At 69.4% G+C, this 56,342-nt stretch carries 50 protein-coding genes and 1 pseudogene (1 of these 51 cut by a window edge); 34 read left to right on the top strand and 17 right to left on the bottom strand.

Going from position 1 to position 56,342, the window contains the following annotated elements:
- From O4N75_RS08600 to O4N75_RS08610, 3 genes are all read right to left on the bottom strand, one after another.
- Window positions 1–575, bottom strand: partial view of a DUF2092 domain-containing protein gene (locus O4N75_RS08600; protein WP_269628940.1) — the 5' portion only. The gene continues 202 nt to the left of window position 1, outside the view; 575 of the gene's 777 nt are visible here — the first part of the coding sequence; the start codon lies at window positions 573–575; the stop codon falls past the left edge of the window.
- Window positions 572–1,873 carry a DUF1254 domain-containing protein gene (locus O4N75_RS08605; protein ID WP_269628941.1) on the bottom strand — a complete coding sequence of 434 codons (1,302 nt, stop codon included), beginning with the start codon at window positions 1,871–1,873 and terminating at the stop codon, window positions 572–574. Before O4N75_RS08605 ends, O4N75_RS08600 begins: the two co-directional genes overlap by 4 nt.
- Window positions 1,874–1,969: 96 nt before the next feature.
- Entirely contained in the window at window positions 1,970–2,605 is a 636-nt protein-coding gene (locus O4N75_RS08610) for a response regulator transcription factor (protein WP_269628942.1), read from the bottom strand.
- Window positions 2,606–2,873: 268 nt separating this feature from the next.
- Between O4N75_RS08610 and O4N75_RS08615 the strand changes: the two genes are divergently transcribed.
- On the top strand, window positions 2,874–4,346 hold the full coding sequence (locus tag O4N75_RS08615) for a histidine kinase (RefSeq protein ID WP_269628943.1): 1,473 nt from the start codon (window positions 2,874–2,876) through the stop codon (window positions 4,344–4,346).
- 5 nt (window positions 4,347–4,351) lie between these two features.
- Here the strand turns inward: O4N75_RS08615 and O4N75_RS08620 are convergent, their stop codons facing one another.
- The gene (locus O4N75_RS08620; protein ID WP_269628944.1) at window positions 4,352–5,014 is read right to left on the bottom strand and encodes a hemolysin III family protein; all 663 of its coding nucleotides are present in this window, start codon (window positions 5,012–5,014) and stop codon (window positions 4,352–4,354) included.
- Window positions 5,015–5,191: 177 nt separating this feature from the next.
- Between O4N75_RS08620 and O4N75_RS08625 the strand changes: the two genes are divergently transcribed.
- The 5 genes from O4N75_RS08625 to O4N75_RS08645 all read left to right on the top strand — a co-directional run bounded on the left by O4N75_RS08625 (window position 5,192) and on the right by O4N75_RS08645 (window position 10,295).
- Complete coding sequence (locus O4N75_RS08625) at window positions 5,192–7,078, top strand: ATP-binding protein (protein WP_269628945.1); 1,887 nt, start codon at window positions 5,192–5,194, stop codon at window positions 7,076–7,078.
- 1 nt (window position 7,079) lies between these two features.
- A complete protein-coding gene (locus O4N75_RS08630; protein WP_269628946.1) occupies window positions 7,080–7,763 on the top strand; it encodes a response regulator transcription factor in 684 nt (227 codons plus the stop codon).
- Between the two features lie 249 nt (window positions 7,764–8,012).
- Entirely contained in the window at window positions 8,013–9,353 is a 1,341-nt protein-coding gene (locus tag O4N75_RS08635; protein WP_269628947.1) for a pilus assembly protein TadG-related protein, read from the top strand.
- Window positions 9,350–9,907: a TadE/TadG family type IV pilus assembly protein gene (locus O4N75_RS08640; protein WP_269628948.1), complete on the top strand. Its 558-nt coding sequence runs from the start codon at window positions 9,350–9,352 to the stop codon at window positions 9,905–9,907. The genes O4N75_RS08635 and O4N75_RS08640 overlap by 4 nt, the downstream gene beginning before the upstream one ends.
- A gap of 1 nt (window position 9,908) precedes the next feature.
- Window positions 9,909–10,295 (top strand): TadE/TadG family type IV pilus assembly protein, encoded by a 387-nt coding sequence (locus O4N75_RS08645; RefSeq protein ID WP_269628949.1) that lies wholly within the window; start codon window positions 9,909–9,911, stop codon window positions 10,293–10,295.
- An 8-nt stretch (window positions 10,296–10,303) separates the two neighbouring features.
- On the opposite strand, the gene O4N75_RS08650 is transcribed toward O4N75_RS08645, so the two are convergent.
- Window positions 10,304–10,492: a hypothetical protein gene (locus tag O4N75_RS08650; protein WP_269628950.1), complete on the bottom strand. Its 189-nt coding sequence runs from the start codon at window positions 10,490–10,492 to the stop codon at window positions 10,304–10,306.
- A 97-nt stretch (window positions 10,493–10,589) separates the two neighbouring features.
- Here O4N75_RS08650 and O4N75_RS08655 point away from each other — a divergent pair, with 97 nt between their 5' ends.
- The 13 genes from O4N75_RS08655 to O4N75_RS08715 all read left to right on the top strand — a co-directional run bounded on the left by O4N75_RS08655 (window position 10,590) and on the right by O4N75_RS08715 (window position 22,685).
- The gene (locus O4N75_RS08655; RefSeq protein ID WP_269628951.1) at window positions 10,590–11,552 is read left to right on the top strand and encodes an ATP-binding cassette domain-containing protein; all 963 of its coding nucleotides are present in this window, start codon (window positions 10,590–10,592) and stop codon (window positions 11,550–11,552) included.
- A complete protein-coding gene (locus O4N75_RS08660; protein ID WP_269628952.1) occupies window positions 11,549–12,526 on the top strand; it encodes an ABC transporter permease in 978 nt (325 codons plus the stop codon). The genes O4N75_RS08655 and O4N75_RS08660 overlap by 4 nt, the downstream gene beginning before the upstream one ends.
- Window positions 12,527–12,914: 388 nt before the next feature.
- The gene (locus O4N75_RS08665; protein WP_269628953.1) at window positions 12,915–13,112 is read left to right on the top strand and encodes a Flp family type IVb pilin; all 198 of its coding nucleotides are present in this window, start codon (window positions 12,915–12,917) and stop codon (window positions 13,110–13,112) included.
- Window positions 13,113–13,238: 126 nt separating this feature from the next.
- Window positions 13,239–14,081: a Flp pilus assembly protein CpaB gene (gene cpaB, locus O4N75_RS08670; protein ID WP_269628954.1), complete on the top strand. Its 843-nt coding sequence runs from the start codon at window positions 13,239–13,241 to the stop codon at window positions 14,079–14,081.
- Between the two features lie 50 nt (window positions 14,082–14,131).
- Window positions 14,132–15,589 carry a type II and III secretion system protein family protein gene (locus O4N75_RS08675; RefSeq protein WP_269628955.1) on the top strand — a complete coding sequence of 486 codons (1,458 nt, stop codon included), beginning with the start codon at window positions 14,132–14,134 and terminating at the stop codon, window positions 15,587–15,589.
- Window positions 15,590–15,599: 10 nt separating this feature from the next.
- The gene (locus tag O4N75_RS08680; RefSeq protein WP_269628956.1) at window positions 15,600–15,893 is read left to right on the top strand and encodes a hypothetical protein; all 294 of its coding nucleotides are present in this window, start codon (window positions 15,600–15,602) and stop codon (window positions 15,891–15,893) included.
- Between the two features lie 26 nt (window positions 15,894–15,919).
- Entirely contained in the window at window positions 15,920–17,143 is a 1,224-nt protein-coding gene (locus O4N75_RS08685) for a hypothetical protein (RefSeq protein WP_269628957.1), read from the top strand.
- Between the two features lie 4 nt (window positions 17,144–17,147).
- A complete protein-coding gene (locus O4N75_RS08690) occupies window positions 17,148–18,488 on the top strand; it encodes a CpaF family protein (RefSeq protein WP_269628958.1) in 1,341 nt (446 codons plus the stop codon).
- A 3-nt stretch (window positions 18,489–18,491) separates the two neighbouring features.
- Window positions 18,492–19,475 carry a type II secretion system F family protein gene (locus O4N75_RS08695; RefSeq protein ID WP_269628959.1) on the top strand — a complete coding sequence of 328 codons (984 nt, stop codon included), beginning with the start codon at window positions 18,492–18,494 and terminating at the stop codon, window positions 19,473–19,475.
- 10 nt (window positions 19,476–19,485) lie between these two features.
- The gene (locus O4N75_RS08700) at window positions 19,486–20,433 is read left to right on the top strand and encodes a type II secretion system F family protein (RefSeq protein WP_269628960.1); all 948 of its coding nucleotides are present in this window, start codon (window positions 19,486–19,488) and stop codon (window positions 20,431–20,433) included.
- 17 nt (window positions 20,434–20,450) lie between these two features.
- A complete protein-coding gene (locus tag O4N75_RS08705) occupies window positions 20,451–21,302 on the top strand; it encodes a LytR C-terminal domain-containing protein (protein ID WP_269628961.1) in 852 nt (283 codons plus the stop codon).
- 2 nt (window positions 21,303–21,304) lie between these two features.
- Window positions 21,305–22,183, top strand: a complete 879-nt coding sequence (locus O4N75_RS08710) for a hypothetical protein (protein ID WP_269628962.1) — start codon at window positions 21,305–21,307, stop codon at window positions 22,181–22,183.
- The gene (locus O4N75_RS08715; RefSeq protein ID WP_269628963.1) at window positions 22,170–22,685 is read left to right on the top strand and encodes a prepilin peptidase; all 516 of its coding nucleotides are present in this window, start codon (window positions 22,170–22,172) and stop codon (window positions 22,683–22,685) included. Before O4N75_RS08710 ends, O4N75_RS08715 begins: the two co-directional genes overlap by 14 nt.
- 294 nt (window positions 22,686–22,979) lie before the next feature.
- On the opposite strand, the gene O4N75_RS08720 is transcribed toward O4N75_RS08715, so the two are convergent.
- The 3 genes from O4N75_RS08720 to O4N75_RS08730 all read right to left on the bottom strand — a co-directional run bounded on the left by O4N75_RS08720 (window position 22,980) and on the right by O4N75_RS08730 (window position 27,489).
- Window positions 22,980–23,369 (bottom strand): DUF3597 family protein, encoded by a 390-nt coding sequence (locus O4N75_RS08720; protein ID WP_269628964.1) that lies wholly within the window; start codon window positions 23,367–23,369, stop codon window positions 22,980–22,982.
- A 58-nt stretch (window positions 23,370–23,427) separates the two neighbouring features.
- Window positions 23,428–26,145, bottom strand: coding sequence for a TonB-dependent receptor (locus O4N75_RS08725; RefSeq protein ID WP_269628965.1), 2,718 nt, complete (start codon window positions 26,143–26,145; stop codon window positions 23,428–23,430).
- Window positions 26,146–26,292: 147 nt separating this feature from the next.
- The gene (locus tag O4N75_RS08730) at window positions 26,293–27,489 is read right to left on the bottom strand and encodes a Xaa-Pro peptidase family protein (protein ID WP_269628966.1); all 1,197 of its coding nucleotides are present in this window, start codon (window positions 27,487–27,489) and stop codon (window positions 26,293–26,295) included.
- A 68-nt stretch (window positions 27,490–27,557) separates the two neighbouring features.
- Here O4N75_RS08730 and O4N75_RS08735 point away from each other — a divergent pair, with 68 nt between their 5' ends.
- The 4 genes from O4N75_RS08735 to O4N75_RS08750 all read left to right on the top strand — a co-directional run bounded on the left by O4N75_RS08735 (window position 27,558) and on the right by O4N75_RS08750 (window position 30,791).
- Entirely contained in the window at window positions 27,558–28,055 is a 498-nt protein-coding gene (locus tag O4N75_RS08735; RefSeq protein ID WP_269628967.1) for a GAF domain-containing protein, read from the top strand.
- A gap of 88 nt (window positions 28,056–28,143) precedes the next feature.
- The gene (locus O4N75_RS08740) at window positions 28,144–29,376 is read left to right on the top strand and encodes an FAD-dependent monooxygenase (protein WP_269628968.1); all 1,233 of its coding nucleotides are present in this window, start codon (window positions 28,144–28,146) and stop codon (window positions 29,374–29,376) included.
- Entirely contained in the window at window positions 29,377–29,721 is a 345-nt protein-coding gene (locus O4N75_RS08745; protein WP_269628969.1) for a nuclear transport factor 2 family protein, read from the top strand.
- On the top strand, window positions 29,718–30,791 hold the full coding sequence (locus O4N75_RS08750; protein ID WP_269628970.1) for a phosphotransferase: 1,074 nt from the start codon (window positions 29,718–29,720) through the stop codon (window positions 30,789–30,791). The genes O4N75_RS08745 and O4N75_RS08750 overlap by 4 nt, the downstream gene beginning before the upstream one ends.
- A gap of 96 nt (window positions 30,792–30,887) precedes the next feature.
- Here O4N75_RS08750 and O4N75_RS08755 read toward each other — a convergent pair whose 3' ends face one another.
- Together O4N75_RS08755 and O4N75_RS08760 are read right to left on the bottom strand one after the other, a co-directional pair.
- On the bottom strand, window positions 30,888–31,463 hold the full coding sequence (locus tag O4N75_RS08755; RefSeq protein WP_269628971.1) for a pyridoxamine 5'-phosphate oxidase family protein: 576 nt from the start codon (window positions 31,461–31,463) through the stop codon (window positions 30,888–30,890).
- Between the two features lie 89 nt (window positions 31,464–31,552).
- The gene (locus O4N75_RS08760; protein WP_269628972.1) at window positions 31,553–32,083 is read right to left on the bottom strand and encodes a PEPxxWA-CTERM sorting domain-containing protein; all 531 of its coding nucleotides are present in this window, start codon (window positions 32,081–32,083) and stop codon (window positions 31,553–31,555) included.
- Window positions 32,084–32,298: 215 nt separating this feature from the next.
- Here O4N75_RS08760 and O4N75_RS08765 point away from each other — a divergent pair, with 215 nt between their 5' ends.
- Window positions 32,299–33,471, top strand: coding sequence for an acetyl-CoA C-acetyltransferase (locus O4N75_RS08765; protein WP_267231382.1), 1,173 nt, complete (start codon window positions 32,299–32,301; stop codon window positions 33,469–33,471).
- A 54-nt stretch (window positions 33,472–33,525) separates the two neighbouring features.
- On the top strand, window positions 33,526–34,224 hold the full coding sequence (locus tag O4N75_RS08770) for an SDR family NAD(P)-dependent oxidoreductase (RefSeq protein WP_269628973.1): 699 nt from the start codon (window positions 33,526–33,528) through the stop codon (window positions 34,222–34,224).
- A gap of 9 nt (window positions 34,225–34,233) precedes the next feature.
- On the opposite strand, the gene O4N75_RS08775 is transcribed toward O4N75_RS08770, so the two are convergent.
- Entirely contained in the window at window positions 34,234–35,559 is a 1,326-nt protein-coding gene (locus O4N75_RS08775; protein WP_269628974.1) for a sorbosone dehydrogenase family protein, read from the bottom strand.
- A gap of 150 nt (window positions 35,560–35,709) precedes the next feature.
- On the opposite strand from O4N75_RS08775, the gene O4N75_RS08780 reads away from it, so the two are divergent.
- Window positions 35,710–37,293, top strand: coding sequence for a carboxylesterase family protein (locus O4N75_RS08780; protein ID WP_269628975.1), 1,584 nt, complete (start codon window positions 35,710–35,712; stop codon window positions 37,291–37,293).
- Between the two features lie 55 nt (window positions 37,294–37,348).
- Window positions 37,349–38,368 (top strand): LacI family DNA-binding transcriptional regulator, encoded by a 1,020-nt coding sequence (locus tag O4N75_RS08785; protein ID WP_269628976.1) that lies wholly within the window; start codon window positions 37,349–37,351, stop codon window positions 38,366–38,368.
- Here the strand turns inward: O4N75_RS08785 and O4N75_RS08790 are convergent.
- A complete protein-coding gene (locus tag O4N75_RS08790) occupies window positions 38,365–39,396 on the bottom strand; it encodes a LacI family DNA-binding transcriptional regulator (protein ID WP_269628977.1) in 1,032 nt (343 codons plus the stop codon). The two genes, O4N75_RS08785 and O4N75_RS08790, sit on opposite strands and share 4 nt — an antisense overlap.
- Before the next feature lie 254 nt (window positions 39,397–39,650).
- Between O4N75_RS08790 and O4N75_RS08795 the strand changes: the two genes are divergently transcribed.
- The 6 genes from O4N75_RS08795 (at window position 39,651) to O4N75_RS08820 (ending at window position 49,284) form a co-directional block, all read left to right on the top strand.
- The gene (locus O4N75_RS08795; protein ID WP_269628978.1) at window positions 39,651–41,855 is read left to right on the top strand and encodes a TonB-dependent receptor; all 2,205 of its coding nucleotides are present in this window, start codon (window positions 39,651–39,653) and stop codon (window positions 41,853–41,855) included.
- Window positions 41,856–41,924: 69 nt separating this feature from the next.
- A complete protein-coding gene (locus O4N75_RS08800) occupies window positions 41,925–44,069 on the top strand; it encodes a TonB-dependent receptor (RefSeq protein WP_269628979.1) in 2,145 nt (714 codons plus the stop codon).
- 24 nt (window positions 44,070–44,093) lie between these two features.
- A complete protein-coding gene (locus O4N75_RS08805; protein WP_269628980.1) occupies window positions 44,094–44,900 on the top strand; it encodes a phosphatase PAP2 family protein in 807 nt (268 codons plus the stop codon).
- A gap of 9 nt (window positions 44,901–44,909) precedes the next feature.
- Window positions 44,910–45,914: a glucokinase gene (gene glk / locus O4N75_RS08810; RefSeq protein ID WP_269628981.1), complete on the top strand. Its 1,005-nt coding sequence runs from the start codon at window positions 44,910–44,912 to the stop codon at window positions 45,912–45,914.
- A 107-nt stretch (window positions 45,915–46,021) separates the two neighbouring features.
- The gene (locus O4N75_RS08815; RefSeq protein WP_269628982.1) at window positions 46,022–47,986 is read left to right on the top strand and encodes a glycoside hydrolase family 3 N-terminal domain-containing protein; all 1,965 of its coding nucleotides are present in this window, start codon (window positions 46,022–46,024) and stop codon (window positions 47,984–47,986) included.
- Between the two features lie 89 nt (window positions 47,987–48,075).
- Window positions 48,076–49,284, top strand: coding sequence for a sugar MFS transporter (locus tag O4N75_RS08820; protein ID WP_269628983.1), 1,209 nt, complete (start codon window positions 48,076–48,078; stop codon window positions 49,282–49,284).
- On the opposite strand, the pseudogene bioB reads toward O4N75_RS08820, so the two are convergent.
- The 4 genes and pseudogenes from bioB to O4N75_RS08840 form a co-directional block, all read right to left on the bottom strand.
- Window positions 49,281–50,296: pseudogene (gene bioB, locus O4N75_RS08825) on the bottom strand (biotin synthase BioB). The gene O4N75_RS08820 and the pseudogene bioB overlap by 4 nt on opposite strands.
- The gene (locus O4N75_RS08830) at window positions 50,293–50,694 is read right to left on the bottom strand and encodes a MerR family transcriptional regulator (protein ID WP_269628984.1); all 402 of its coding nucleotides are present in this window, start codon (window positions 50,692–50,694) and stop codon (window positions 50,293–50,295) included. Before O4N75_RS08830 ends, bioB begins: the two are co-directional and overlap by 4 nt.
- Window positions 50,694–52,670: an acetyl/propionyl/methylcrotonyl-CoA carboxylase subunit alpha gene (locus O4N75_RS08835; protein ID WP_269628985.1), complete on the bottom strand. Its 1,977-nt coding sequence runs from the start codon at window positions 52,668–52,670 to the stop codon at window positions 50,694–50,696. The genes O4N75_RS08830 and O4N75_RS08835 overlap by 1 nt, the downstream gene beginning before the upstream one ends.
- A 10-nt stretch (window positions 52,671–52,680) precedes the next feature.
- Window positions 52,681–54,240: an acyl-CoA carboxylase subunit beta gene (locus O4N75_RS08840; RefSeq protein ID WP_269629347.1), complete on the bottom strand. Its 1,560-nt coding sequence runs from the start codon at window positions 54,238–54,240 to the stop codon at window positions 52,681–52,683.
- 146 nt (window positions 54,241–54,386) lie between these two features.
- Here O4N75_RS08840 and O4N75_RS08845 point away from each other — a divergent pair, with 146 nt between their 5' ends.
- The gene (locus O4N75_RS08845) at window positions 54,387–55,796 is read left to right on the top strand and encodes a short-chain fatty acyl-CoA regulator family protein (RefSeq protein ID WP_269628986.1); all 1,410 of its coding nucleotides are present in this window, start codon (window positions 54,387–54,389) and stop codon (window positions 55,794–55,796) included.
- On the opposite strand, the gene O4N75_RS08850 is transcribed toward O4N75_RS08845, so the two are convergent.
- On the bottom strand, window positions 55,793–56,266 hold the full coding sequence (locus O4N75_RS08850; protein ID WP_269628987.1) for a DUF411 domain-containing protein: 474 nt from the start codon (window positions 56,264–56,266) through the stop codon (window positions 55,793–55,795). The genes O4N75_RS08845 and O4N75_RS08850 overlap by 4 nt on opposite strands.
- Window positions 56,267–56,342: the final 76 nt, after the last annotated feature.

Below are 56,342 nucleotides of genomic sequence, written 5' to 3' on the forward strand. Positions count from 1 at the left end.
TCGGCCTCGCGGAAGGCGTAGTGGTCGGTAGGGGTCCCGTCGATCAGCGCCGGCCCGACATAGAGCGCCTCCTGGATGTCGTCGGCGCGGCCGCCGCCGGGTTCGCTCCAGCGGAAGAGGTCGGTCAACGGCAGCTCGATGCCGTAGCGGTCGGCGGCGAGGGCCAGGGTCTCGCGGATCGTCGGCGGGGCCTCGACCTGGGCGTAGTAGGCGGTGCGCGGCGAAGAGACGGTGAGCTGCTTGCCATCATAGGTGAAGCGGCGGTCCTTGTAGTCGCCGACCCGCTCGATGACGAAGCCGTTGGGGCGGCGGACCTTGAAGGTCGCGTTGTCGCCGAACTGCAGGCGCTGGCCGTCGTCGAGCACGAGGTCGAAGGCGCCGCTGGACTTCAGTTCGAAACTGGTCTGGGTCCCGAGGTAGGCGCTCATCCGCCTGAGGGCTTCGATGGCGTCCGGATCGATGTCGCTGTCGGCGGCGCCCGCCGGCGCGGCCGGGGCAGGCGCGGGCTGGGCGTAGGCGTTGCCGGCGAGCAGGGCCGCGATGGTCATGGCCGAGAGCCAGGGAAAGGTTCTCAAAGCGGGGACTCCCGGTTTTCAGGGTGGATGGTGGACGACCGGCGCGAGCCGCCGATCCGTTCGGGGGCCGGTGGACGCCAGCCGCCGGCGAGGGCCGCGGCCTTGGGCCAATAGAGTTTGAGCTGCAGCCGCAGCCGGCCTGGCGGCGCCGGCAGCCAGTTGCCCGGCGGGTCGGGCGGCTGATGGTCGATGCGCAGGACGAGGCCGCCGTCGGGCTCGATGACCAGGGCCTCGCGGCTATCGATGTGGCGGGGCCCGGCCCGCAGGGCCCCGCTGGCGGCGCGGACGGCCAGGCCGAGCGTCCAGAAGCCGTCGACCGGCGGGGTCGCGCCAGGGGCGAAGCGGATGACGTAGGGCTCCGAGCCGATGAGCGGGCGGCCCTCGGAGTCGCTGTCGCAGAGCCACTGCTGGACGTCCTCTGGCGCGGCCGCGCCGAGACTGGCAAGCAGGGCCGAGGCTGGCGTCGACAGCGTGGGTGTGGCGCGCCAGACCGCGCCTTCGGCCGGATCGCGGTCGTGGATCACCCGCGCGAAGCCGTCGGCGGCGCCGAGGGCGAGGGCCTCGCGCAGGGGGGCTTCGTCCGGCAGATGGAATGCCTTGCCGGGGGCCACGCCGATGCGGGCCAGCGCGTCGAGGTCGAGGTCGCCGCTGGGCGGGTGGCGCGCCAGAAGCCGGGCCAGGTGGTGGAACAGGCGGTGCGGCGAGAGGGAGGTGAGGGCGTCCAGCGCCGGCTGCAGCGGCGGGTCGACCTGGCCAGACAGCGGCCGCAGGCGCGCGCCCGCCGGCTGGGCCGGGCCCAGGGCCAGCTTCCGGGCGAGCCCGCGGGTGGTCTCCAGGTCGCCGGCTCCGAGCGCGGCGATCCGCACCACCGCCCAGACCAGGGTGGTGGGGGAGCGCCGGGCGACGGCGTCCTCGGGCGCCTCGCCGCGCCAGTCCGGGCCGACCAACACCAAGTCCAGGCCGTGTTGGTGAGTGCGCGGATCCACCCGACCGATCCGCTGGCCCCAGGCGTCGAACAGCGAAATCGACCAGTAGCGGCCGCCCAGATCGGGCAGGGCCAGCAGCATCGGCCCCTCGCTGAGGTCGATCCACGCGCTGGCGCGGACGATCAGGTCGTCGTCGTCGGTCAGTCCGGGCGCAATGACGCTGCAGTCGTCCGGGAGCGCAAGGACCTGGTTCATGCCGACCGGGTGCGTGCGGCGGACCGCGTCCACTATCAGCAGCGGGAACCCCAGAACGATTCCGTCAGCGGCCGCGCGCCGGAGATCGAACGGGTTCGTCTGTAGTTGCAACGCCATGGGCGTGGACGCCTCCTTGTCCAAGGGAAGCGTTCCAGCGCGCGCCTATCGCCGCCATCCGGTCAAACCCGATGTCCGGCCACGCCGGTATGGGACCTAGGGCTGGATAAGATTGTGCTTAATGCCGAAACGAACGAACTCGGCGGCGGTTCGCACCCCTGCCTTGCGCATCGCCGCGGCGCGGTGGCTTTCGACCGTCTTGACGCTGATCTGGAGCTGCCGGGCGATCTGCTTGTTGGAGTTGCCCTCTGCGATCAACTGGGCCACCTCGAGCTCGCGCATCGTGAAGCTTTCGAGCCGCGAGCGCTTGCGCTCGCTGACCGCCGCCTCGAGCAGGAGTTCCGACACCGAGGAGGAGAAATAGGGGCGGTTGGCCCCCAGGGCCGAAATGGCCGCCTCCAGGTGCTGTTCGCTCTCGCTCTTCAGCAGGTAGCCCCGCGCCCCGGCCGCCAAGCCGCCGCTCACCGTCTCGTCGTCGTCGTGCATGGTGAACAGCAGCACGTTGGTCTGGGGCGAGTCCTGGCGCAATCGCCGGGTGACCGCCAGGCCGTTCATGAGCGGCAGCGAGACGTCGATCACCGCGACGTCGGGCTGTTGGGCTGCGGCGAGCTCGACTGCGGATTGACCGTCCGAAGCTTCGCCGCACACCTCCCATCCCGGATGGCTTTCGACAATGTCTCTAATTCCCCGTCGGACGATTTCATGATCGTCGGCGATCAGAATTCTCAGCATCCAACACCCCAGGTATGAGTGCCTAGGGAATACACCTATTGGATTAGTTCGTGCACTAGTAAGATCACCCATATACGTTTGATCCAGGGCATGTATTTTGGACGGGTGTTTCTTGTCTCGGGGGAACGGGCGCTGCTGTTTGGGACTTCCTTAGGCTGTAACCGGCGAGGGAAGCGGGAGACGGACGATGGCGTTAGTCCAGACCGACGCAAGTGCGGCGGAGACTTGGTGTGTACCAAGTCGACGTTCCGAGCAGGGCCATCCCAGGGTGGCGCTGGCGCTCGCCGAGCGCAGATCAGGTCAGATCACGATAATTTCGGCATGCCCGGCCTTCCGCGCCTTGCTGGGCTGCGAGGCCGTCGAGGGGCGGCCGCTGGACGCGCTGGCGCCGCCGCATGAGGCGGGCCGGCTGCAGGTCCTGATCGAGCGCTCCCTTCAGGGGCGGCGGCCGGGGAGGATGGACCGCTTCCTGCGCACGGACCAGCGGCCGGACGGGTCGCACATCTGGGCCTTTCCTGTCGAATGGGGCGCGGGCGGCGCCGAGCAGGTGATCCTGCAGGTTCTGCCGGTCGGGCGCTCGCATCACCTGACCAGCCACAGCGAGATGCTGTTCGATCATCTGGGGCAGATCAGCTCGGGGTTGCTCTACGTCTACGACGTGGTCGAGCGCCGGACGCGGTACATGCACCCGCAACTGGCCGAGAGCCTGGGGCTGTCGCCGACCGGCGCGGGCCTGGCCGAGGTGCAGCACCGTCTGCATCCGGATGACCAACAGGTGTTGCAGCGACACCTGGAAGAAATGTCCGGGCTCAGCGACCATGAGGTCTGCGAGGCGCAACTGCGGCTGCTCGGGGCGGAAGGCGACTGGCGGATCGTACAGTCGCGCGCGCGGGTGTTCTCGCGTACGCCGGACGGCGCGGTGCGCCGAGTGGTCGGGGTGGCGTCCGACGTCACCGCGGCGGTGGTGCAGGCCACCGCCCTGGCCCGCGCCAAGGAGGATGTCGCACGCGCCGAGCTGGACGAGCGGCGGCGGATCGGGCGCGAGCTGCATGATTCCACCGCCCAGCACCTGGTCGCCATCGGATTGTCGCTGGCCGCGCTGGAGCGGCGGGCGGTGTTCGACGAGAGCCACCAGACGATCCTGCGCGACATCCGCAACGCGATCTCGGCCGCCCATCGCGAGATCCGCACCTTCTCGTTCATGCTGCATCCGCCGCAGGCGGGGGGCCGCGATCTGGTCGAGCGGCTGCGGGTGTTCGCCGACGGTTTCGGCCGCCGCGCCTCGCTGCGGATCTCGGTAGAGGTGGCCGGCCAGCCGCGCGGCGCCACCAGCGCAATGGAAAGCACGCTGTTCCGCATCTTCCAGGAAGCGTTGATGAACGTGCACCGGCACACTTCGGCGCGCAGCGTGCGGGTGCTGCTGAACTATGTCGGGTCCGAGGTCTCGCTTTTGGTCGAGGATGACGGGGGCGCGCCGCCGAACGGGCGGACGCCGGCGGTCGACGACGAGACCGGGGTCGGGATCTCAAGCATGCGGGGGCGGCTCATCGAGTTGGGCGGGCGGCTGGACCTGGAGCCCGGGGACGATGGCCTGCGGCTGAGGGCGCGGTTGCCGCTGCAGGCGCGGCCGAGCGAGATCAAGCCGGCCCGCCGTCCGAGGCGGGTGGCCGGGGAGGAACGTTCCTTCGCGCCGCGGCGGCTGGGGCTGGACGCCGAGCGCGCGCCGCCCCGACTGGCCTGATCAACCTAGCGGGCGGTCAGCACCACCCCGAGCAGGACTGCGGCCCAGTGAACACCGGCGCCGGCGACGACGTGCCCGTGCCAGATGGCCCGGGCATATCGCAGCTGCTTGTTCAGGTAGAAGGCCACGCCGCTCGAATAGAGCAGCCCCCCGATCGCCAGCAGCAGCACCGTCAGGCTGGTGGCGTTGGCCAGCAGCGGCTTGAGCGCGACCAGCACGATCCAGCCCAGCAGCAGGTAGGCCGCGACCCAGACGCGGCGCCCGACGCCGGGCAGCAGCACCTTGCCCAGGGCGCCGAAGGCGGCGACCGACCACACCGCCGCGGTCATTCCCCAAGCCCAGGCGCCGGTCAGGGTCTGGGTCGTGAACGGGGTGTAGGAGCCGGCGATCATCAGGAAGATCCCGGCATGGTCGAGCCGGCGCAGGGTGGGCCGGAACCGGGGCTTGGCGAAATTGTAGGCGGTCGAGAAGCCGAGCATGGCCAGCAGGCCGAGCGCGTAGATGCCGACGGCGAACGCCATGCTGAGCGACTGGGCCCTGACCGCCAAGGCGAGCAGCACGATCCCGCCGACCAGGGCGAGGGTCAGGCCGACGACATGCACCACCAGGTCGGCGCACTTGGCGCTGGCGGTCGGGTAGTGGCGGGGTGGAACCGTGGGCGGGCTCATTGGGGAGGCTCCTGATCCTGGCGTCGGCCCGACGATAACAGGTTCGCAAAGCCGCGCGAGGGGGCGCAGCGCCGCGCAATAGACGAAAGAGCTTATTTGATCTGCATTTATGTGCTTACGATCATTGAAGTAATCGAAGGGTGATGCTTCCGGCCGCAATAGTGCAAGGATGTGTTCATGCCCGTCGGGCGCCAGGATGTCGGGCAGACGCGTGCGTCGCGCGGGCGCCTGATCGGTCATGAAGGCGCGGCCTATCTGGCGGCCTTCCTGCTGGTGCTGGTCGTCGCTGCAGCGATCGACCTGGTCCTGATCAACGATTTTCACCTGGAGCGGTTCAGCGCCGTGCTGCTCGCCGGGGTGCTGGTGGTCGCCGCCGCCCTGGGCCTCGGCTATGGGCTGGCCGCCGGCGGGGCGGCGCTGGCGGCGCTGCACCTGCTGGCCCAGACCCCGCTGCCGCAGGGGTGGCTGTCACAGGACGGGCTGCTGTTCGCGCTGCTGGGCGCGGCGGTGGTCGCCGCCGGGCTCTATGCCGACGTGGCGCGCCGCCGGGAAAGCGCGGCCCGGGCCCTGGTCGCGGCGGGCGGGCGGTTGTCGGCCCACGTTTCGGACTCCGCGCTCGGCCAGTTCATGCGCAGCGTCGGCGGCGAACGGCTGTCGGGCGTCGAGATGTTGGAGAACACCGCGCGCACCGGGGTCTGCGTGCTGATCATCGGCGCCGGCTGGGCGCTGGCGCGGGTGGTCGGCGACGCGCTGGGCCCGGGGGGCACGCAGTTGATCCTGACTGGCGCCGTGCTGCTGGCGGGGGCGGCGCTGGGCGCCAGCCTGGGGCTGGCGGGCGGCGTGCTGATCGTCCTGACGGCGCTGGCGTTCCCGCCCGCCCAGCCGGGACAGTTCGGCGGTTCGCCGCCGGTGGTGGCCTTCGAGCTGCTGATGTACGCGGTGTTCGGCTGGGGCGCAGGTCACCTGGCCGACCGGCTGCAACGCGAGCGGCGGGCCATGGACGGCCTGACCGCCGCGAGCCGTGAGTTCGCGGCCGGGGCCGACGAGGCCAGCGTACGGCAGATCCTGCTGGAGAGCCTGGTCAAGGTCACCGGCGGCGGCGCGGTGGAACTGGTCGACGAGGCCGGCGGGGCGGTGCTGAGCACGCCCGACGCCGGCCGCCGCGCCCCATCGGCGGCCACCGGCCGCTGGCGCGAGCGGGCCCTGGCCTCGGACGGGCGCGTGGTGGGCGCGGCCCGCTGGCTGCCGGGGACGCGCCATGGCGGCAAGGGCCAGGACGACGAGGTCGCCGCCGCGGTGGTCGATCTCGGGGCCTCGGCGATCGTGCGGGCGCGGCTGGGCGTCGAGAAGGCCGACATGGAGTTCCGGGCCCGCACCGAGCAATTGCGCACCATTCTGCTCGACGCCGTTTCGCACCATTTCCGTTCGCCGCTGGCCGGCATCCTCGGCTCGGCCACCAGCATCCTGAACCTGCCCGAGCAGCACGACCGCGAGGCGCGGCGCGAGTTGCTGCTGATCATCAAGGAGCAGGCCAACCGGCTGAACCGCTACGTCGAGAACTTCCTCAGCGTGGCGCGGCTGGAGTCCGGCGCGATCGACGTCAATCCGACCGAGGTGGTGCTGGAACCGCTGCTCTACGACGTCTGGGAGACGTTCGGCGAGGCGGGCGGGGCGCGCCGGTTCCTGCATGTCGAGGTCGGCGAGGCCAGCGTGATCGCCGATCGCAGCCTGCTGACCCAGGCGGCCGGCAACATCCTGGAGAACGCCATCAAGTTCAGCGCCGAGGGCTCGATGGTCGCGGTGCGGGCGCGGCGGGCCGGCGAGACGGTCGTGATCGAGTTCACCGACCAGGGCTGCGGCGTCGCCCCGGCCACGGTCGAGCGGATCTTCGACCGGTTCTTCCGCGGCCAGTCGACCCCGGCCCCTGGCCTGGGGCTGGGGCTCTACATCACGCGGAGCCTGATCGAGATCCTGGGCGGTTCGGTCTGGGCGCAGAACCGGACGGACGGGGAGGGCGGGCTGGTGATCAGCGTCAGTCTGCCAGCGACGGCGGGGAGGGATTGATATGGGCGCAGCGAGCATCCTGATCGTCGAGGACGAGGAACAGCTGCAGCGGATGCTCCGCTCGGCGCTGACCCAGGCCGGCTACATGGTGGTGACCGCCAAGTCGGGACTGGAGGCGCTGGAGCAGCTGGTGCGGCACGAGTTCGGGGTCGTGCTGCTGGATCTTGGCCTGCCGGACATGGACGGCAAGGAGGTGATCGCCCAGGCGCGCTCGATCTCGCGCGCGCCGATGCTGGTGGTGTCGGCCCGCGGATCCGAGCGCGAGAAGATCGCGGCCCTGGACCTGGGCGCCAACGACTATGTCGCCAAGCCGTTCGACATGGGCGAGCTGATGGCCCGCATCCGCGTGGCGTTGCGCATCCCGCAGTCGGCGGCGAGCGCGGGCAGGCCCGCGGCCCGCGGCCTGCACGTGGACGTCGCGGTGCGCCGCGCGACGGTGGACGGCGCCTCGGTGCGGCTGTCGCGCAAGGAGACCGAGTTGCTGGCGCTGCTGATGGAGGCGCGCGGCGAGGTGGTGACCCACGAGGCCATCATCGAGGCGATCTGGGGCCGCGGGACCGACGCCGACTACATGAACGTGCGGGTGCTGGCCTGGCAGGTGCGGCGCAAGATCGAGCCGGACGGGTCCGCGCCGCGGTTCCTGATCGCCGAGGCCGGGCTCGGCTATCGGTTGAGCTTGGATTGAGGAATTCGAGCGATCGGCGTAAGTAACCGATGCCATGTGTTGGGTGTTAAGATTTCTGTTAAGGAAAATTCGTGCGCGAATTGTTTGAAGTTACCCGACGAATTCCCGCATTTGGTGTATGACTATTGAACTAATTTTGGAGTTGGTTCTCTAATAGAGGCGGCGCCGTGCTCGGAGCGCCGGCCAGCAGGTGGGCTGTCTGTCATGGACGTAGTCTGCAAACCATCACATCGCGTGCGGCGGGGGCTGTTGTCGCGGCTGCGCGGCTTCGGCGCGGAGCGGCGCGGCAGCGTCAGCCCGATGCTGACCCTGATGATCATTCCGCTGGTCGGGATGCTGGGCATGGCCACCGAGGCGTCCAGCTGGTTCTTCGCCCAGCGCTCGATGCAGGCCGCGGCCGACGCCGCCGTCATGGCCGCAGCGACCAACGGCTGCGACGCGACTCAGGCGAGCTGCGTCACCGCCAAGACCCCCTTTTACGACGCCGAGGCCCGGTCGGTGGCGAGCCGGTTCGGGTACGTCAATGGGACGGCCGACACGACGGTGAGCGCGATCAACACCGCCACCTGTCCGGCTCCGCTGACCGGCTCGAACTGCTACCAGGTCACGATCACCCGGCTGATGCCGATCAACCTGACCCGCATCGTCGGCTTCCAGGGCGATGCGGCGACCGATGCGGGGCGCGCGCAGACCGTTATGGCGTCGGCCACCGCCTCACCGAAGCTCAAGGGAACCTATTGTCTTCTGGCGCTGGCGTCTGGGGGCGCCGGCGTCGAGGGTATTCGCTGTAACGGCTGCAACGCCGCCAACCTGGCGGGGTGCCGCGTGGGAACCAATGGGTCTGCGCGTTGCAATGGCGGCAATCTGAAAGCCGACGGTTCCGACGCCGTCGGCAACCGCAGCGACTGCGCGGCGGGCGGTACGGGGACGACTGGGGTGGCGCCGATCGCTGACCCCTACAAAACTCTGGCGGCGAATATTCCGGCCGATCCGTGCAACAACAAGTACTCAAACACGACGACTGCTGTGACGACACTGACTGTCGATGGGGCGACACCGAAGACCTATTGCGGCGGCGTGACGTTCAGCAATGGCGTCACGGTTTCGACCCCGACGGGCAGCGGCGTCATCGTGGTCAGGAAGGGCAGTCTCGTCGTGCCGGCCGGTAAGACGCTGAAGACCGCCGCCGGCTCACACCTGACGATCATTTTCACCGGACCTCATGCCAGCGGTGACACCCATATCCTGAATGTGGACACGGCGGACTTCGCGGCGCCGACCTCCGGTGATTGGTCGGGGGTTGCAGTCTACCAGGACCCGATTTTGACCTCGGGCGTTGATTGGACGGTGGCGGGCAATCGTCCGACCTGGAACATCACCGGCCTCGTCTACATGCCGAATGCGGCATTGCAGATTGGCGGCATCGTGAACAAGGCCAGCAACGGCCATAACTGCTTCGCCTTGGTGGTCGACACATTCCGCTCCAATGGCACGACGACCTTTTTCGAGACGCAGACCGAGTGCCCGCAGGCGGGCCTGAAGCCGCCGACCGCGGACGTATATGTAACGAGAACGGCGCTGGTCCAATGAGCGCGCGCCGGACGAGGCGGTTCTGGCGGGACGACAGCGGGGCGGCGGCGGCCGAGTTCGTGCTTTGGCTGTCGCTGCTGACCTTGCCGTTGATCAACGCCGTCGACCTGGGCGTCTACGTCTTCAAGAAGATGCAGGTCGAGACGGCCGCGCAGGCGGGAACCCATGCGGTCTGGCGCTCGTGCGATACGAGCGCGAAACTGCCAGCGGTGAGCAACTGCACGGGGCTGGCCGCGACCATCCAGGCGGCGGTGCAGTCGACCAGCCTGGGCGCGACGGTCACCGTGGCGAGCGGCAGTCCGGTCGAGGGCTATTACTGCCTCAACAGCTCCGGTGCGCTGACCCTGGTCGGGACCGCCGGCACGCTGGGGTCGGCGCCGACCCGGCCCAGCCCGTTCACCTGCGCCGGCCAGTTCAGCGGGTCGACTACGGCGCCGGGCGACTATGTGCAGGTGACGGTGAGCTATCCCTATGAGCCGATCTTCAGCCAGGCCTCGGTGGCCAGCCTGCTGACCACGCCGATCACCAAGACCGCCTGGATGAGGCTGAACTGAGATGGGCGGGATGCGGGCGCTGCTGGCCAGACTGCGGCGCGAGGAGAAGGGCGCGACGGCGGTCGAGTTCGTGCTGATCCTGATCCCCATTGTCATGCTGACCCTGGGGGCGATCAATCTGAGCCTGATGGTCTATACGGTCGCGACCCTGAACTATGCGGCCGAGGACGCCGCGCGTTGCCTGAGCGTGAAGAAGACGACCTGCACCGTGGCGAGCGTGAACGCCTATGGCCGGGGCCGCTATACGGGGCCTGGCGCGGCGAGCTTCGTTGCGTCCAGCGCGACCTGCGGCAATCGGGTGGTGGGCACGGTCGACTACGTGTTCACGACAGGGCTGACCTCGACGACCATCCCGCTGTCGTCCCAGGCCTGCTATCCGCTGACCTGACTGGGCGCTCAGACCAGGGTCAGGCCGATCTTGGCGGTGATGCTGGGCAGCAGCAGCGTGTAGAGGGTCAGCGCGATCCCGTAGAGCGACCCCAGCACCGGCCGGCCTTCGCGAAAATTGATCACCACGCCTGCCAGCATCGGGCCGCTGATCGGGCCGATGATGAAGTAGGGCGCCAGTCGCTTGAAACGGGACACCTTCGACCCTCCAAGGACATTGCAGTCTTGGCGCGAGGATGGCCGCAAAAAACGTCGTTAGCAAAAGATTAATCGCGGTGGTGCGAGCCTGCCGGCCATGCAGACTGGGGCCGCTCCGGACGCCTTGCGCGTCGATGCGCTCGCCAAGCGTTTTGCTGGCGGGGGCGGGGTCGTCGACGTCTCCATGCGGTTGGCGGCGGGCGCTGTCACCGGCTTCATCGGCGTCAACGGCGCCGGCAAGAGCACCACGCTTCGCTGCATTCTCGGCCTGCTGAGCCCCGACGCCGGGCGGATCGAGATGTTCGGCGCGCCGGCCGACCGCCACGCGCGGCGGCGGGTCGGATTCCTGCCGGAGGAGCGCGGTCTGTTCCCACGCGAGCGGGCGCGCGACGTCATCGCCTTTCACGCGCGGCTCAAGGGGCTGGACAAGCGGGCGGCCTTCTACGCCGCCGACCGGTTGCTGGAGCGCATCGGCCTGGCCGAGCGCCGTCGTGCGCGGGTGGGCGAGCTGTCGAAGGGCAACGCCCAGCGGGTGCAACTGCTCTGCGCGCTGGCGCACGGACCGGACCTGCTGATCCTCGACGAGCCGTTTTCCGGCCTGGACCCGATCGCCCAGGGCGAAGTGCATTCGCTGTTCTCGGAATTCCGCGCCGGCGGCGGGGCGATCCTGTTTTCCACCCACGCGATGGCCGCGGCCGAAAGCCTGTGCGACCAGGTGGTGATCCTGGCGGGCGGGCGCACGGTGTTCGAGGGCGCGGTGGCCGAGGCGGCCGCAGCCTCGCCGTACGGCGCGGTGGTGGTGACCTCCGACGACATCGGGCTGGCGCGGGCGGTCGCGGCGGTAGGCGGGGCGATGGCGCCGATGGCCTCGCGGATGGGCGAGGCGGCGCGCTGGCGTGTGACCCTGCCGCCGGAGGTGACGCATCCGGCGCTGATGCGGGCGCTGGCCGATCTTTCCGTGCCGATCTTCGCCTTCGAGCCGATCAAGTCAGACCTTGAGGGCGCGTTCTGGCGGCTGGCGGCCGAGGCGCCGCCCGTCGAGGAACGGCGGGTCGCATGAACCATCCGATCTGGCTGATCGCCGGCCGCGAGTTCCGGGCCTATGTGACCACCGCCAGCTTCTGGTTGGCGCTGGCGATCGGGCCGCTGCTGACCGGCGGGGCGATGCTGGCCCAGCGCACGCCGCCGGCCGCGCAGGAACAGCTGGCGATCACCGCCCAGAGCGGCGGCGGCTGGGAGGCGCGGTTTAGCGACGATTTCCCGTTGTCGCCGGCTGGGCGCGAGCAGGTGCTTCAGGTGCTGCGCGGTGAGGGGCAGGCGGTGCAGGCCGCGCCGGCCCGGCCGCCGCGCGAGGCCGCGGACCCGTCGCGGTTCCTGCTGGTGCTGCTGCTGTGGGTGACGCTGGTCGGCTCGCTGGGCATGCTGCTGCAGGCGGTGGTGCGCGAGCGGGCCAACCGGGCGCTGGAGATCCTGCTGTCGGCGGCCCGACCGCTGGACGTCGTGCTGGGCAAGGTGCTCGGCGTCGGCGCGGTGTCGGTGCTGGTGATCGGGGCCTGGCTGGCCGCGCCGGCCGCAGCGGCGATGCTGGCGCCGGGGCCGGCCCTGGGCGCGCTCGCGGCGTTCGCCGACCCGTGGGTGCTGATGCGGGCGGCCGTCATCTATGGCCTGGCGTTTGGGTTCTACGGATTCCTCACCGTCGCCGCCGGGGTGATGGCGCGAGACAGCGCCGACGCCCAGAACCTGGCCCGGCCGATGTTCGCGGTGCTGCTGGTGGCGTTCTTCACGACCATGGCGGCCGGGGCTGGAGCGGCCGAGAAGACCGCGTGGCTGACCTTCTTGCCGCCGTTCACGCCGTTCATGCTGCTGGTGCGTCCCGCGCCGCTGGCGGTCGAGGTCGTGGCGATCGCCGAGCTGGCGCTGGCGACCGTGCTTGCCGGGTGGGGCGCGTCCGAAGTGTTGCGCAAAGGCGGCGCCTCGCCAGGTTTCCGCTGGCCACGGCTGCTCCGGCCGAAGACCTCCGTGCGCGATTACTGAATTTACGGACAACCTTCTAGGTTGTGAGACGAGTGGGTCTCAAAGACATCATTTAGTTGAGGTGTTCGCGCGCTGGGATAGGGGCTCTGGCCGGCCTGCACCTGTGTGGGGAAACCCTCGGCGAAAGATCTCCCGGTCGGTGTGCGGGGCCGAAAAATCTAACATTTAATAACATTAGAACGTGGATCGCAGGTTGTGTGTTTCCCGCTCGAATTCAGTAATGAATTCTTAAGAATCGCAGCCGTTAACCATGCATTTAGGTTTACAGCCCGTTAAGGCTGTGGATTAGTTTTCCACAGGTGGAAGCGAAGGGGGTCCCCAGACTTCAACCGATCCCTGCCGCAGCCATGGTGGCGCGGCCTGTCGTCCATTGAGTGGGAGGCTACATATGTCCAAGTTTGTTGCGTTCCTCAAAGACGAGTCCGGCGCCTCGGCTGCCGAGTATGTTCTGATCCTGGCTATCATCGGCAGCGGCATCGCGCTGGCCGCCACGAACTTCGGCGATTCGCTGGGCGATGCGCTCGACCGGGCCGGCGCCGTGATTGACGGTGTCGATTACGGCGGCGCCGCGCCCGCCGCCCCCTAACGGCGTTTGGTTCAGCGCGCCGCATCCGTGACAGGCGGCGCGCTGGACTGTCCTTCTTGCAAATTTTCTGCGGCAGCTCGCTGAGCCCGCTCCCCGGATAGAGCAGCTATCTACGGAAGGCCGTCGATGTCTTTGCGTTCGCTCGCCTCAATCGCACTTGCCATATTCCTGGGCCTGATCGCCGTCCTCGCAGTGCGGGGGGTGCTGACCTCTCAGAAGTCCACGACCGTGCAGTCGGCGGCGCTGACGCCCGTCGTGGTGGCCATGGTGCCGATCGACCGCGGCGTCGAGCTGAAGCCGGCCATGCTCAAGACCGTCAACTATCCGAGCAGCGCGGTGCCCGCCGGGGCGTTCAGGTCGGCGGATCAGCTGGTCGGCAAGGACGTTCCCGCCCGCACGACGGTGCGGTCGATCATCGCCAACGAGCCGGTGCTCGCCGCCAAGCTGAGCGGGAGCGAGGGCAAGACCAACATGTCCGGCGCGCTGACGCCGGGGATGCGCGCGGTGAGCGTGCGTTCCAGCGACGTCACGGGGGTCGGCGGCTTCGTGCTGCCGGGCGATCACGTCGACATCCTGCTGACCCGCACGGTCGGCAAGGGCGAGGCCGAAACCACGATCACCCAGGTGCTGGCCGAGAACAGCCTGGTGATGGGCGTCGACCAGATGAGCGACCAGGACGCCGACAAGCCGCAGGTGGCCAAGGCGGTGACCGTCGAGGTCACGCCCGACCAGGCGCAGGCGATCTCGCTCGGCCAGTCGGTCGGCGAGGTGAGCCTGTCGCTGCGCCAGTCAGCCGACGTCGCAGCCCTGACCAGGAAGGTGACGAGCGTCTCCGACCTTGCCGGGCCCGGGGTGCGCAAGGCCGCGCCGGTCAGGCGCGCGACGGTGCGGCGGGGCGATCCCGGCATGACTGAGGTGCGCGTGACCCGCGGCGTCGAGACCGCCGGATACGCGGTCAGGGCGTTCTAAAGCGCCCGTTCTGAATTCCCGGCCGCACGGCGGCGCGAGGGGGGAAGACGATGAGAACCAAAGCCAATCGAGACGCCCTGGCGGCGGCGCTGATGGCGGCGAGCCTGGCCCTGGCGATCGCGCCGGCGGCCTGGGCCCAGGGCGCGGGCGCCTTCGACCCGGCGAGCGCCGTCGAGGTCGAGGTGCCGGCCGGCAAGTCTCAGGTGATCGAACTGCCGGGACCTTACGTCGACGTGATGGTCGCCAATCCCGAGATCGCCGACGTGCTGCCGCTCAGCAACCGTTCGATCTATGTGGTCGGCAAGAAGGCGGGTGCGACCGGCCTGACCGTCTACGGCCCCGGCAAGCGGCTGATCTCGGCCGCCAACATCGTGGTGTCGGCCGACATCGACGGCCTGAAGCGACGGCTGCACGAGTTGCTGCCCAATGAGCGCGATATCGGCGTGCGGCCGGCCAACCAGTCGGTGGTGCTGTCCGGTACGGTCAGCAGCCCGGCGGCGCTGGGCCAGGTGGTCTCCCTGGCCGAGACCTACGCCCCGACCAAGGTCGTCAACATGCTGGGCGTCGAGGGCACCCAGCAGATCATGCTGTCGGTGCGCTTCGTCGAGATGAACCGGACCACCGCCAAGGGGCTGAAGGTCAACGTCAACCGCAGCGACTGGGACCCGGCCGACGGCCCGCCCAGCGGCGCCAGCCGGTCGGGCGATGATCCGTTCATGGCGGTGTTCACGGGCGACACCATCGTCAAGAACGGCGGCAAGCTGATCGACAGCTTCGGTGCGGTGGCCGCGCTCTACAACGGCAATCTCGAGATTCTGCTCGACGCCCTGGAGACGCGGGGCCTGACCAAGACCCTGGCCGAGCCGAATCTGGTGGCGATGTCGGGCGACACGGCGAGCTTCCTGGCCGGCGGCGAGTTCCCGATCCCGGTCTCGCAGTCCTCCACCGGCGACGCGATCCCGAACATCACCGTCGAGTTCAAGCAGTTCGGGGTGTCGCTGGCCTTCACCCCGACCCTGCTGAAGGACGGGCTGATCAACCTGGTGGTCAATCCGGAGGTGTCGAGCATCGACCCGACGGTGTCGGTCGAGATGGGTCTGATCAAGATCCCCGGCATCAAGGTGCGTCGCGCCAAGACCACGGTCGAGCTGCGCGACGGCGAGTCCTTCATGGTCGCCGGACTGCTGAAGGAAGACTACGAGAACCAGCTGCGCCAGTTCCCGTTCGTCGGCGACATGCCGGTGCTGGGGGCGCTGTTCCGGTCGAACGGCTACAAGCGCGAGGAGACCGAGCTGGTCATCGTCGTGACCCCCCACCTGGTCACGCCGCGCAAGGGCCGGATCGCCGCGCCCGGCGACAATTTCGTGCCGCCCTCGGATTTCGAACTGTTCCTGTTCGGCGCCTCGCAGGCGGCAGGCCCTTGGATGCGTCCTGAGGACCGCGCCCTGATGAGCGCCGACCCGGCGCGCGGCGGGATCGAAGGCCCGCACGGCCATGTCCTCTACTAGGAGCGCCGCGATGAACGCACGTCAGATCTCCCTTCTCGCCGTCACCCTGGCCGCCGCCGGCCTGGCCGGCTGCGTCCAGACCCAGCCGCATCTCGGCGCCGACTTCGGATATGCGCTCCGCGCCGCGGCGGTGGCGCAGATCGCCAACCCGGAGGCCGTCTACACCGGCGATCCGGCCCCCGGCTCGAACGGCGCGCGGGTCGCGGCCGCGCAGGAACGCTATCGCACCGGCAAGGTCATCGAGCCGGTCGCCACGGCTTCGACGGTCAGCAGCGCCTCGAGCGTCGGCATGACCGCCAAGTAGGCGGGGCACGAACGGACCTGAGCCAGATGGTTGACATGCCAAAGATGTTTCGAGGTTTCGGCGCGCCGGGCGGCGCGGGTGTGGAGACCGCGGTCCGCGGCCGGCGGGTCGGCGTGGCCGACGGTGCGATCGGCGGCGCCGAGCGCTTCGCCTCGATCGCCGCACAGTTTCCGCATGTCGCGTTCGAACCGCTGGCCGGAAGCTGGCCCGAAGCGCCAGCAGGGCTCGACGTCCTGGTGGTCAGCCTGGAGGGCGGGTCGACGACGGCGGTCGAGGCCGGAATGCGCCGGCTGTCGGTGATCTCGCCGCAGACCGCCGTGGTCGTGGCGCTGCACGACGCCGACGTCACCACCACGCGGCGGTTGGTGCGGGCCGGGGCGGCCGACGTCCTGACCTATCCGATCAGCGAGCCGGCGCTGGCGCTGAGCCTAGAGCGGCTGCTGGCGCCGCGGGCGCCGGCGGCCGAGCCGGCGCGGCCCAAGGGCGAGGTCGTGGCTTTCCTGAAGGCCGGGGGCGGGGTCGGGGCGAGCGCGCTGGCCGTGCAGGCCGCCGCCGTCGCGGCGGCGCGCGGCGCGGTCGAGGTCTGCGTGGCGGACCTGGACCTGCAGTTCGGCGCGGCGGCGCTCTATCTCGACCTGCCCGAGGCGATCACCCTGGCCGACTGCATGAGTTCCGGCGCGAATCTGGCGGAGACGCCGTTCGCCACCGCCCTGGCGCGGCATCGCTCGGGCGTGCGGGTGCTGGCCGCGCCGCGCGAGATCGTCGCCTTGGAGATGCTGACGCCCGAACATGTCGAGGCGTTGCTGAGCGGTCTGCGCCGAGACTTCGGCCTGGTTCTGGTCGACCTGCCTGCGGTGTGGACCGCGTGGACCAACCAGGTGCTGCACTTGGCCGACCGCATCGTGCTGGTCACCCAGATGAGCGTGCCGCATGTCCAGCTGGTCAAGCGCCAGCTGCGGGTGCTGACCGCCCAGGGCCTGGAGGGGCGCCCCCTGACCCTCGTCTGCAACGGGCTGACCAGCGACCAGACCGGACTGGTGTCGGTAAAGGCCGCCGAGCGGGCCATCGGGCGCGAGTTCGACATCGTCATCCCCGAGGACAGCAAGACCATGACCGCGGCGATCAACGAGGGCGTGGAGCTGGCCTCGGTGCGCAAGGGCACCAAGCTGGAAAAGGCGGTCGGCGATCTGGCCGGCAAGCTGGCCGCGCTGTCGCCGCCGCCCGCTGCAGGCGGCTGGCTGAGGGGGTGATCGTATGCTCTGGAAGCCCACCGCGCCGAACGAGGCCGCGCCCCAGATCGGAACCCCGCAGCCGACGCCGATCGAGGGCGCGACGGCCCTCAAGGTCCGGATCCACCAGCGGCTGCTAGAGCTCTTGAACCTCAGCCTGTTGGACAAGACCCCGCGCGAGAGCTTGCGGCTGGAGATCCGCGGGGCGGTCAGCTCGCTGCTCGCCGACGAGAAGCGCATCCTCAATCTCAGCCAGACCGACCAGTTGATCGAGGACGTGCTGGACGAGCTGCTGGGCCTGGGGCCGCTGGAGCCGCTGCTCAAGGACGAGAGCATCAGCGACATCCTGATCAACACCCACAGCACCGTCTATGTGGAGCGGTTCGGGCGGCTGGAGCCGACCGACGTCCGGTTCCAGGACACCCGCCACCTGGTGCGGATCATCAACAAGATCGTCGCGGCGGTCGGCCGGCGGGTCGATGAATCCCAGCCGATGGTCGACGCCCGGCTGGCCGACGGCAGCCGGGTCAACGCGATCATTCCGCCGCTGGCGGTGGACGGTCCGCTGGTCTCGATCCGCAAGTTCGCCAAAAGCCCGATCCACATGGACCGGCTGATCGAGCTGGGCAGCATTTCCGGCGAGATGGCCCTGCTGCTGCGGGCCATCGTGCAGTCGCATCGCAACGTGCTGATCTCGGGCGGCACCGGCTCGGGCAAGACGACGCTGCTCAATGCGTTGTCGGCGTTCATCGCCAACGAGGAGCGGATCGTCACCATCGAGGACTCCGCCGAGCTGCAGCTGCAACAGCCGCACGTCGGCCGGCTGGAGACGCGCCCGGCCAACATCGAGGGCAAGGGCGAGATCACCCAGCGCGATCTGGTCCGTAACGCTCTGCGGATGCGGCCCGACCGCATCATCGTCGGCGAGGTGCGGGCCGGCGAGGCCTTCGACATGCTGCAGGCGATGAACACCGGCCACGACGGGTCGATGACCACGGTCCACGCCAACACGCCGCGCGATGCGCTGTCGCGCGTCGAGCAGATGATCGGCATGGCCGGGCTGGAACTCTCGCCGCGCTCGATCCGCCAGCAGATCGCTTCGGCCATCAACATCGTGATCCAGGCCGAACGGATGGACGACGGCCGTCGCCGGGTGGTGTCGATCAGCGAGGTGGTCGGCATGGAGGAGGACGTGATCTCGCTGCAGGAGATCTTCCGCTTCCGTCGGCAGGGACGCGCCGCGGCGGGCGGGGTTGCTGGCGATTTCGAGACCACCGGGGTCCGGCCGCGCTTCGTCGACGTGCTGGCCGCGCGCGGGGTGGAGATGCCGCCCATCGCGTTTTCGGCGGGGAGGAGGTCGGTCTAGGCGATGAGCAATCCGATCATCTACGTCCTGGCGTTCGTCGCCGTGGTGGTGCTGGTCCAGGCGGTTGCGCGGCTGATCTTCGCGGCCGGCGACCGCAACAGGCGGGTCAACCGGCGGCTGACCATGATGGAATCCGGCATGAGCCGGGAGGAGATCTTCAGCGCCCTGGTGCGCCGGCCGCCGGGCGCGCGGAGCGCCGGTCCGGTCGCGGCGATCTACGACGGCGTCGAGCGCTACCTGCGCCAGGCCGGGCTACTGGTGTCGCCGGCGCGGCTGGCGGCGATCACCGCCGGCCTCGCCGCCGCATTGTGGCTGGTGGGCCTGAGCGTGGCGACTTCCGGGGCCGGGCCGAGCGTGCTGGTCAGCGGGGCGATCTCGATGGTGGGCGCGTGCGTCCTGGCCGTCCTGGCGGTGGCCCTGTGGGTGCGCCGGCTGCGCACCGCGCGGATCAAGAAGATCGAGGAGCAGTTGCCGGCCGCGCTCGACGTCGTCAACCGCGCGGTGCGCGCCGGGCATCCGGTGATTTCGGCGGTGCAGTTGGCCGCAGACGAGATGGGCGATCCGATCGGCTCGGAGTTCGGCCTGATCGTCGACGAGACGACCTACGGCGTCGAATTCAAGGAGGCGCTGGCCAACTTCGCCCGCCGCACGGGATCGCCCGCAGGGCACTTCTTCGCGGTGAGCGTCAGCATCCAGTCGGAGACCGGCGGCAACCTGGCCGAGATCCTGGAGGGACTAGCCTCGGTCATGCGCGGACGCCACTCGCTGGGCAAGCGGGTGCGGTCGCTGGCGAGCGAGGGGCGGGCCTCGGCGGTGCTGCTCAGCGTGTTGCCGGTGCTGCTGATCGCCGTGCAGCTGATGTTCCGGCCGACCGTCTATTCCGACAAGTTTTCCGACCCGATCTTCTGGCCCGTCGTGCTGCTGACGGCGGTCATCTACCTGATCGGCTGGGCGATGGTGCATCGCATCATCAACTTCAAATACTGAGGCGATGACGATGGCCCAGTGGTTCGATCTGGCGATCCAGGCCTTCACCTTCCTGGCGGTGTTCGCGGTGGCCAGCATGGCCCAGCGGGCCATCGGCGCGCAGCTGACCGTGCGCCGGCGGCTGGGCCGCGAGGAGGTCGAGGCGTCGCATTTTTCGGAAGGCTCGGTGCTGCGGGACGAGAAGGTCCGCAATCCCTTTCTGCTCTGGGTGCAATCGGCGACCGCCGGGGGCCAGGCCAAGGAAGCCCAGAAGCTGCGCAAGGACTTGTCGCTGGCCGGCTTCGACCAGCCCTCGGCGCCGATCTGGTACGTGATCGCGCGGTTCTCGCTGGCGATCGGGGCGCCGATCCTGCTGATCGGCGGGCTGGCGCTGGCGGGCCGTCCGTTGACCGGGCTGTCGGCGTTCATCTTTCCGCTGGTGATCTGCGGGGTAGGGCTGATCGCGCCGAAAGCGCTGCTCGACAACCGCGTCAACGCCCGCCGCGAACAGCTCGAGCACGAGTTCCCCGACGCCCTGGACCTGATGGTGGTCTGCGTCGAAGCCGGGCTGGGGCTGGAGGCCGCCTTCGTACGGGTCGCCGCCGAGGTGAAGGAGTCGCATCCGCGGATCGCCGAGGAGTTCGGCCGGCTATCGGACGAGCTGAGCGCGGGGCGGGGACGGGCCGAGGCCCTGCGCGCCCTGGCCGACCGCCTGAACGTCGACAGCATCCGCTCGTTCGTGGCGCTGCTGATCCAGACCGACCTGCTGGGGGTCAGCATCGGCCAGAGCCTGCGGACCTATTCGGCCGAAATGCGCGAAAGCCGGTTCATGAAGGCCGAGGAGAAGGCGATGCGCATCCCGGTGCTCATGACCCTGCCGATCGTGGCCTGTTTCATGCCGGTGATCATCGTGGCGCTGCTGCTGCCGCCGGCGATCGACGTGGTCCGGACGCTGATTCCGGCCCTGAGCGCGAACTAGCCGAGATGAGCACGCCGATGACGATGCTTCGAACCGTTGCGGTGCTGGCCCTGGTTCCCGGGCTGGCCGGCTGCGCCCTGTGGCCCCGCGCCGTGGCGTGGGTGGATTTCCGCGCGGTACAGACCAGCGAGGTCCAGCGTTTCTCGCGCCAGGACGGCTACTACAACAGCTCCGTGGCGGCGATCGAGCGGCGAGACTACGCCGCCGCCCTGGACCTGCTGCAAGCGGCGCGGGCGACCAAGCCCGACGACGTACGGGTGCTGAACGCCTTCGCCGTCGTCTACGACAAACTCGGCCGCTTCGATCTCAGCGCCCGCTACTATGAGCAGGCCCAGCGGCTGGATCCCGCCTCGCCGGTGCTGGCGCGCAACATCGCCTATTCGGCCACGCTGCAGACCCGCGTGGCGGCCCCGCCGAGCTACGCCCTGGCGGCGGCGGCGGCGGGGCCGCGGCCCGAAGCCGCCGCCGGCGTCGCGCCGGCCCTGGCCGCGCGGCCGGCGGTGGTGCGGCTGGCCATGGTCGCGCCGGCCGCGGTCGCGCCCCTGGCCCCCGGCCAGACAGGCCGGCCGTTGGAGCTGGCCGACCTGTCCGGATGCGCCGGCGGCGCGGCGAGCGCGCGGGCGGCCCTGCGCCGGCTCGGCTGGTCGGTCGACGAGGTCGCCGCCGACGGCGCCCAGCAGGCCGTCACCACCATTACCTATAGCGACCGCAACGCCCTCGTGGCGCAGGCCTTGCAGCGCACGCTGCCCGGTCCCGCCAACCTGGTCCGGCGCGGTGACGACTACCCGGGCATCCGGCTGGCGATCGGCGCCGACGCGGCCAAGTGGTCGTGGCCGGCACGGGGCGAGCCGGCCCTGAAGGGAGACTGAAGGTGCGGACTTTCACGATCATCGCATTCGCCGCCGCCGTCGCGGCCACCCCGGTTCAGGCCGGCATCTTCGGACGCGAGCAGAAGGCCGCGCCCCAGGTCAGCGAGGCGGCGGTGGCCGAGATCCAGCGCGCCCTGGACGAGCAGCGGCTGATCGACGCCGGCCGGATGCTCGACAGCGCCCAGGTGGCCGGGGTGCGCGATCCGCGCCTGAAGGTGCTGGGCGGCGACCTCAACCTGCGCCGCGGCCGGCTGAACGCGGCCTATGCCAGTTATCGCGACGCCGAGGCCGATCCGAGCGTGCGGGCCCGGGCGCTGCAGGGGCAGGGGATCACCTTGTCGCTGCAGGGCCGTTCCGATGAAGCCGTGGCCATGCTCCAGCGCGCGGTGGAGGCCGACCCCGGGGCGTGGCGCGCCTGGAACGCCCTGGGCCGCGAGTATGACAACCGCACCCGCTGGACCGAGGCCGAGGCCGCCTACGCCCAGGCGATGAGCGCCTCCGGGGGCGATGCGCTGGTGCTCAACAATCGCGGCTACTCACGCCTGCTGCAGCACCGTCGCGACGAGGCGGTGGCCGATTTCGTGGCCGCGCTGGGCAAGCGTCCGGCGTTGACCGAGGCGCGCACCAACCTGAGGCTGGCTCTGGCGATGCGCGGCGACTACGACCGCGCCCTGGCCGGCGGCGCGCCGGACGACCAGGCCGCGCTGCTCAACAATGCCGGCTTTGCGGCCGGGATGCGCGGCGACTACGCCAAGGCCGAGCTGTTGCTGGGCCAGGCGCTGGAGCTCAAGAGCGAGTACTATGGGCGCGCCTCGGAGAACCTGAAGGTGGTGCGCGCCCTGGCCGCGCAGAGCGGACCGAGCCCGAATGTGGTCCGCTGAGAACCTTCATACCGTCCTGGCCGCGATCCTGTCGGGGGTGCTGATCTGCGTGGCGGTCGGCGACGTCATGAACCGGCGGATTCCCAACGCCGCGGTGCTCGCGGTGGTTGCGCTGTTCGCCCTTTGGGCGTTGGCCGACCGCGGCGCGAGCCTGGGCGCGGGACTGGCGGCGGCCGCCATAGGCTTCGGGGTCGGCTTCGTGTTCTACCTGATGCGGATCATGGGCGCGGGCGACGTCAAGCTGTTCGCCGCCGTGGCGCTGTTCACCGGGCTCAGCTACCTGCACCTGTTTGCGCTGGCGACGGTGCTGGCGGGCGGGGTGATGGCGGTGTTAACCCTGGCCGCGCGGCCGCGCCGGGCTTTGGTGATGTTCACGCTGAAGGGGCGAGGCGACTATGGCCGCGGCATTCCCTATGGCGTGGCGATCGCGGTCGGCGGGCTGATCGCGGTCTGGGGCGGGTTGACCGGCGCGCTGCCGGTCGACGTGCTGAACCGCATCTAGCGGCGCGATCGCGAACTATTCATCGATTGGGGAATTATTAGGGGGCGGACGGCCTCGACGCCGTCACGCTGGAGTGGAAGCGCCTCGGGTCCAAACGCGAGGTTCCGCACGGTCTGGCGATCGATGGAAAGCGCGCCGCGAGACGGGCGCGAAATACTGGCCCTGGTCGAGGGCCGCCTGCCGATGGTGGTGTTTTGGTCCGACTGGCTGGCGGGGCACTGGCAGCCGCTCGGGCAGTCGTGGCGAGAGGCGGCGCCGATGCTGTGGGCGCCGTTGCCGCCTCCGCCGACGTAGTCAGTCTCGCAGACTGGCGGGCACGACGCCGCCGTTCTTGGCTAGGGCGTCCCAGACCGCCTTCTGCAAGGCGATGTTCTGCTCGGCGCTGCCGTGCGGCCCGGCGTTGACGCCGAGCTCGCCCGCCAGCTCCTTGCGGGCGTCGAGGCTGGAGTCGAGGTCGAGCAGCTTCAGCAGGTCGACGATCGAGGTGCGCCAGTTGCCGCCGCCGCCCTTCAGCTCGGCGATCTGGACAAGGACCGCTTCGACGTTGACTGGCTCGGGCGGGGGCGGCGGGGCCGCAGCGACGGGCGCTGCGGCCGGAGCCGGAGCGGGAGCAGGCGCGGCCGGAGCGGCCTCGGGCTTCTTGCGGTGAAATACCTTGTCCATAATCGAGCTGAAGATGCCCATGCGCCGGTCTCCCTGTTGGATGGCTCCCTATTAAAGCTCGGCCATGACAGGAGTTCCGTCAGAACCCCTTGGTGATCGAAATGCCGTAGAGCCGCGGATCGAGCAGGAACACGCTGCGGGTGGCCCCCAGGTTCTCGTCGGCGATGTCGAACCCGACGATGGTGTCGTCGTCGAGCAGGTTCTTCACGAACAGCTGGACGTTCAGGTCTATGTCGGGATTGGCGAAGATCAGGCTGGCGTTGACGTTCTCCCACGCCTCGATGTTGTCGAAGAAGGCGTTGTTATAGCGCATGAAGCTCTCGGACTGGCGGTAGTAGTCGCCGCGCAGGGTGGCGTTCCAGCCGTTGGGCAGCTCCCAGCGGTACTGGGCTCCGAGCGAGACGGTCCACTCCGGGGCGTTGGGCAGGTCGTTGCCGGAGAGGTCCTGGATCACCCCTTCGCCGGCGCCGTTGGCGAAGCGCGAGACGCCCGGGCCGTAGTTGTAGACGGCGTTGGTGAGCGCATCTGCGGTGGCCGGCGCCACGCCCGCCGCCAGCAGCCGGCCACGGATCGTCGAGGTCCCTGAGCCGGTGCCGCCGCAGGCGAAGTTGGCCAGCAGGGTCGAGCCGCCCGGAACCCGCAGCAGGTTGGCCACGCCTTGGGCGTTGAGAATACAGCCGCCGTTGGTCGAGTTGGCGTAGATGTAGGCCGAGTTGTCCTGAGTGCGGTTGAAGGTGTCGACCACCATGCCCTTTTCGATCTCGGTGTTCAGGTAGCCGATGTTGGCGTTGAGCCGCAGGTTGTCGATCGGCTCCCAGATCGATTCCATCTCCACGCCCCAGATCTTGGCGTCGATGTTCTCGTTGTAGACCGAGCGGTTCACGCTGCGGCCGATCTGATAGCCCTGATAGTCGTAGTAGAAGCCGGTCAGGTTCAGCAGCAGCCGGCCGCCGGCCAGGGTGTTCTTGGTCCCGATCTCGTAGGCGTTGACGAATTCCGGCTCGTAGCTGGGGTTCAGGCCGAGGGTCACGACGCCCGGCGGGTTGAAGCCGCCGCCCTTGTAGCCCTTGGAGTACGAGGCGTAGATCAAGGTGTCGTCGGTGAACGACAGGTCCGGCGACCAGTCCACGTTCAGGCGGCCGGTGGTCTCCTGGAACTGCACCTCCTGGTCGGCGGTGAAGGTGGGGCCGCGGCCGGGGGTGAACAGGGTCGAGCCGCTGCCGCGGGTCCACTTCTTGTCGTCGGTGTAGCGCAGGCCGAGCGTGACCCTCAGGTCGTCGGTCGCCTGCCAGTAGAGCTCGCCGAAAGCGGCCTTCGACTCCAGCTTATATTCGCTGAGGCTGATGTAGTAGTTGTGACCGGTGAAGTCCGGATCGCGCAGCGGATCGACATAGGCCAGCGGCTGGACCACGCGCACCGCCGCGGTCGCCGCGTTGGTGGCGACATAGGTGATGCTGGTCGCCTCGTAGTCGAGGTAGATGCCTCCGACGTTGAAGTTGAAGGCGCCGTCGAAGTTGGACTGCAGGCGCAGTTCCTGGGTCCATTGCTCGTTGTGGCTCGTGCCGCCGGACTCGCTCATCAGGCGGTCGGTGACCCCGAACTGTGGGTCGTTCAGCACCCCGTTCGGCGTGAACGGCGTGATCCCGAACGGCACCGACGAGAAGCCGCCGGTGGAGTCGCCGCGGGTGTAGTTCTCATTCTCGTTATAGCTGGTCAGCGAGGTCGCGGTGAGCTCGGGGGTGATGTCCCATTCGAGGTTCAGCTCGTAGAGGTCGGTGCGCGGCCGGTAGGTCGGGCGGCCATAGACCTCGATTTCGCGCAGGTTGCGCGAGATGGTCTTGCCGGCGAAGGCGTCGGTGGTCTGCAGGCCGATCTGCCGGGCGATGATGCCGGTGAAGGTCGAGAGTTGGTTGGTCGTTCCGTAGACGTTGTCGCCATAGACAGAGGCGGGCAGGCAGCCCTGGGTGAACGCGGCCTGGGCCGCGCCGGTCGGCACGCCGAGCACGTTGGTGAGGCCAAGGTCCTTCTGGCACAGCTGCTTGCGGGCGCCGCGGGTATCGTCCTCAGAGAAGTTGTCCCACAGGATGTAGCCGCGGAAGTTGTCGGTCGGGGTGAAGCCCAGGGTGACCCGTGCGGCCCAGATCTCGCGGTCGTCGATGTCCTGGCCGTTCAGGGTGTTGTCGGTATAGCCGTCGCGCTGGAGAGCGAACCCGGCGGCGCGCAGCTGGAACATCTCGCCGAGCGGCACATTCACAAAGCCCTGCAACTTGATGCTGTTGTAGTTGCCGAACTCGGCGGTGATCGAGGCGTTGAACTCGTCGGACGGCTTGTTGGTGATGACGTTGACCACGCCGCCGGTGGCGTTGCGACCGTAGAGCGTGCCCTGCGGTCCGCGCAGCACCTCGACCCGTTCAACATCGTAGAACTCTGCGTCGGCCAAGCGGTTCGAGGTCAGCGGGACGTTGTTGTGGTGGATCCCGACGCCGTCGTCGCCGCCGGTCGAGACCAGCTGGGCGCCGACGCCGCGGATCTGGAAGTTGGTGCGCAGGGCGCGGCGGGTGAAGGTGAGGTTCGGGACCGACTGGACCAGGTTTCCGGCGGTGTCGATGCCTTGCGACTTCAGCGCCTGCTCGCTGAAGGCCGACACCGCGATGGGAACGTCCTGCACGGACTCTTCCCGTTTCTGGGCGGTGACGATCAATTCTTCGATGACGTTTCCGCCCGAGGACTGAGCCCAGACGGGCGTGGACCAGACAAGCGCGAGCGCAGACGCAGAAGCCAGCAAGGCTTTGGCCATTCTTCCCTCCCTAGTCCCCAGAAGCGGGGATCTTGTCGACGGTTCCTGGTCGAGCCGGACCGTTCAGGGTTGAAAGCTTGAGCCTGACTTTCCCCCGCGTCAAACGTGTTTGTTAACGTTGTTCTTTGAGCCGGTATGCGTCGCCTTTCAGCCGAACGGCTTATCCAGGCTGGGTTGTGGCGCGGTGAACCAGGCTGCGCCGGCCTCGGTAACGTGGAAGTGATCTTCCAGTCGGACGCCGAACGAATCCGGGATCACGATCATCGGCTCGTTGGAAAAGCACATCCCGGGGGCGAGCGGGGTCTTGTCGCCGCGCACGAGATACGGCGCTTCGTGGATCGACAGGCCGATGCCGTGGCCGGTGCGGTGGGGCAGGCCAGGGAGTTCGTAGTCGGGGCTGAGACCGGCGGCGGCCAGCACGCGGCGGGCGACGGCGTCGATCTCCTCGCAGGGGACGCCGGGCCGGACGGCGGCGAAGGCCGCGGCCTGGGCCTGCTTTTCCAGCTCCCAGATCTTGCGCTGTTCGGGCGAGGCCTCGCCGAACACATAGGTGCGGGTGATGTCGGAGTGGTAGCCCTGGACCTGGCAGCCGGTGTCGATCAGCACGATCTGCCCGTCCTCGAGCGCCTGCTCGCCGGGCAGGCCGTGCGGGTAGGCGCTGGCCAGGCCGAACTGCACTGCGCAGAAGTAGGAGCCGTTGTCGGCGCCGAGGGCGCGATGGGCCTGGTCGATGAAGCGGCGGACCTCGCCGGTGGTGATCCCCGGCGCCAGGATGCGCGCGGCGCGGCGGTGGACCTCGAGCGTCATGGCCTTGGCCTGGGACATCAGGGCCAGCTCGGCCGGCGACTTGATCATCCGGCAGCCGTCGACGACCGGCGCGCCGTCCAGCAGCTTGAGGGCCGGCGCGGCCTTGGCCACGCCATTGAACACGAAGAAGGGCAGGGCGGGGTCGATGGCCAGCGAGGCCGCGCCGTCCAGCGCCCGTGCGGTCAGCTCATAGGGGCTCTCGTGCTCCTCCCAGAGCAGCAGTTCGGCGTCGACGCCGAGGGCGGCCTCCAGCGAGCCGAGCTCGAAGCGCGGGCAGATCATCCGCAGGTCGCCCTGGCGCGGCAGCACCATCGCGACCAGCCGTTCGGTCGGCCCCCAGGCGACGCCGGTGAAGTAGCGCAGGCTGGGGCCGGCGCCGATGATCAGCGCTTCTGCGCCGATCTCGTCCATCAGCTCGCGGGCGCGGGCGATGCGGGCGAGCCGTTCCTGGCGGGTGATGGCTGGGGCCGGATTGGGCCACGGCGCCAGGTCTGCGAGTTCGGTCTGGGCCGTCGAGCCGCCGATGCCGTTGGTCATGTCACGCTCCGGTACTGAAGGGCGCCGCGCGCTGGCGGCGCAGCAGGCGGGCCCGTATATACGCGGCCATGGCTGAAGCCTTCAACGAACTCACCCTGCCGACCGCCAAGGCCGAGCGCTACGCCGCCCTGGCCGAGGAGATCGCCGCGGTCCTCGACGGCGAGCCCAATCGCACGGCCCGCATGGCGAGCGTCGCCTCGATGCTGGCGGCGACCTTCGAGACCTTCTTCTGGACCGGCTTCTACGTGGTCGATCCGGACAAGGAGCGCGAGCTGGTGGTCGGCCCCTACCAGGGCACGCTCGGCTGCCTGCGCATCGCCTTCGGGCGCGGGGTCTGCGGGGCCGCGGCGGCCAGCGGCCAAACCCAGCTGGTGCCGGACGTCCACGCTTTCCCGGGGCACATCGCCTGCGATGGCCGCTCGCAGAGCGAGGTCGTGGTCCCGGTGTTCGACGCCGCCGGCGCCCTGATCGCGGTGCTGGACGTCGATTCCGACCGGCTGGCGGCGTTCGACGAAGTCGACGCCCATTGGCTGGAAAAGATCGTGCGGAACACCTTCGCCGTCTAGCTGGCGCTGACGGGACGTCAGTCTGGACTCAAGGGGCCGGGCGGGCGCGTACTTGCGTGCAAGAACGTGGGTACGGGAGCGCCTTGGCGTGCAGACGTACGATCTGATCATCGTCGGCGGCGGCATCGGCGGTTCGGCCCTGGCCGCGGTGATGGCGCAGGCCGGGCGCTCGGTGCTGCTGCTGGAACAGACCGAGGTCTACGAGGACAAGGTCCGCGGCGAATGGATCGCGCCCTGGGGCGTGGCCGAGGTGCATCGGCTGGGGCTCTACGACCTGCTGGTCGGGGCTGGCGGCCATCACATCACCCGCCACGTCACCTTCGATGAGTCGCTCGATCCCGGAACGGCGGAAGCCTCGGCCCTGCCGCTGAGCATCTTCCGTGAGGGCGTTCCCGGGCCGCTCTGCCTGCGCCATCCGCTGCACTGCCAGACCCTTTTCGATGCGGCGCGGGCGGCCGGCGCGGTCGCCCTGCGCGGGGTGATCGTCAATTCCGTCGAGGCTGGCCCGCGCCCGCGCGTGGTCTACGAGCATGACGGCCAGACGTACGAAGCCACGGCGCGGCTGCTGGCCGGCGCCGACGGGCGCGCCTCGCAGGTGCGCGAGGCCGCCGGGATCACGCTGCATCAGGACAGGGCGCATCACTGGTTCGGCGGGTTGCTGGTCAAGGACGTGGTCGGCTGGGACCCACAGCTGCAGGCGATCGGCACCGAGGGGGACTTCGGTTTCCTGGCCTTTCCGCAGGGCGGCGGCATGGTGCGGGTCTATGGCGGCTACGCGCTCGACCAGGCGCAGCGGTTCAAGGGCGCGGACGGGGCGCGCCGGTTCCTCGACGCCTTCGACCTCGGCTGCAGCCCGGCCAACCGCTGCCTGACCGCGGGGGCGCCGGCCGGGCCGCTGTTCAGCTACGTCAACGCCGACAGCTGGACCGACCAGCCCTATGGCCCAGGCGTGGTGTTGGTCGGCGACGCGGCCGGCTGGAACGACCCGATCATCGGCCTGGGGCTGTCGATCACCTATCGCGACGTGCGCATCGTCTCCGAGCTGCTGAAGTCGGCCGACGACTGGGAGCGCCTGGACCTCGAACCGTATCGCGAGGAGCGCGCCGAGCGCATGCGCCGGCTGCGCTTCGCCGCAAAGCTGCAGGCCGCGCTCGACATGGAGTTCGGCGAAGCTGCGCGCCAGCGCCGTCGCCGCCACTTCGAGCGCGCCGCCGACGACCCGACCCTGCGGCTGCATAGCCTGGCGGTGATGGCCGGGCCCGAGGTCGCGCCGCCCGAGACGTTCACCGAGGCGCACCGCGCCCGCGTGTTGGAGGACTGAGTGGACATCGCCGATTACAACGCCCGCTGGCTGGGGGCCTGGACCGCCAAGGACGTCGAGGCCCTGTGCGGCTTCTACGCTGAGAACGTCGTCTACAAGGATCCGCAGACGGCGGCCGGGATCACCGGCCAGGACGCCCTGCGCGCCTATCTGACCGGCCTGTTCGCCGCCACGCCGGCCATGACCTACACCCCCGACGAGACCTGGCCAATCCCCGGCGGGTTCTGCGGCCGCTGGTATTGCGACATCGCCGGCGGCGGGCGGATGCGCGGCTTCGACCTGGTGATCCTCGACGGCGACAAGATCGCCCTGAACGAGGTCTATGTGCACCAACTGCCGGCATGAGCCGCCGCCCCGACATCCGCGCCCCGGGCGAGATCGACGCCGCCTGGCTGTCGGCGGTCCTGGCCGCTGGCGGGATCGACGCCTCGGTCCGCAGCTTCGAGGCCAGGCCCGTCGGCACCGGACAGATCGGCGACAGCGTCCGCTTCCGCCTGACCTACGACCGCGGCGGCGACGACGCGCCCGCCGCCCTGGTCGGCAAGTTCCCGGCCGCCGGGGCCGAGAGCCGCGCGACCGGGATCATGCTGGGCAACTATCTGCGCGAGGTGCGCTTCTACCAGCAGCTGGCGCCCACCGCCCTGGTGCAGACCCCGCGCTGCTACTTCACCGACGTCGACGAGGCGACCAGCGACTTCGTGCTGATGATGGAGGACCTGGCTCCGGCGGTGCAGGGCGACCAACTGGCCGGCGTCAGCCTGGAGCAGGCGCGGCTGGTGGTCGAGCAGGCCGCGCGGCTGCACGCCTCGCACTGGGGCGACGACGGGCTGGACGAACTGCCCTGGGTCTCCGGCTCCAAGGCCGCGCCGGCCAGCGCCGTCAGCGAGGAGATGGTCGCCGCGCTCTGGGCCGGGTTCAAGATACGCTACGGCGCGCGCCTGCAGCCGCAATGGACCGAAGTCGGCGACTGGCTGGCCCCGCGCTTTGGCGAGTTCGCGCGGACCGAAGAGGGGCCGCGCTGCCTGACCCACAACGATTTCCGCCCGGACAACATGATGTTTGGCACAGCGGCCGGCGGCTATCCGGTGGCGGTGCTGGACTGGCAGTCCTTCGCCTATGGCTGCGGCCCGACCGACCTGGCCTATTTCCTGGCCGGCGCGCTGCCGCCCGACGTCCGCCGCGCGCAGGAGCCGGCCCTGCTGCAGCTCTATCTCGACACCCTGACGACCCATGGCGTCCGGGGCTTCGGCATGGAGGAGCTGAGGCCGCTCTACGGCCGCGGCGCCTACCTGCTGTTCGCCACCGCTTTCTTCGCATCGATGGTCGTCACCCAGACCGACCGCGGGGATGAGATGTTCCTGCAAATGATCGGGGCCGCGGCCGAGCACCTGTGCGATCATGGGGTGGTCGGATAGGCGAGGGGCAGCCGCGGATGCGGCGGCCGCGCGTCATTGTCGAGACTTGGTTCGGGTGGACGTGGGGGCGGGCCCTCGACGTCCGCGGGCCGAGTCTCAGCGACGGGGCGGGACCACGTCGCTGAAGATCGAGAAACTTTTCCAGGCCGGTTCGAGCGGCGGGGCGTCTGCCCGCGGGACGTAGGGCGAGGGCGCCTTCAGCTCCAGTTCCGGGATATAGCGCGGGCAGTTGGGGAAGATGTCGCGTGGGCTGACCTCGACCAGCAGCTGGGCGCCCGGCCACTGCGCCATCCGCGGATCGTCGCGCAGCACCCGGGCCGCGCCGTTCACCCGAAGCCGCGCCTGCTTGGGGCCGACGCCCAGGAACAGCAGGCCGACGTGCGGATTGACCTCGACGTTGCCGAGGCTGCGGAACATGCCGTTGCCGTCGTAGTCGGGAAACACCAGCCGGTCGGGCGCCAGGATGCGAACGAAGCCGGGATCGCCGCCCTTGTAGGAACAGTCGGGGCGACCTTCGGCGTCGGCGGTGGCAAGGAAAAAGAACGGCAAGGCTTCGATGAAGGCCTTGTCGGCGTCGGTGAAGCGGTCGTGGCGCAGCCGTTCGTACAGCCTGTCGGCAAGGGGCGCGCTGGCGAACTCGTCCTGCAGACGGCGTTGTCCGGAATGGTACATGCGGGCCTCCCGTTTTCGCATGAGGCTAGCATGAAAACGCCGCCGGCCCTGCGGACCGACGGCGTTCCAGATCGGGTTCGGCGCGTCGCTCAGGCGGCGGCGAGCGCGACCTTGCGGCCACGACGGCGCAGGGCGGCGCCGGCCAGGCCGAAGCCGGTGATCATCATCGCCCAGGTCGCCGGTTCCGGCACCGCCGAGGGCACGTCGAGCAGGACGCGACCGCCGGTGACGGCGCGCGGCCCGCCGGTGTTCTGGTACTCGTACGAGGTGTTCAGAATGGCGGCTCCGCCAGCGGTCAGCGGGAAGAAGTCCAGGCGCAGCTGCTGGGCGTAGCCGCTGGTCGAGATCCGGAAGCCCTGGGTCGGCAGCGAGACCCAGTCGGCCAGAGCGGCGTTGTTGTAGGTGAAGGTCGAGAACACGCCCGGGCCGAACGTGCCAGAGGACGCGGTGATGTTGACGCCCAGCAGCGAGGTCAGGGTGTCGTCGGTGGTGAAGCTGCCGGTCAGCGAGCCGCCGCCCTGCAGGGTCACATTGTCGAGCACGAACACCTTGGCGGCCCAAGCCGGCGCGGCGGCAGTCATGGCGGCGATGGCTGCGGCGATGGCGATCAGGCGCTTCATGTCGGTTCCAATACGGGAAAGCTGAACTGTATTGCACACGTCTAAGCAACATCGGCGCCAGTGATGCAAGTTAAAGGAGCGGCGTTCGCTCGGCTGGCGAGGGGAGCCGGCGCGGGCGGCTTCACGTGCGCGTAAACCCCATTGGCTTACGTGACGTCGCGCACCTAAATGACTCGCCGACGCGCGACGGACGCGCATTTATCGGGAGCGGAACAATGGGCGAAGCCTATATCGTCGCGGCGACGCGGACGGCCGGCGGCCGCAAGGGCGGCAAGCTGAAGGATTGGCATCCGGTCGACCTGGGCGCCGTGGTGCTCAACGACATCATCGATCGCACGGGCGCCGATCCGGCCCTGGTCGAGGACGTGGTCATGGGCTGCGTCGGCCAGGTCGGCGAGCAGGCGATCAACGTCGCGCGCAACGCCGTGCTGGCGTCCAAGCTTCCGGAAAGCGTGCCGGCCACCAGCGTCGACCGCCAGTGCGGCTCCTCGCAGCAGGCGCTGCAGTTCGCCGCCCAGGCGGTGATGAGCGGCACTATGGACGTGGTGATCGCCGCGGGCGTGGAAAGCATGACCCGCGTGCCGATGGGCCTGTCGGCGGCGCTGCCGGCCCAGAACGGCTTCGGCAACTATATGAGCCCGCGGATGAAGGAGCGTTATCCGAACATCCAGTTTAGCCAGTTCATGGGCGCCGAAATGGTCGCCAAGAAGTACGGCCTGACCAAGGACGAGATCGACCAGTACAGCTACGAGTCCCACCAGCGCGCGATCGCCGCCACCCAGGCCGGCAACTTCAAGAACGAGATCGTCGCGATCGAGGTGGTCGACGCCGAGGGCAACAAGACCCTGCACACCGTCGATGAAGGCATCCGCTTCGACGCCAGCCTCGACGGCATCAAGGGCGTGAAGCTGCTGGCCGAAGGCGGCGCCCTGACCGCGGCCTCGTCGAGCCAGATCTGCGACGGCGCCTCGGCGGTGATGGTCGTCTCGGAAAAGGGCCTGAAGGAACTGGGCGTGAAGCCGCTGGCCCGCATCCATCACCTGTCGCTGCTCGGCCACGATCCGGTGATCATGCTGGAAGCGCCGCTGCCAGCCTCGGAACGCGCCCTGAAGCGCGCCGGCATGAGCGTCGACGACATCGACCTGTTCGAAGTCAACGAGGCGTTCGGCTCGGTGCCGGTGGCCTACATGAAGCATCTCGGCGTCGCCCGCGATAAGATCAACGTCAACGGCGGCGCGATCGCGCTGGGCCACCCGCTCGGCGCCTCGGGAACCAAGCTGATGGCGACCCTGCTGAACGCCCTCGAACAGCGCGGCGGCCGCTACGGCCTACAGACGATGTGCGAAGGCGGTGGTATGGCGAACGTCACGATCGTCGAGCGACTCTAAGGCCCGTTCCGGCTCCGGACACGGGGCCGGGTCGCAGCCTAGAGGAGCTACCCCATGACCGGACGCGTCTATGCAATCACGGGCGCGTTCGGCGTGCTGGGCTCGGCCGTGGCGCGCGCCGCCGCGGCCAAGGGCGCTCGCGTCGCCCTGATCGACTATGCGAAGATCCCGCCCGAGGGCCTGGGGGACGACTGCGGTCCCGACGGCATGATCCTGGGCGGGGTCGACCTGACCGACGCCGTGGCGGCCGGCGTGGCGATCGACGCCGTCGCCCACCACTTCGGACGGCTGGACGCCCTGATCAACGTCGCCGGCGGCTTCCGCTGGGAGACGCTGGAAGCTGGGTCCTGGGAGACCTGGCACCAGCTGTTCCGGATGAACGTGCTGACCGCGACCAACGCGAGCCGCTCGGCTATCCCGCACCTGAAGCGCAGCAGCAGCGGCCGGATCGTCAATGTCGGCGCCAACGGGGCGGTGAAGGCCTCGATGGGCATGGGCGCCTACGCCGCCTCCAAGGCCGGGGTGCACAAACTGACCGAGGCCCTGGCCGAGGAGCTGAAAGCCGACGGGGTGACCGTCAACGCGGTGCTGCCCTCGATCATCGACACCCCGACCAACCGGGCCGACATGCCGAGCGCCGACTTCAGCACTTGGGTCGCGCCGGCCGACCTGGCCGCGGCGATCCTGTTCCTGGCGTCGGAGGAGGCGCGGGCGGTGACCGGCGCGCTGCTGCCGGTGACCGGGCGGGTCTAGACCAAGGCTCTATCTGGCGGCGCCGGCGGGGGCGACCCGCCAGACCGCCTTGCCGACGTCGTCGGCGACCAGCAGGGCCCCGGTCTTGTCGACGGCGACGCCGACGGGGCGGCCCTGCGCCTGGTCCTTGGCGTCGAGGAAGCCGGTCAGGAATGCCTCCGGCGGGCCGCTCGGTTTGCCGCCCGCGAACGGCACGAAGACCACCCGATAGCCGCTAACCGGCTTGCGGTTCCAGGAGCCGTGCTGACCGATGAACGCCCCGCCCTTGTAGCGGGCCGGGAAGGCGTCGGCGGTGTAGAAGGCTAGGCCCAGCGAGGCGGTGTGCGAGCCCAGCGCATAGTCGGGGACGATGGCCTTGGCGACCAGATCGGGGCGCTGGGGCTTTACCCGCGCATCGACGTGCTGGCCGAAGTAGCTGTAGGGCCAGCCGTAGAAGCCGCCGTCCTGCAGGCTGGTCATGTAGTCCGGGACCAGATCGTCGCCGAGCATGTCGCGCTCGTTGACCGCGGTCCACGGGACGCCGGTGGTCGGTTCGAAGTCCAGGCCGTTGGGATTGCGGAGGCCCGAGGCGAACACCCGCGCAGGTCCAGCGGGCAGGGGGTAGACGATGACGGCGGCGCGATTGGTTTCGTTCTCCATGCCGTTCTCGCCGATGTTCGAGTTCGAACCGACGGTGGCGTAGAGCTTCGTGCCGTCCGGGCTGGCGACGACGTTCTTGGTCCAGTGATGGTTGATCGGCCCGCCCGGCAGGTCGAAGACCTTCTCGCCGACCCCGATGATCTGGGTTTGACCGTCCGCATAGGGGAAGGCGACGACGGCGTCGTCGTTGGCGACGTAGAGCTTGCCGCCGGTCAGGGTCATGCCGAACGGCCGCTTCAGCCCCTCGGCGAAAGTGGTGCGCACCTCGGCCATCCCATCGCCGTCGCCGTCGCGCAGAAGGGTGATGCGGTTGGGGCTGGCCATGGTGGCGCCGGCCTTGTCCTGAAGGCGGTTGGCGATCATGGCGGTGATCCCCTTGGCCTTCGACGGCTCTGACGACGCCTCCGAGACCAGCACGTCGCCATTGGGCAGCACCAGCAGCCAGCGCGGGTGGGCGAGGTCGCCCGCGTAGCGGGTCACGGTGAAGCCGGCAGGGGCGACCGGCGCGGCGCCGGCCGGCCAGCCGACCGCCTGGCGGGCGTTCAGGGTCGGGATCAGGCTGGACTTGGGCGGCGGCAGCTGCGGGGAGGCGCCGAAGCCGGCGAACGGGTCCGTCGAGCCCTGGCCGCAGGCGGCGAGGGCCAGGGCGACCAGCGGCGCGGCCACGCGGGTCGGGACGGACGTGAAAGGGATCATGACGCAGGCCTTTGAATGAACGAGGATATTTGACCATCTGTCGGCGACTCGCGCCAGGGGCGGGGCGACAGGCGTTGACAACGTTATCAGGCGTGGCCAACCATGCGGCGAACAAGGACGCGGCCACGAAGGCGGCGAGGGGAGGACGACATGATCGGCAAGGCGGGCCTGCTGGGCGCGGCCATGGCGCTGGGACTGGCCGGCGCGGCCCAGGCGCAGGGCGGCGAGGTGGTGAAGGTCGAGAGCGGCCAGCTGCAGGGCGTGGTGCAGGACGGAGTGCTCGCGTTCAAGGGCGTGCCGTTCGCGGCCCCGCCCGTGGGCGACCTGCGCTGGCGTCCGCCGCAGCCGGCGGCGAAGTGGAGCGGGATCCGTTCGGCCGCCGCCTATGGCCACGACTGCGCCCAGAAGCCGTTCCCGAGCGACGCTGCGCCCCTGGGAACCGAACCGGCCGAGGATTGCCTGGTGCTGAACGTCTGGCGTCCGGCCGGGGCGCCGGCGAACGCCAAGCTGCCGGTGATGGTCTGGATCTATGGCGGCGGCTTCGTAAACGGCGGCTCCTCGCCGGAGGTCTATTCGGGCCACCAGTTCGCCAAGCAGGGTGTGGTGGTCGTCAGCTTCAACTACCGCGTCGGCCGTTTCGGGTTCTTCGCCCATCCGGCTCTGACCAAGGAAAACCCGGGCGGTCCGCTCGGCAACTACGGCTTCATGGACCAGATCGCCGCCCTGAAGTGGGTGCAGCGGAACATCGCGGCCTTTGGCGGCGACGCGGGCAACGTGACCATCTTCGGGGAGTCGGCGGGCGGCTTCTCGATCCACACCCTGATGACCACGCCGGCGGCGAAGGGACTGTTCCACAAGGCCATCGTCGAGTCCGGCGGCGGCCGCGGCAACATCAATCCCGGACGCCGGGTCAGCGGCCAGGCGCCCGGCGGCCCCCCCTCGGGCGAGCAGGTCGGCCTGGCGTTTGCGAAGAGCGTCGGGGTCGAGGGCGAGGACGCCGCGGCCCTGGCGGCGCTGCGCCAGCTGCCGGCCGACAAGGTCGTGGCGGGGCTGAACATGATGACCATGTTCACCCCGACCTATGCCGGTCCGATGGTCGACGGGCAGATCGTGGTCGACGAGCCGGGCAAGATCTATGCGGCCGGCGGCGGGGCGAACGTGCCGCTGATCGTCGGGGCCAACAGCATGGACATCGGCTTCTCGATGGCCAAGTCGATGGACGAGGTGTTCGCGCCGTTCGGGGCCGAGCGCCGTACGGCGGCTGAGGCCGCGTTCGATCCCGACAAGAGCGGCGACGTGCGCAAGGTCGGAACCCTGGTCGCCAGCGACACCATGATGGTGGAGCCCGCGCGGTTCGTGGCCAAGGCCTGGGCCAAGGCCGGACGCCCGGTCTATGCCTACCGCTTCAGCTATGTGGCCGACTCCATGCGCAAGGAGTGGCCCGGCGCGCCGCACGCCACCGAGATCCCCTATGTGTTCGACACCGTGAAGGCCAAGTACGGCGAGGCGCTGAGCGGCTCGGACGCGGCGATGGCGCAGCTGACCAGCGCCTACTGGGTGGCCTTCGCCAAGAGCGGCGATCCGAACGGAGCTGGGCGGCCGAACTGGCCGCGCTATGAGGCCAAGGGCGACCAGATCCTCGATTTCGCCAATGACGGGGCCAAGGCGGGACCCGATCCCTGGAAGGCGCGGCTGGATCTGGTCGAGCAGGCCGCGGACGCGGGGAAGCCGTAGGGCGTTCCCCGGCGAGAATCCGCGCTATATCTGCGGGGATGAAGGACGCCGCAGCGTGACGACGATCAAGGACGTGGCTGCGCGCGCGGGACTGTCGGTGATGACCGTCTCGCGCGTGCTCAATGGCGAGCGTCACGTCAGCGCCCAGGCGCGCGAGAAAGTGCAGGCGGCGATCGAGGCGCTGGGCTACCGGCGCAACGTCTTCGCACGCGGCCTGCCCGGCGCGCGCTCGTTCCTGATCTGCATGCTGATCCCGGAGTCCATCCCGGACTACGTCGCCGAGTTCCAGCAGGGGGCGGTCGAGAAGTGCCGGTCGGCCGGCTACCACCTGGTGGTCCAGCCGTTCGACAGCCGAACGGGCATGGCGGCGCAGGCGGTGGCGGCTGCGGTCGCCTCGCTGCGGCCCGACGGTTTCCTGCTGTTGCCGCCGGTCAGCGACGATCTTGCGGCGCTCGACATGCTCGACAGGGCCGGCGTGCCCTATGGCCGCCTGGCGCCCAGCGTGGCGCCGGAGCGCGGCGCATGCGTGGCGATCGACGAGGTCGAGGCCGCGCGGGCGATGACCGCCGCCCTGCTGGACCTGGGCCATCGCCGCATCGGCTTCATCGGCGGCCCGCCCAATCATGGCGCCTCGGCCTGGAGACTGGAGGGCTATCGCCGGGCGATGGCCGAGCGGGGCCTGACGCCCGAGCCGGGCCTGGTCCAGGACGGCGATTTCATGTTCGAAGGCGGGGAGGCGGCGGGGGCTCGGTTGCTGGACCTGACGCCGCCGCCCAGCGCGATCTTCGCGGGCAACGACGACATGGCGCTGGGCGTGATGGCCGTGGCCCAGCGTCGGGGCGTGTCGCTGCCGCGGGACCTGTCGGTCGTGGGCTTCGACGGCGGTGAGAGCGCCGACCTGGTCTGGCCGCAGCTGACCACGGTGCGCCAGCCGGTGCGGGAGATGGCGGCGACGGCCGCGGAGGCGGTGATCGCCATGGTCGAAGCCGGCGAGCGGGGCGCCAGTTCGCAGAGGCTGGACTTCACCCTGCTGATGCGCGCCTCCAGCGCTCCGCCGACTGAGGCGAGCGCCTAGGAAGAGGGAGCGCGGCCGCCCGGCGCGGCCGTGGAGCCGCGGACGCGGATTTCGAAAGGCAGCTGCCGCGCCGGATCTGCCAGCTCCTCGCCGTCGGCCAGGGTGATCAGCATGTCGGCGGCGGCCTCGCACATGACGTCGACCGGCTGGCGGACCGTGGTCAGCGGGGGTGAGGAGAGGCGCGCGATCCGGGTGTCGTCGAAGCCGGCGATGGAAATGTCGCCTGGGGCCGAGAGGCCGAGCTCACGGGCCGCGGCCAGCACGCCCAGGGCCGTCTTGTCGTTGGCGGCGAACACGGCGGTCGGGCGCCCGGAGCCGGCGAGCAGGGCGTGCCCGGCCGACACGCCGCTCTCGAACGTGAAATAGCCCTGCACCTTGCGTGCGGCCGCAACCGGGAGTCCGGCGCCGGCCATCGCCCGCTCGAACCCCTCCAGGCGCAGGTGCGCGGCGCCGTGGTCGGGATGGCCCAGCACGAAGCCGATCTCGCGGTGGCCCAGGCCGATCAGGTGCTGGGTCAGGGCGAAGGCGGCCGCCTCGTCGTCGATGAACACGCAGGGGCCTTGGTCGCGATCGGCGGTGGGGGCGATCCGCACGTGGGCGACGCCCAGCCGTTCGAGCACCGCCAGCGCCGCCGGGTCGTCCGAGATCGGCGGGGTGGCGATCACCCCGTCAAGGCGCAAGCTGGAGATGATCTGTTCGATCTGCCGGGCGACGTCGCCGCGCGAGTCGATCGGCTCGACCGCCAGATGGTAGCCGGCCTCGCGGCAGCGGAGCAGGGCGCCGATCTCAGCCTCGGTGACGTAGCTGTAGTTGGGATTGTCGTAGAGGAAGCCGATCAGCCGCGAACGGCCGCCGATCAGGCCGCGGGCGGCGATGTTGGGCTGGTAGTCGAGCGCCGCGGCCGCCGCCAGCACGCGCTCGCGCACCTCCTGGCGGACATGGGGCTCGCCGTTGAGCACCCGCGAGACGGTCTTGAAGGACACCTCGGCCCTGGAGGCGACGTCTTTGATCGTCGGTTGCCGGGACAAGCCAATCTCCACCCGCGCGGAGAGGAAGCTCTCGCGTGCTTTGCGCGCGGCGGCAAGTGCCGGCCGCATGAACCCTTGCCAGCGGCTGCAATGCCCGGTTGTCAGGCGCTTCGTCCGATGGTTGTCGGTAACGTTGTCAGATTCGATTTGACAACGTTATCTGAACGCGCACACCTTCACCTTGCCCGCGTCGCATCGCCGTCACGGGACATCAGGATGGCCGGACTTCGATACCGGCCACGGAGGGGGAAACGATGAAGACCAGGACGCTTCTGGCCGTGAGCGCGGCTGTCCAGGCGCTGCTGATCGCGGGCGCTGCGCATGCACAATCGAATGTCGAGATCGAAGAGGTGGTGGTCACCGCCGAGCGCCGCGAGGAGACCGCGCAGCGGACGCCGCTGGCGATCACCGCGCTGTCGGCCGATCAGCTGACCAAGCAGGGCGTGCGGACGGTCACCGACCTGACCAACATCGTTCCCGGCGTCCAGATCGGGTCGACCGGCGGCTCGGTCGAGATCGCGGTGCGCGGCATCGGCAGCACCAACAACACCGAGGTCGGCGATCCGGCCGTGGCGTTCAACATCGACGGCGTCTACATGGCGCGGCCGCGGTCGGCGGCGGGGCTGTTCTTCGACCTCGACCGGACTGAGGTGCTGCGCGGGCCGCAAGGCACGCTGTACGGCCGCAACGCCACCGCCGGCAGCATCAACGTCATCACCAAGAAGCCGACCGCCGAGTACGAGGCCGAGGGCCAGCTCGAGCTCGGCAACTTCTCGCTCGTGCGGGCCAGCGGGGCGGTGAACCTGCCGTTCTCGGAACAGGTCGCCGTGCGCGCGGCGTTCCAGTCCTCGAAGCGCGACGGCTACACCTCGAACGCGCCGAGCGGCGAATACAACGACGAAGACGCCACCGCCGTGCGCCTGCACGTGCTGCTGCGGCCGACCGAGGACATCTCGCTGCTGATCAGCGGCGACTACTTCCGCAACGACTATGCCGGCACCGCCAACGCGCCGCTCGGCCAGTACGCCGGGCCCGGCGATCCCTACACCTATCCGATCTCGGTTCCCGGCAGCAGCAACCAGCAGAACTACGGCGTCACGCTGCAGGCGGACTGGAACCTGCCCTTCGCGACCCTGACCTATCTGGGCGCGGTCCGGAACGACATCGTCCACACCCTGGCCGGCTCGGGCCGCAACTATCCGTACGGGACGCCGCGTCCGGCCAACCGTTGCGAGCCGAGCCTCAACCTCGGCTGCAACACGATCTACTTCGACTCCAAGGAACGCCAGGAAACCCACGAGCTGCGGCTGGGCAGCTCCGAAGGCGCCTTCAAATGGGTCGCCGGCCTCTACTACTTCGAGGAGCGGAACAACGTCTTCGCCAACGTCTTCCCGGCGGTGGCGTTCATCCAGCCGAACACCTACGCCGACTCCAAGGCCGCGTTCTTCCAGGGCACCTACAGCTTCACCGATCGGCTGCGGGGCACCGCCGGCCTGCGCTATACTCGCGACCACAAGGGACGCACCGGCGGGACCTATGTCGCGCTCGACAACAGCGGCGGGTGCATGCTGCCCGGCGGGATGGAGCGGCCGTTCCTCGGCGCTGCGCCGCGCGGGTGCCTGCTCTACGGCAACGTCGCCGACTTCAGCTGGGAATCCACCGACTACAAGCTGGGCGTCGAGTTCGACCTGACCCCGACCTCGCTGATCTTCGCCTCGACCTCGACCGGCTACAAGGCCGGCGGCTACGGCGACGGGCTGCCGCCGCTGAACAACAAGTACGAGCCCGAGCAGCTGACCGCCTACGAGGTCGGCGCCAAGAACCGGTTCCTCGACAACCGCGCCCAGCTCAACGTCTCGGCCTTCTATTACGACTACCAGGACTTCCAGGTGACCGGGACCGGCGTCGTCGCCGGCCAGCCTTCGGCGGTGACCGTCAACGCCCCGAAGGCGACGCTCTACGGGGCCGAGCTGGAAGGCACCTTCCTGATCACCCGGAATGACAGGATCGACGCCTCGCTCGCCTATCTGCACGCCGAGTACGAGGACTTCACCCTCGTTAACGGCGACGCCTTCTCGCCGGGCTTTGCCGACTATTCGGGCCTGACGCTCGCCAAGTCGCCGGAGTGGACGTTCAACCTCGGCTATCAGCACAGCTGGGACTTCGCCAACGACGGGCGGCTGACCGTCCGGGTGCAGACGCACTACGAGAGCAGCAAGAACCTCGACTACCACAACTTCGCGGTCACCGATCAGGACGCCTACACCAAGACGGACCTGATGGTGACCTACGATGCGCCCGGCGGCGCCTGGAGCTTGATGGCCTACGGCCGCAACCTCGAGGACGAAGCGGTCCTGGTCCAGGCCGCACCCGACGCCCAGAACGCCAATCGCCTCGGCGGCTCGGGCGCCTACGCCCCGCCGCGTCTCTACGGCGTGCAGCTGACGGCCAGGTTCTAGGCCCCGCCACCTCAAGGAAACAGACGGCCGGGGCCATGAAGCTTCGGCCGCACATCAGGGAAAACGAAAATGACCAAGCTCATGTGGCTGGCCGGGGCCGCCGCCCTGGCGATGGCCGGAACCGCGCAGGCCCAATCGGACGTCCAGGTCGAGGAGGTGGTGGTCACCGCCCAGAAGCGGGAAGGGACCGTTCAGGCCACGCCGCTGGCGGTCAGCGCCATCAGCGGCGACGTGCTGCAGCAGCAGAACGTCGTCGATGCCGGCGACCTGACCGGCAAGGTGCCGAACCTCAACATCGGCCAGGCCGGCAACGAGGTGATCATCAGCATCCGTGGGGTCAGCTCGGCCGGCGTGGTGCCGCAGCGCGACCCCTCGGTGGCCTTCCACCTGGACGGCGTCTACCTGCCGCGGCCGTCGGGGGCGAACTCGGTGTTCTATGACCTCGAGCGGGTGGAGGTGCTGCGCGGGCCGCAGGGCACGCTGTGGGGCCGCAACGCCACCGCCGGCAGCCTGAACATCATCACCCGCAAGCCGGTGATGAACACCGGGCAGGCGGCGGGGGAGATCCTGGTCGGCGACTACGGCCGCTTCACCGCCCAGGGCATGTACAACTTCCCGATCGTCGACGACACGCTAGCCGCCCGGGCCGCCTTCATCGTCAATCGCCGTGACGGCTACCAGGAGAATGTCACACCGGGGATGCCGGACCTGGCCGACGCCCAGGAGGAGGCCGGCCGCGTCCACCTGCTGTTCACGCCCGGCGAGCGGCTGCGGCTGCTGCTGTCGGCCGACTATTATCACGCGGGCGGGGCCGGGACCGGCAGCGTCCTGATCGGCAACGGCCCGGTCAGCTACATCGCCTCGGGCCGCAGCGCGCCCTATCGGGCCGAGACCAACACCCCGGGCCACATCAACAACAAGATCTGGGGCGTGGCGGCCGAGGCGACCTATTCGCTGGACATGCTCGACATCGTCTCGGTGACCGCCTACCGCGCCGACGACCAGAACGTCACCAGCGATAGCGACGGCACTGCGACCGGCACGCAGACGACGTTCTATTACAATAAAAACAAGACGTTCTCGCAGGAACTTCGCTTGGCCTCGTCGGGCGAGGGGGCGCTGAAGTACATCCTCGGCGCCTTCTACATCAAGGAAACCAACGACGATAACCTGTTCCAGTACACCAACCTGGCGCGCACCGCGGGCGTGATCCTGCAGCGGCCGGAGCGGTTCGCCGAATCCTGGGCGGTGTTCGGCCAGGCCGACTACGACATCACCGACAGCCTGACGATCTTCGCCGGGGTTCGCTATTCGGAGGATCGCAAGGGCAATCCGGTCGGGCTGACGCGGCCGATCGGAACCAACCTCAACACCTTCCGGCCCGACGCCGGGTCGTGGGCCAAGACCACCTGGCGGGTGGGCGCCGACTGGGAGATCACCCCCGACAACATGGTCTATGGCAGCGTCTCGACCGGCTACAAGGCGGGCGGCTTCTCCAGCAACCGCAACTTCGGTCCCGAGACCCTGACCGCCTACGAGGTCGGTTCGAAGAATTACTTCTTCGACCGCCGCCTGCTCGCGAACCTCTCGGCCTTCTACTACGACTACAAGGACCTGCAGGTGGTCTCGGTCGCGCCGGACGAGAACGGGGTGGTGCGGGCCCTGACCACCAACGCCGGGGTCTCGACGGTCTGGGGTATCGAGTTGGAAGGCCGCGCTCGGATCACCGAGGCGCTCAGCATCGACGGCTCGCTCGGCTATCTCGACGCCAAGTTCGACCGCTATGTCGGCGCCATCGACCCTCTGTACGGGACGGTGCAGGACCTGTCGGGCAACACCCTGCCGCGGGCGCCGCGCTGGAATGGCAACATCGGCGTGGCCTATGCGATCCCGCTGGCCTCGGGCCAGCTGACCGCCCGGATCAGCACCCGCTACCAGTCCGAAGTGTTCTTCACCGAGTTCAACGACCGCCGCATCACGGTGGCCGGCGCGGTGATCAATCCTTACGGCCTGGCCAGCCAGGACGGCTACACGGCCACCGACGTCAGCCTGCGCTACGACGACGACCGCGGCTGGTACGCCGAGGCCTTCGCCGACAATCTTGAAGACGAGGCCGTCCTGCTGTCGGTCAGCACCGACTCCGCGCGCAACTTCTTCGGCAGCTACGGCGCGCCGCGGACAGTCGGCGTCAAGGCCGGCTTCAAGTTCAACTGATCCTCCTGTTTTGAGAGAACCACGATGAAGCACAAGCGCGGGCCCCTGCGCGCCGGGCTGGTCGCCGCCGGGATTTCGATCCTGGCCGGCGCCGCCCTGGCGGGCTCCGAGCCGGTCAAGTTTCCGACCCTGCCCAAGGGCTACCTGCCGCCAGGGAGCCTGGACGCCGCCCGGGTGGTGCCGCCGGCCCCGAGCGACGGCGACCCGCGCGACCAGGTGGATCGGCAGGTGTTCCAGTCCACCCGCGCCTTGAAGGACAGCGAGCGCTGGAAACTGGCGACCCGCGACGTCGACATGATGCCGAGCGGGATGATGAGCGCCTTCTCGTGCGCGGTCGGGGTGAAGATGACCCCGCAAAACGCACCGAAGCTCAACGCTGTGATGCTGCGGGTGCTGGGGGACTCGATGGTCGCCAACGAGAGCGCCAAGCACCACTTCAAGCGGCTGCGGCCGTTCCAGGTGGCGCAGGGCGAGATCTGCCAGCCGACGGCCCAGGTCGCCGGCAGCTTCGACTATCCCTCCGGACATACGGTGTGGGGTTGGTCCTGGGCGTTGGTGCTGGCCGAACTGGCGCCGGACCGCGCCACCGAGATCCTCAGCCGCGGCCGCGCCTACGGCCAGAGCCGGGCGGTCTGCGGCGCGCACAACGCCAGCGCCGTCGAGGCCGGCGGCATGGTGGCCGCGGCGACCAACGCTACGCTGCACGGCTCGGCCGAGTTCCGCGCCGATATGGACGCCGCGCGGGCCGAGCTCGCCAGCCTGCGCCAAAGCGGCGAGAAGCCGCCGGCCTGCGAGGCGGAAGCCGCGCTGATCGCCCAATCGGCCTACTGACGGGGCGCCATGCGGAGAGATGCGAGTTACGCCCTGGTGGGCGATGTCGGCGGCACCAATGCGCGGTTCGCCGTCGCCGACCTGCAGGGCGCGCGCCCGTCGATCGTCCTGACCGGCGCGGTGCTGTGCAAGGACCACGAGAGCCTGGCCGCGGCGGCCGACGCGTTCCTGGCCTCGGCGGGCCTGGCGGCGCTGCCGGCGACGGCCACCATCGCGGTGGCCGGGCCGGTGGCGGACGGGGCCGCGCGGCTGACCAATGCGCCGTGGGACGCCTCGGAGGCCGAGCTCATGGAGTTGGGCTTCACGCGAGCGCGGCTGGTCAACGACTTCGAAGCGCTGGCGACCGGCGTCGCCGATCTGGCCCCCGAGGACAGCGTAGCCATCGGGCCGCAGGTGGAGGGCCTGACCCGCGCGCCGGTGGTGATCGCGGGGGCGGGCACCGGCTTTGGCCTGGCGGCCCTGGTCTGGCGCGCCGAGGGGCCGGCCCAGGTTTTAGCGAGCGAAGGCGGGCACGCCGCCTTCGCCCCGACCGATGAACTGGAGATCGAGGTCCTGCGGGCGCTTACCCGCCGTCACGGCCGGGTGTCGATCGAGCGGCTGCTGTCAGGTCCTGGGCTGCAGGCGCTGCACGCCGTCCTGGCGCAGATCGAGGGCGTCCCCCCGCCTCAGGCGCTGTCGTCCGAGGAGATTGTGGCGCGCGCCTGCAGGGGCGTCGATCGCCAGTGCGTCGCGGCGGTCGAGCTGTTCTGCGCGGTGTTCGGCTCGGTTTGCGGCGACGCGGCCCTGACCCTAGGCGCGCGGGGAGGGGTGTACCTGGCCGGCGGCCTGATGCAGGGCGTCGAGCGGTTCCTGACCGGCGGCGCCTTCCGCGCCCGGTTCGAGGCCAAGGGACGGTTGTCGGGGTTCGTCGAATCGGTCCCGACGCGGTTGGTGGTGCAGCCGCACGTCGCCCTGCTGGGCGCGGCGAGGACCGCACGACGGCTGTCGCCGCAAGCGTTTCAAATGAGCGATTGACAACGTTATCATCTGCGTGTGTCTTGGCCTCGCGCCAACCCGCGCGGCACTGGCGGGTCCCGGATGCCCCGGGGCCCGCCGCACTTTGCGCGGTTGGGAGAAGAACAATGACGGGGAAGAGCGCGATGAGGGGCTGGACCAGCCTGATGCTGGGCCTGGCGGTCGCCGGGCCGGCATTGGCCGAGGCGCAACCGCAACTGGGCGCGCGCACCGCGCCGCGGTTGTCGGTCGACGGCCTGGCCTTCAAGGACCTGAACCGCAACGGCAAGCTGGACCCGTACGAGGACTGGCGGCTGAGCGCCCAGGCGCGGGCGGCGGACCTCACCGGGCGTATGACGCTCGAGGAAAAGGCTGGGACCATGATGCATGGCACCCTGCCGGCGCCGGGCAACGCCTTCGGCTCGGGCGAGCGCTATGACTTGGCGGGGGCGGGGAGCCTGATCGCCGATAAGCAGGTGTCGAGCTTCATCACCCGGCTGGCCGGATCGGGCGCGGTGATCGCAGAGGAGAACAACAAGGTCCAGGCCCTGGCCGAGCAGAGCCGCCTGGGGGTGCCGGTCACCATCAGCACCGATCCGCGCAACCACTTCCAGCACACCGCCGGGGCCGGCGTCGCCTCGGGCGGCTTTTCGCAATGGCCCGAGAGCCTGGGCTTTGCAGCGATCGGCGATGCAGCGCTGATGCGCCGGTTCGGCGAGGTGGCGCGGGCCGAGTATCGGGCCGTCGGCATCCATGTAGCGCTGTCGCCCCAGGCGGACCTCGCCACCGAGCCGCGCTGGTCGCGGATCACCGGCACCTTCGGCGAGGACGCCGACCTCGCCTCGCGCATGGTCCGGGCCTATGTCGCCGGCTTCCAGGCCGGCGAGGGCGGGCTGAACAAGGACAGCGTGGTCGCGGTGGTCAAGCACTGGGTCGGCTACGGCGCGGCCAAGGACGGCTGGGACAGCCACAGCCCCTACGGCCGCTATGCGACTTTCCCGGGCGGGAATTTCGCCTATCACGTCAAGCCGTTCGAGGGCGCCTTCGCAGCCAAGGCGGCGGGCGTCATGCCGACCTATTCGATCCTTGAGAACCTCAGCCTCGACGGCAAGCCGGTCGAGCAGGTGGGGGCCGGGTTCAACAAGTTCCTGCTCACCGACCTGCTGCGCGGGACCTACGGCTTCCAGGGGGTGATCGTCTCGGACTGGGCGATCACCAATGATTGCCCGGCCGCTTGCCAGGGCGGCTGGAAACCCGGCGAGCCGCCGGTGATCGGCATGCCCTGGGGCGTCGACGACCTCAGCGAGACCCAGCGCTTCGCCAAGGCGCTCGACGCCGGCGTCGACCAGTTCGGCGGCACCGAGAACAGCGAGCTGGTGGTGAACATCGTCAAGGCCGGCCAGGCCAGCGAGGCGCGGCTGGACCAGTCGGTGCAGCGCATCCTGGAGCAGAAGTTCGAGCAGGGGCTGTTTGAGAACCCTTATGTCGATCCCGCCGCCGCCGGCCAGCTGGTCGGATCGGCCGCGTTCCAGGCCGAGGGGCGCGCGGCGCAGAGCCGATCGTTGGTGTTCCTGGAACGTCGGGCGCAGAACCTGCCGCTGAAGGCCGGTTCGAAGGTCTATCTGAAGGGCGTCGACGCCGCCGCGGCGCAGGCCGCCGGGTTGGTGGTGGTCGACGCGCCGGAGAAGGCGGACGTGGCCATCGTGCGCACCGGAACGCCGCACCAGGTGCTGCATCCGAACTACCTGTTCGGGCTGATGCAGCACGAGGGCGACCTCGACTTCAAGGACGGCGACGCCGACTACGAGGCGATCAAGGCGATCAGCGCCAAGGTCCCGACCGTGGTCAGCGTCTTCCTCGACCGACCGGCGGTCCTGACCGGTCTGAAGGGCCGTGCGGCGGTGCTGATCGGCGATTTCGGGGTCAGCGACGGGGCGCTGCTTGACGTGCTGACCGGCAAGGCCAAGGCTGAAGGCCGGCTGCCGTTCGAGCTCCCGTCCTCCATGGCCGCGGTCAAGGCGCAGGCGAGCGACAAACCCTATGACAGCGCCGATCCGCTCTACCGGTTCGGCTATCGGCTGGAGCCCCGATGATGGTTGGCGGTGGAAGCAGTCAGGCGGCGTCGCCGGCGGCGGCAGGCGCAGGCGCAGGCGCGGCCGCCGGAAGGGTGGCGGCCCTAGTGGTGTCGCTGTTCTTCGCCTGGGGGTTCGCGACCGTCCTGATCGACACCCTGATCCCCAAGTTGAAGGGGCTGTTCCAGCTGAACTACGCCGAGGCGATGCTGACCCAGTTCGCCTTCTTCCTCGGCTATCTGGTGTTTTCGATCCCTGCCTCAATGCTCCTGGCGAGGATCGGCTACTTCCGACAGATCGTGCTGGGCTTGGGGGTGATGGCGACGGGCTGCCTGATGTTCGCGCCGGCCGCCCAGCTCGGGATCTATCCGGCCTTCCTGCTGGCGCTGTTCGTGATGGCGGCTGGGATCACCACCCTGCAGGTGGCGGCCAATCCGCTGATCGCGTTGCTGGGCAAGCCGGAGCTGGCCCATTCGCGGCTGAACCTGGCCCAGGCGTTCAACTCGCTGGGCACCACGGTCGGCCCTCTGGTCGGGGCGGCGCTGATCCTGAAGGGCGGGGTCGAGCATCCCGACGCGGCCAGCCTGACCCCGCCGGCGCTGGAGGTCTACCGCAAGGCCGAGGCGCATGCGGTCCAGGCGCCGTTCCTCGGCATCGCCGCAGTGCTGGTGGTGCTGGCCCTGGTGTTCTGGTTCCTGCGCCGCTCGCCGGCCGCGCCGTCGGCCGCGGGCGAGGCGGGCGGGGGCTTTCGGCCAGCGCTGCTGAAGCGGCCGCGGTTGGCGCTCGGGGCGCTGTCGATCTTTCTCTATGTGGGGGCCGAGGTGTCGATCGGCTCGCTGCTGGTCAACTATCTGATGGACGGCAAGACGCTCGGCGTGGTCGCGGCGACCGCCGGCCAGCTGGTGGCGCTCTACTGGGGCGGGGCGATGGTCGGGCGGTTCATCGGCTCGGCGGTGATGCGCAAGGTCCCGGCGGGGTTGGTGCTGATGGCCTGCGCGATCGGGGCGAGCCTGCTGGCCTGCCTCTCGGCCGGCACGGTCGGGCTGGTCTCGGCGGTGGCGGTGCTGGCCATCGGCCTGTGCAACTCGGTGATGTTCCCGACCATCTTCACCCTCGGTATCGAGGGGCTGGGCAAGGACACGCCGCAGGGCTCGGGCCTGCTGTGCCTGGCCATCGTCGGCGGGGCGGTGGTGCCGGTGGCCACCGGCATGGTCGCCGACCATGCCGGCCTGAGCGTGGCGCTGCTGGCGCCGGCGCTCTGCTATGTCTGGATCGCGGTCTACGGCTTCATCTGCCGGCGACCGCCCACGGAAGCCTAGGCCATGCCCAAGACGTCGGCTTCGGCTAGGTCGACCCGCTGGCGCGGCTCGCCCATGGTCATCGGCCGCAGGCCGAGGTCGGCCATCAGCGCGGCGTCAGTGTCCTTGTCGGGGTTGGCGGTGGTGAGCAGCTTGCCGCCGATGAACATCGAGTTGGCGCCGGCCAGGAAGCAGAGCGCCTGCAGTTCTCTGGACATGTGCTCGCGGCCGGCCGAGAGCCGCACCACGGTCTTGGGGCAGACGATGCGAGCGACGGCGATCATGCGCACGAACTCCAGCGGATCGACCGCCTCGGAGTTCCCGAGCGGGGTGCCTGGGATCGGCATCAGGTCGTTGATCGGCAGCGAGTTCGGATGTTCGGGCAGGGTGGCCAGCGCGTGCAGCAGGCCGGCGCGGTCGGCCCGCGTCTCGCCCATGCCGACGATGCCGCCGCAGCAGGTGCTCATGCCCACCGAGCGCACCGCTTCGAGGGTGTCGAGCCGGTCCTGATAGGTGCGGGTGGTGACCACCTGGTCGTAGTAGGCCGGGCCGGTGTCGAGGTTGTGGTTGTAGTAGTCGAGGCCGGCGTCCTTCAGCGACTGGGCCTGGTCGCGGGTCAGCATGCCCAGGGTGGCGCAGGTCTCCAGGCCGAGCGCCTTCACGCCGGAGATCATCGCCGCCACCTTCGGCACGTCGCGGTCCTTCAGGTCGCGCCAGGCCGCGCCCATGCAGAAGCGCTGGGCCCCGCCGGCCTTGGCCTCCATCGCCGCGGCGATGACGGTGGTCGCGTCCATCAGCTTGGACGCCTTCACGCCGGTGTCGAAGTGCTGGCTCTGGCTGCAATAGCCGCAGTTCTCGGTGCAGCCGCCGGTCTTGACGCTGAGCAGCTGAGACAGTTGCACCTCGTTCGGATCGAACCAGGCCCGGTGCGCGCCGCGGCCTGGAACACCAGCTCCATGAATGGCAGCTCGAACAGCGCCTCGACTTCCGCCGGCGTCCAGTCGTGACGCGGCTCTGCGGGATCGAACCTCATGCCCGCAGCTCCAGCGGCCAGGGGGAGGCCTTTCGATGAACGAGCAGGGCGCTGAGCGCGGCCTCGGCCTCGCGGCGCTCCTGTTCCAGCACCTTCAGGCGCTCGGACAGGCGCGAGACGGCGTAGTCGATATGGGCGCTGCGGTCGCCGCCGGCGTCCTGGCGGCTAAGGATGGCGGCGATGTCGTCGAGCGACAGGCCCGCGCGCCGGAACTCGGCGATGGCGGCGAGGCGGGAGAGCGCGTCCTCGTCGTAGCGGCGGCGGTTGAGCTGGTCGCGGCCGGCGCGGACCAGGCCCAGCTCCTCATAGTAGCGGATCGCCCGGGCCGTCAGGTCGAGGCGGCGCATGACTTCGCCGAGCGGGATGCACGCGGCGTCGCTGGGGGATTTCATCTGCATCACGCGAACTCCACGAGGACTTCGTCGGCGGCGACGGAGTCGCCGGCCTTGGGACCTACGGTCTTGACCACGCCCTCGCGCTCGGCCCGGATGATGTTCTGCATCTTCATGGCTTCGACGACGGCGACGGCCTGACCGGCCTGGACCGACTGGCCCGGTTCGACGTCGAGGCTGACGACGAGGCCGGGCATCGGCGAGAGGATAAGCTTGGAGGTGTCGGCCGCCTGCTTGGGCGGCAGCTTCTGGTGCAGCTCGGCCGAGCGCGGGGTCAGCACCAGCACGTGGACGAGGGCGGCGCGGTGGCGGACCATGAAGCCCTCGGCCGCCGGCTTGACGCTGGCGGTGAACGGGCGGCCGTCCAGCTTGGCCTTGAACAGCGGCTGTCCCGGGCGCCAGTTGATCTCGGTGAGCTGGACGGTGCGGCCGTCCTCGAAGGTGACGCTGACCTGATCGCCGCCGTTGGCGACGCGGACCTTGCGATGGTCCTGGCCGGCGACCACCACCCATTCGTCGCGCACCAGCTGGGGCGCGGAGCGGGCGGTCAGGCGGCGGTGCATGGCGCAGGCCGTCGCGGCCATCAGGTCGCGCTGGGGGGGCGTCGGCTCGGTCCCGTGGAAGCCGTCGGGGAACTCGTCCTTGATGTAATTGGTCGAGAGCTTGCCGGAGACGAAGCGCTCCTGGTCCATGACCGCGGCCAGGAACGGGATGTTCTGGCCCAGGCCCTCAATGTGGAAGTCCTCCAGCGCGCGGCCCATGGCGGCGATGGCGCCGGTGCGGTCCGGCCCCCAGGTCGAGAGCTTGGAGATCATCGGGTCGTAGAACATCGAGATCTCGTCGCCTTCGCGCACGCCCGCGTCGTTGCGGACCTTGGCGGCGCCGGCCTCGCCCTCTTGAGGCGGCGAGTAGCGGACGAGGCGGCCGATCGACGGCAGGAAGCCGCGATAGGGGTCCTCTGCATAGATCCGGCTCTCAATCGCCCAGCCGTTGATCGCCAGGTCCGACTGCTGGAAGGCCAGCTTCTCGCCGTAGGCGACGCGGATCATCTGCTCGACCAGATCGACGCCGGTGATCAGTTCAGTGACCGGGTGCTCGACCTGCAGGCGGGTGTTCATCTCCAGGAAGAAGAAGCTCTTGTCCTGGCCGGCGACGAACTCGACGGTGCCGGCGCTGTCGTAGTTCACGGCCTGGGCCAGGGCGACGGCCTGGGCGCCCATGGCCGCGCGGGTGGCTTCGTCGAGCAGCGGGGAGGGGGCCTCCTCGATGACCTTCTGATTGCGGCGCTGGATCGAGCATTCGCGCTCGAACAGGTGGACCACATTGCCGTGCTTGTCGCCGAGCACCTGGATTTCGATGTGGCGCGGGCTCTCGATGAACTTCTCGATGAAGATCCGGTCGTCGCCGAAGCTGGCCTTGGCTTCGGCGCGGACGGCGGGGAAGCCTTCTTCCACGTCCTTCTCGTTCCAGGCGACCCGGATGCCCTTGCCGCCGCCGCCGGCGCTGGCCTTGATCATCACCGGATAGCCGATGTCGCCGGCGATCTTCAGGGCGTGGGCGACGTCGTCGATCTCGCCGACGTGGCCCGGCACGGTGGAGACGCCGGCCTTGGCGGCGAACTTCTTGCTCTCGATCTTATCGCCCATGGCCTCGATGGCCTTGGGGTTCGGACCGATGAACACGATGCCCTCGTCAGCCAGGCGCTTGGCGAAGCCGGCGTTCTCGGAGAGGAAGCCGAAGCCGGGATGCACGGCCTGGGCGCCGGTGGCGCGGCAGGCGGCGACGATCTTGTCGGCGACCAGATAGCTCTCGGCGGCGGGCGAACCGCCGATGAACACGCTCTCGTCCGCCATCTCGACAGCCATCGAGTCGGCGTCGGCCTCGGAGTAGACGACGACCGTGGCGATACCCATCCGGCGGCAGGTCTTGATGATGCGAACCGCGATCTCGCCGCGGTTGGCGATCAGGATTTTCGTGAACATTAAGCGCGACCTACAGCGGGATGTTGTCGTGTTTCTTCCAGGGGTTGGCGAGCTGCTTACCCTGGAGGTTCTTGAGCGCGCCTGCGATGCGGCGGCGGGTGGAGTGGGGCATGATGACATCGTCGATGTAGCCGCGGGAAGCGGCGACGAACGGATTGGCGAAGCGCTCCTTGTACTCGGCCTCTCGGGCGGCGATGGCCTCGGGGTCGCCGATCTCGGAGCGGAAGATGATCTCGACCGCGCCCTTGGAGCCCATCACCGCGATCTCGGCCGAGGGCCAGGCGTAGTTGAGATCGCCGCGGATGTGCTTGGAGCTCATCACGTCATAGGCCCCGCCATAGGCCTTGCGGGTGATCAAGGTGACCTTGGGCACGGTGGCCTCGGCGTAGGCGAACAGCAGCTTGGCCCCATGGCGGATCAGCCCGCCCTGCTCCTGGCGGGTGCCGGGCATGAAGCCGGGCACGTCGACCAGGGTGACCAGCGGGATCTCGAAGGCGTCGCAGAAGCGCACGAAGCGGGCGGCCTTGCGCGAGGAGTCGATGTCGAGCACCCCGGCCAGCACCTGCGGCTGGTTGGCGACGATGCCGACCGTGGCCCCCTCGATGCGGCCGAAGCCGCAGATGATGTTCTTGGCGAACTCCGGGCTGATCTCGAAGAAGTCGGCCTCGTCGACGACTTTGAGGATCAGCTCCTTCATGTCGTAGGGCTTGTTGGGGTTGGCCGGCACCAGGCTGTCGAGCGAGGGCTCCAGCCGGTCGGGCGCATCGAAGCTCTCGCGCACCGGCGGCTTCTGGCGGTTGGAGAGCGGCAGGAAGTCGACCAGCCGGCGCACCTGGGTCAGCGCCTCCAGGTCGTTCTCGAACGCCCCGTCGGCGACCCCCGACTTGATCGCGTGCACCCGGTAGCCGCCGAGCTCCTCGTGGGTGACCTCCTCGTGGGTGACGGTCTTCACCACGTCCGGGCCGGTCACGTACATGTAGGAGGTGTCCTTCACCATGAAGATGAAGTCGGTGATCGCCGGCGAATAGACGTCGCCGCCCGCGCAGGGGCCCATGATCACGCTGATCTGCGGGATCACCCCTGAGGCCAGGGTGTTCTGCAGGAAGATGTCGGCATAGCCGGCCAGGCCGTCGACCCCCTCCTGGATCCGCGCCCCGCCGGCGTCGAACAGGCCGATGATCGGGGCGCCGACCTTCAGCGCCTGCTCCTGCACCTTGACGATCTTGCGGGCGTGGGCGTTCGACAGGCTGCCGCCGAACACCGTGAAGTCCTTGGAGAACACGAACACCAGCCGGCCGTTGATCTTGCCCCAGCCGGTCACCACTCCGTCGCCTGGCACCCGGTTGTCGGCCATCCCGAAGTCCACCGCCCGGTGCTCGACGAACATGTCGAACTCTTCGAACGAGCCCTCGTCCAGCAGCAGCTCCAGCCGCTCGCGCGCCGTCAACTTGCCCTTGCCGTGCTGGCTCGCGATCCGACGCTCGCCCCCGCCCAGACGCGCCTCCCCACGGCGCTTCTCAAGCTCTTCAAGGATGTGCTTGGCGCCCGTCGGCGCGAGGTTGCGGACGATGGAATTCACGGGCCTGGCCTTGCGTTTGGCGCGCCATCGAAAGCAGGCGCGGACCTGCGATAGGCGCCAGGGCAGGTGACGTCATGTGAATAGAGGCGCTATTGTGGAAAACACGCTTCACAAACTTACATTCTGCAAAGTTGCAAATGTCGCAAAAGCTATTCGTCGGACCGAAGGTGCGCCGCCTGCGCGAGGGGCGGGGTTGGAAGCTGGAGCCTTGTGCAGCAAGGCTTGGCGTCTCGGTCAGCTATCTCTCGCAGATCGAGGCCAACCAGCGCCCGGTCACCGCGCGGGTGCTGATCTCGATGATGCGAGTGTTCGATGTGGACGCCGCTTCGCTCGACGCCGACGACGACCAGAGGATGATCGCCGACCTGCGCGAGGCGACGGCGGAGAGCGCCGTCGACGCGCCCGCGCCGTCGCTGGCGGAGCTGAAGCTGGTGGTGACCAACGCGCCGAGCTTCGCGCGGCACTACCTGGATCTGCACCGGGCGCACCGGCGGGCCGGCGAGCGGCTGAGCGCCACCGACGAGGCTCTTGCCCTGGACGAGACGGTCGCGGCCAGCGCGCAGCTGCCCTACGAGGAGGTGCGCGACTATTTCCATTACAAGAACAACTACATCCATGCGCTGGATGTGGCGGCCGAGCAGTTGCACGGCCGATGCGGTCTGGCCCCGGAAATCCCGCTGGAGAGCGCGCTGGAGGCCTATCTGCGCGACAAGCTGCAGGTTGTCGTGCGGCGGGTGGCCGAGGGCGATCTGATGCGCCGCTACGATCCGGAGCGGCGGGAGCTGACGCTGAACATGGCTCAGCCGGCCGAGACCCGGACCTTCCAGATGGCCTGCCATGTGGTCGCCGCCGAACTGGGCGAGATCATCGAGGCCGAGCTGGAGGCCTCCGAGCTGCGCAGCCCGGCGGCGGTGGACATCTGCCGGATCAGCCTGACCAACTACGCGGCCGGCGCCCTGGTCCTGCCCTATGAGGCGTTCCGACAGGCGGCGCAGGAGCTGCGGCACGACATCGACGCCCTGACCCTGCGCTTCCAGTCCAGCTTCGAGCAGACCTGCCACCGCTTAAGCACCCTGCAGCGGCCCAGCGCCCGCGGGGTGCCGTTCTACTTCGTGCGGGTCGATCCGGCCGGCAACATCACCAAGCGTCACAGCGCCACCCGGTTCCAGTTCGCGCGGTTCGGCGGCACCTGTCCGCTGTGGAACGTGCACGAGGCGTTCGGGCGCGATGGGCGCATCCTGACCCAGGTGGCCGAGATGCCGGACGGCGCACGTTATCTGTGCCTGGCCTGGAGCGTGCTGAAGCGGTCGGGCGGCCACGGCACGCCGGACCGCCGCTACGCCCTGGGGCTGGGCTGCGAGGTCGAGTACGCCGACGCCATCGTCTATTCCGACGGCGTCGACCTGAAGGGGCCGCCGGCGCGGATCGGGGTCAGCTGCCGGATCTGCGAGCGCGACGACTGCCTGCAACGGGCGTTTCCGCCAGTGGATCGCAGCTTCCGCGTCTCGCGCACCGAGCGTTCGATCGTGCCGTTCTCGCTCAGCTAGCCGTGGCGGGCGAAGACCCGCGTCTTCCCCGACCGGTCGAGCAGCAGCAGGGTGGCGTAGACCTCGGTGCGGCCGTCAGGGCTTTCCATGCCCGGCGAGCCGATGGGCATGCCCGGCACGGTGAGGCCGAGCGCCTTGGGGCGTTCCTTGAGCAGCCGCAGGACGTCGGCGGGCGGCACGTGGCCCTCGACGACATAGCCGCCGATCACGCCGGTGTGGCAGGACGACAGTTCGAAGGGCACGCCCTGCTTGTCGCGGATCGGGGCGAGGTCTTCGACCTCGTGCACGGTTGGTTTGAAACCGGCCTTGGCCATGTGGCTGATCCAGCTCTTGCAGCAACCGCAGTAGGGCGTCTTGTAGACGACCAAGTCGAGCGGCGGCGCGGCCTGAGCGCAGCCGGCCGTCAGCAGCAGGGCGGACGCCGCCAGCAGCAGGCGCCGCCGGTCGGGGGCGGGGTTCGACGAACTCATCAATTCAACACCGTTACTCAAAAGCGTGGCCCCGCAGGCCGGGGGAGCCCCGCCCATGGACAGATACGCGCAGGGT

Source organism: Phenylobacterium sp. NIBR 498073 (assembly GCF_027286305.1).
Taxonomy (GTDB): Bacteria; Pseudomonadota; Alphaproteobacteria; order Caulobacterales; family Caulobacteraceae; genus Phenylobacterium.

Excerpts from the sequence above, each read along its gene's own strand:
- O4N75_RS08645 (WP_269628949.1), top strand. The coding sequence starts at position 9,909 with ATGGGCGGGATGCGGGCGCTGCTGGCCAGACTGCGGCGCGAGGAGAAG.
- O4N75_RS08830 (WP_269628984.1), bottom strand. The coding sequence starts at position 50,694 with ATGCAGATGAAATCCCCCAGCGACGCCGCGTGCATCCCGCTCGGCGAA.
- O4N75_RS08800 (WP_269628979.1), top strand. The coding sequence starts at position 41,925 with ATGACCAAGCTCATGTGGCTGGCCGGGGCCGCCGCCCTGGCGATGGCC.
- O4N75_RS08695 (WP_269628959.1), top strand. The coding sequence starts at position 18,492 with ATGAGCAATCCGATCATCTACGTCCTGGCGTTCGTCGCCGTGGTGGTG.
- O4N75_RS08835 (WP_269628985.1), bottom strand. The coding sequence starts at position 52,670 with ATGTTCACGAAAATCCTGATCGCCAACCGCGGCGAGATCGCGGTTCGC.
- O4N75_RS08725 (WP_269628965.1), bottom strand. The coding sequence starts at position 26,145 with ATGGCCAAAGCCTTGCTGGCTTCTGCGTCTGCGCTCGCGCTTGTCTGG.
- O4N75_RS08850 (WP_269628987.1), bottom strand. The coding sequence starts at position 56,266 with ATGAGTTCGTCGAACCCCGCCCCCGACCGGCGGCGCCTGCTGCTGGCG.
- O4N75_RS08715 (WP_269628963.1), top strand. The coding sequence starts at position 22,170 with ATGTGGTCCGCTGAGAACCTTCATACCGTCCTGGCCGCGATCCTGTCG.
- O4N75_RS08685 (WP_269628957.1), top strand. The coding sequence starts at position 15,920 with ATGGTTGACATGCCAAAGATGTTTCGAGGTTTCGGCGCGCCGGGCGGC.
- O4N75_RS08655 (WP_269628951.1), top strand. The coding sequence starts at position 10,590 with ATGCAGACTGGGGCCGCTCCGGACGCCTTGCGCGTCGATGCGCTCGCC.
- O4N75_RS08805 (WP_269628980.1), top strand. The coding sequence starts at position 44,094 with ATGAAGCACAAGCGCGGGCCCCTGCGCGCCGGGCTGGTCGCCGCCGGG.
- glk (WP_269628981.1), top strand. The coding sequence starts at position 44,910 with ATGCGGAGAGATGCGAGTTACGCCCTGGTGGGCGATGTCGGCGGCACC.
- O4N75_RS08815 (WP_269628982.1), top strand. The coding sequence starts at position 46,022 with ATGACGGGGAAGAGCGCGATGAGGGGCTGGACCAGCCTGATGCTGGGC.
- O4N75_RS08625 (WP_269628945.1), top strand. The coding sequence starts at position 5,192 with ATGCCCGTCGGGCGCCAGGATGTCGGGCAGACGCGTGCGTCGCGCGGG.
- O4N75_RS08640 (WP_269628948.1), top strand. The coding sequence starts at position 9,350 with ATGAGCGCGCGCCGGACGAGGCGGTTCTGGCGGGACGACAGCGGGGCG.
- O4N75_RS08760 (WP_269628972.1), bottom strand. The coding sequence starts at position 32,083 with ATGAAGCGCCTGATCGCCATCGCCGCAGCCATCGCCGCCATGACTGCC.
- O4N75_RS08775 (WP_269628974.1), bottom strand. The coding sequence starts at position 35,559 with ATGATCCCTTTCACGTCCGTCCCGACCCGCGTGGCCGCGCCGCTGGTC.
- O4N75_RS08630 (WP_269628946.1), top strand. The coding sequence starts at position 7,080 with ATGGGCGCAGCGAGCATCCTGATCGTCGAGGACGAGGAACAGCTGCAG.
- O4N75_RS08610 (WP_269628942.1), bottom strand. The coding sequence starts at position 2,605 with ATGCTGAGAATTCTGATCGCCGACGATCATGAAATCGTCCGACGGGGA.
- O4N75_RS08665 (WP_269628953.1), top strand. The coding sequence starts at position 12,915 with ATGTCCAAGTTTGTTGCGTTCCTCAAAGACGAGTCCGGCGCCTCGGCT.
- O4N75_RS08755 (WP_269628971.1), bottom strand. The coding sequence starts at position 31,463 with ATGTACCATTCCGGACAACGCCGTCTGCAGGACGAGTTCGCCAGCGCG.
- cpaB (WP_269628954.1), top strand. The coding sequence starts at position 13,239 with ATGTCTTTGCGTTCGCTCGCCTCAATCGCACTTGCCATATTCCTGGGC.
- O4N75_RS08765 (WP_267231382.1), top strand. The coding sequence starts at position 32,299 with ATGGGCGAAGCCTATATCGTCGCGGCGACGCGGACGGCCGGCGGCCGC.
- O4N75_RS08705 (WP_269628961.1), top strand. The coding sequence starts at position 20,451 with ATGACGATGCTTCGAACCGTTGCGGTGCTGGCCCTGGTTCCCGGGCTG.
- O4N75_RS08660 (WP_269628952.1), top strand. The coding sequence starts at position 11,549 with ATGAACCATCCGATCTGGCTGATCGCCGGCCGCGAGTTCCGGGCCTAT.
- O4N75_RS08770 (WP_269628973.1), top strand. The coding sequence starts at position 33,526 with ATGACCGGACGCGTCTATGCAATCACGGGCGCGTTCGGCGTGCTGGGC.
- O4N75_RS08700 (WP_269628960.1), top strand. The coding sequence starts at position 19,486 with ATGGCCCAGTGGTTCGATCTGGCGATCCAGGCCTTCACCTTCCTGGCG.
- O4N75_RS08620 (WP_269628944.1), bottom strand. The coding sequence starts at position 5,014 with ATGAGCCCGCCCACGGTTCCACCCCGCCACTACCCGACCGCCAGCGCC.
- O4N75_RS08690 (WP_269628958.1), top strand. The coding sequence starts at position 17,148 with ATGCTCTGGAAGCCCACCGCGCCGAACGAGGCCGCGCCCCAGATCGGA.
- O4N75_RS08845 (WP_269628986.1), top strand. The coding sequence starts at position 54,387 with ATGTCGCAAAAGCTATTCGTCGGACCGAAGGTGCGCCGCCTGCGCGAG.
- O4N75_RS08675 (WP_269628955.1), top strand. The coding sequence starts at position 14,132 with ATGAGAACCAAAGCCAATCGAGACGCCCTGGCGGCGGCGCTGATGGCG.
- O4N75_RS08730 (WP_269628966.1), bottom strand. The coding sequence starts at position 27,489 with ATGACCAACGGCATCGGCGGCTCGACGGCCCAGACCGAACTCGCAGAC.
- O4N75_RS08795 (WP_269628978.1), top strand. The coding sequence starts at position 39,651 with ATGAAGACCAGGACGCTTCTGGCCGTGAGCGCGGCTGTCCAGGCGCTG.
- O4N75_RS08750 (WP_269628970.1), top strand. The coding sequence starts at position 29,718 with ATGAGCCGCCGCCCCGACATCCGCGCCCCGGGCGAGATCGACGCCGCC.
- O4N75_RS08720 (WP_269628964.1), bottom strand. The coding sequence starts at position 23,369 with ATGGGCATCTTCAGCTCGATTATGGACAAGGTATTTCACCGCAAGAAG.
- O4N75_RS08780 (WP_269628975.1), top strand. The coding sequence starts at position 35,710 with ATGATCGGCAAGGCGGGCCTGCTGGGCGCGGCCATGGCGCTGGGACTG.
- O4N75_RS08735 (WP_269628967.1), top strand. The coding sequence starts at position 27,558 with ATGGCTGAAGCCTTCAACGAACTCACCCTGCCGACCGCCAAGGCCGAG.
- O4N75_RS08680 (WP_269628956.1), top strand. The coding sequence starts at position 15,600 with ATGAACGCACGTCAGATCTCCCTTCTCGCCGTCACCCTGGCCGCCGCC.
- O4N75_RS08605 (WP_269628941.1), bottom strand. The coding sequence starts at position 1,873 with ATGGCGTTGCAACTACAGACGAACCCGTTCGATCTCCGGCGCGCGGCC.